Origin of the sequence: Bacillus sp. AFS029533 (assembly GCF_002585125.1) — a bacterium.
In the GTDB taxonomy this organism is placed as follows: Bacteria; Bacillota; Bacilli; order Bacillales; family Bacillaceae_G; genus Gottfriedia; species Gottfriedia luciferensis_B.
In genome coordinates, this window is sequence record NZ_NUQC01000025.1 from 1 (window position 1) to 57671 (window position 57671).

General features: G+C 32.8%; 64 protein-coding genes (1 of these 64 running past the window's edge). 17 read left to right on the forward strand and 47 right to left on the reverse strand.

Annotation, left to right across the window (positions count from 1 at the left end; translation table 11 throughout):
• Positions 1 to 410: 410 nt before the first annotated feature.
• Positions 411 to 902 carry a pantetheine-phosphate adenylyltransferase gene (gene coaD, locus COE53_RS14430; protein WP_056468441.1) on the reverse strand — a complete coding sequence of 164 codons (492 nt, stop codon included), beginning with the start codon at positions 900 to 902 and terminating at the stop codon, positions 411 to 413.
• 17 nt (positions 903 to 919) lie between these two features.
• Positions 920 to 1477 carry a 16S rRNA (guanine(966)-N(2))-methyltransferase RsmD gene (rsmD, locus tag COE53_RS14435; protein WP_069035583.1) on the reverse strand — a complete coding sequence of 186 codons (558 nt, stop codon included), beginning with the start codon at positions 1475 to 1477 and terminating at the stop codon, positions 920 to 922.
• A 364-nt stretch (positions 1478 to 1841) separates the two neighbouring features.
• On the opposite strand from rsmD, the gene COE53_RS14440 reads away from it, so the two are divergent.
• On the forward strand, positions 1842 to 2231 hold the full coding sequence (locus tag COE53_RS14440) for a DUF7147 family protein (protein ID WP_098948323.1): 390 nt from the start codon (positions 1842 to 1844) through the stop codon (positions 2229 to 2231).
• Between the two features lie 175 nt (positions 2232 to 2406).
• Here the strand turns inward: COE53_RS14440 and COE53_RS14445 are convergent, their stop codons facing one another.
• Positions 2407 to 2679, reverse strand: a complete 273-nt coding sequence (locus COE53_RS14445) for a YlbG family protein (protein WP_056468449.1) — start codon at positions 2677 to 2679, stop codon at positions 2407 to 2409.
• A gap of 100 nt (positions 2680 to 2779) precedes the next feature.
• On the opposite strand from COE53_RS14445, the gene COE53_RS14450 reads away from it, so the two are divergent.
• The gene (locus tag COE53_RS14450) at positions 2780 to 3100 is read left to right on the forward strand and encodes a hypothetical protein (protein WP_069035581.1); all 321 of its coding nucleotides are present in this window, start codon (positions 2780 to 2782) and stop codon (positions 3098 to 3100) included.
• A 53-nt stretch (positions 3101 to 3153) separates the two neighbouring features.
• Here COE53_RS14450 and COE53_RS14455 read toward each other — a convergent pair whose 3' ends face one another.
• From COE53_RS14455 to COE53_RS14475, 5 genes are all read right to left on the reverse strand, one after another.
• Positions 3154 to 3609, reverse strand: coding sequence for a YlbF/YmcA family competence regulator (locus COE53_RS14455; RefSeq protein ID WP_069035580.1), 456 nt, complete (start codon positions 3607 to 3609; stop codon positions 3154 to 3156).
• Between the two features lie 61 nt (positions 3610 to 3670).
• Positions 3671 to 4243 carry a histidine phosphatase family protein gene (locus COE53_RS14460; RefSeq protein WP_069035579.1) on the reverse strand — a complete coding sequence of 191 codons (573 nt, stop codon included), beginning with the start codon at positions 4241 to 4243 and terminating at the stop codon, positions 3671 to 3673.
• Between the two features lie 74 nt (positions 4244 to 4317).
• A complete protein-coding gene (locus COE53_RS14465) occupies positions 4318 to 4599 on the reverse strand; it encodes a YlbE-like family protein (RefSeq protein WP_069035578.1) in 282 nt (93 codons plus the stop codon).
• 10 nt (positions 4600 to 4609) lie between these two features.
• Positions 4610 to 5023, reverse strand: a complete 414-nt coding sequence (locus tag COE53_RS14470) for a YlbD family protein (protein WP_069035577.1) — start codon at positions 5021 to 5023, stop codon at positions 4610 to 4612.
• 115 nt (positions 5024 to 5138) lie between these two features.
• The gene (locus tag COE53_RS14475) at positions 5139 to 6182 is read right to left on the reverse strand and encodes a CAP domain-containing protein (protein WP_098948324.1); all 1044 of its coding nucleotides are present in this window, start codon (positions 6180 to 6182) and stop codon (positions 5139 to 5141) included.
• A gap of 176 nt (positions 6183 to 6358) precedes the next feature.
• On the opposite strand from COE53_RS14475, the gene COE53_RS14480 reads away from it, so the two are divergent.
• The gene (locus tag COE53_RS14480) at positions 6359 to 6730 is read left to right on the forward strand and encodes a YugN family protein (protein ID WP_069035575.1); all 372 of its coding nucleotides are present in this window, start codon (positions 6359 to 6361) and stop codon (positions 6728 to 6730) included.
• 61 nt (positions 6731 to 6791) lie between these two features.
• On the opposite strand, the gene COE53_RS14485 is transcribed toward COE53_RS14480, so the two are convergent.
• The 7 genes from COE53_RS14485 to COE53_RS14515 all read right to left on the reverse strand — a co-directional run bounded on the left by COE53_RS14485 (position 6792) and on the right by COE53_RS14515 (position 14918).
• A complete protein-coding gene (locus tag COE53_RS14485; protein ID WP_056468470.1) occupies positions 6792 to 7256 on the reverse strand; it encodes a DUF420 domain-containing protein in 465 nt (154 codons plus the stop codon).
• Between the two features lie 11 nt (positions 7257 to 7267).
• Positions 7268 to 8167, reverse strand: coding sequence for a cytochrome c oxidase assembly factor CtaG (ctaG, locus tag COE53_RS14490; protein WP_069035574.1), 900 nt, complete (start codon positions 8165 to 8167; stop codon positions 7268 to 7270).
• Positions 8168 to 8546: 379 nt separating this feature from the next.
• The gene (gene eutH, locus COE53_RS14495) at positions 8547 to 9620 is read right to left on the reverse strand and encodes an ethanolamine utilization protein EutH (RefSeq protein WP_069035573.1); all 1074 of its coding nucleotides are present in this window, start codon (positions 9618 to 9620) and stop codon (positions 8547 to 8549) included.
• Between the two features lie 73 nt (positions 9621 to 9693).
• Entirely contained in the window at positions 9694 to 10758 is a 1065-nt protein-coding gene (locus COE53_RS14500) for a M24 family metallopeptidase (protein ID WP_098948325.1), read from the reverse strand.
• A complete protein-coding gene (locus COE53_RS14505; RefSeq protein ID WP_069035571.1) occupies positions 10742 to 11857 on the reverse strand; it encodes a M24 family metallopeptidase in 1116 nt (371 codons plus the stop codon). Before COE53_RS14505 ends, COE53_RS14500 begins: the two co-directional genes overlap by 17 nt.
• A gap of 333 nt (positions 11858 to 12190) precedes the next feature.
• On the reverse strand, positions 12191 to 13879 hold the full coding sequence (locus COE53_RS14510) for a sigma-54 interaction domain-containing protein (protein ID WP_069035570.1): 1689 nt from the start codon (positions 13877 to 13879) through the stop codon (positions 12191 to 12193).
• A gap of 145 nt (positions 13880 to 14024) precedes the next feature.
• Complete coding sequence (locus tag COE53_RS14515; RefSeq protein WP_069035569.1) at positions 14025 to 14918, reverse strand: AraC family transcriptional regulator; 894 nt, start codon at positions 14916 to 14918, stop codon at positions 14025 to 14027.
• A 126-nt stretch (positions 14919 to 15044) separates the two neighbouring features.
• Here COE53_RS14515 and COE53_RS14520 point away from each other — a divergent pair, with 126 nt between their 5' ends.
• Entirely contained in the window at positions 15045 to 15989 is a 945-nt protein-coding gene (locus COE53_RS14520) for an EamA family transporter (RefSeq protein WP_098948326.1), read from the forward strand.
• A 230-nt stretch (positions 15990 to 16219) separates the two neighbouring features.
• On the opposite strand, the gene COE53_RS24010 is transcribed toward COE53_RS14520, so the two are convergent.
• Positions 16220 to 16393: a hypothetical protein gene (locus tag COE53_RS24010; RefSeq protein WP_175403541.1), complete on the reverse strand. Its 174-nt coding sequence runs from the start codon at positions 16391 to 16393 to the stop codon at positions 16220 to 16222.
• Positions 16394 to 16859: 466 nt separating this feature from the next.
• Between COE53_RS24010 and COE53_RS14525 the strand changes: the two genes are divergently transcribed.
• Positions 16860 to 17381 carry a hypothetical protein gene (locus COE53_RS14525; protein WP_069035567.1) on the forward strand — a complete coding sequence of 174 codons (522 nt, stop codon included), beginning with the start codon at positions 16860 to 16862 and terminating at the stop codon, positions 17379 to 17381.
• Between the two features lie 226 nt (positions 17382 to 17607).
• Here the strand turns inward: COE53_RS14525 and COE53_RS14530 are convergent, their stop codons facing one another.
• The 6 genes from COE53_RS14530 to cyoE form a co-directional block, all read right to left on the reverse strand.
• Positions 17608 to 17967 (reverse strand): hypothetical protein, encoded by a 360-nt coding sequence (locus COE53_RS14530; RefSeq protein ID WP_069035566.1) that lies wholly within the window; start codon positions 17965 to 17967, stop codon positions 17608 to 17610.
• A 219-nt stretch (positions 17968 to 18186) separates the two neighbouring features.
• Positions 18187 to 18525: a cytochrome c oxidase subunit IVB gene (ctaF, locus tag COE53_RS14535; RefSeq protein ID WP_069035565.1), complete on the reverse strand. Its 339-nt coding sequence runs from the start codon at positions 18523 to 18525 to the stop codon at positions 18187 to 18189.
• Positions 18526 to 18529: 4 nt separating this feature from the next.
• Positions 18530 to 19153 (reverse strand): cytochrome (ubi)quinol oxidase subunit III, encoded by a 624-nt coding sequence (locus tag COE53_RS14540; protein ID WP_069035564.1) that lies wholly within the window; start codon positions 19151 to 19153, stop codon positions 18530 to 18532.
• The gene (gene ctaD / locus COE53_RS14545; RefSeq protein WP_069035563.1) at positions 19153 to 21009 is read right to left on the reverse strand and encodes a cytochrome c oxidase subunit I; all 1857 of its coding nucleotides are present in this window, start codon (positions 21007 to 21009) and stop codon (positions 19153 to 19155) included. The genes COE53_RS14540 and ctaD overlap by 1 nt, the downstream gene beginning before the upstream one ends.
• Before the next feature lie 32 nt (positions 21010 to 21041).
• Entirely contained in the window at positions 21042 to 22082 is a 1041-nt protein-coding gene (gene coxB / locus COE53_RS14550) for a cytochrome c oxidase subunit II (protein ID WP_069035562.1), read from the reverse strand.
• Positions 22083 to 22177: 95 nt separating this feature from the next.
• A complete protein-coding gene (gene cyoE / locus COE53_RS14555; protein WP_084007051.1) occupies positions 22178 to 23137 on the reverse strand; it encodes a heme o synthase in 960 nt (319 codons plus the stop codon).
• A gap of 360 nt (positions 23138 to 23497) precedes the next feature.
• On the opposite strand from cyoE, the gene COE53_RS14560 reads away from it, so the two are divergent.
• Positions 23498 to 24433 carry a COX15/CtaA family protein gene (locus COE53_RS14560; RefSeq protein WP_069035561.1) on the forward strand — a complete coding sequence of 312 codons (936 nt, stop codon included), beginning with the start codon at positions 23498 to 23500 and terminating at the stop codon, positions 24431 to 24433.
• A gap of 119 nt (positions 24434 to 24552) precedes the next feature.
• Here the strand turns inward: COE53_RS14560 and pyc are convergent, their stop codons facing one another.
• The 3 genes from pyc to COE53_RS14575 all read right to left on the reverse strand — a co-directional run bounded on the left by pyc (position 24553) and on the right by COE53_RS14575 (position 29692).
• Positions 24553 to 28002 (reverse strand): pyruvate carboxylase, encoded by a 3450-nt coding sequence (gene pyc / locus COE53_RS14565; RefSeq protein ID WP_098948327.1) that lies wholly within the window; start codon positions 28000 to 28002, stop codon positions 24553 to 24555.
• Positions 28003 to 28082: 80 nt separating this feature from the next.
• Positions 28083 to 29225: an FtsW/RodA/SpoVE family cell cycle protein gene (locus COE53_RS14570; protein ID WP_069035559.1), complete on the reverse strand. Its 1143-nt coding sequence runs from the start codon at positions 29223 to 29225 to the stop codon at positions 28083 to 28085.
• A gap of 176 nt (positions 29226 to 29401) precedes the next feature.
• Complete coding sequence (locus COE53_RS14575; protein WP_069035558.1) at positions 29402 to 29692, reverse strand: Fpa/YlaN family protein; 291 nt, start codon at positions 29690 to 29692, stop codon at positions 29402 to 29404.
• A gap of 332 nt (positions 29693 to 30024) precedes the next feature.
• Between COE53_RS14575 and COE53_RS14580 the strand changes: the two genes are divergently transcribed.
• A complete protein-coding gene (locus COE53_RS14580; RefSeq protein WP_091022053.1) occupies positions 30025 to 30513 on the forward strand; it encodes a hypothetical protein in 489 nt (162 codons plus the stop codon).
• Positions 30514 to 30580: 67 nt separating this feature from the next.
• Here COE53_RS14580 and COE53_RS14585 read toward each other — a convergent pair whose 3' ends face one another.
• A complete protein-coding gene (locus COE53_RS14585) occupies positions 30581 to 31909 on the reverse strand; it encodes a PhoH family protein (protein ID WP_056468520.1) in 1329 nt (442 codons plus the stop codon).
• Between the two features lie 158 nt (positions 31910 to 32067).
• Positions 32068 to 32523, reverse strand: a complete 456-nt coding sequence (locus COE53_RS14590; protein WP_069035644.1) for a pyridoxamine 5'-phosphate oxidase family protein — start codon at positions 32521 to 32523, stop codon at positions 32068 to 32070.
• 153 nt (positions 32524 to 32676) lie between these two features.
• Here COE53_RS14590 and COE53_RS14595 point away from each other — a divergent pair, with 153 nt between their 5' ends.
• Positions 32677 to 32877: a YlaI family protein gene (locus tag COE53_RS14595; RefSeq protein WP_098948328.1), complete on the forward strand. Its 201-nt coding sequence runs from the start codon at positions 32677 to 32679 to the stop codon at positions 32875 to 32877.
• Positions 32878 to 33448: 571 nt separating this feature from the next.
• Here the strand turns inward: COE53_RS14595 and COE53_RS14600 are convergent.
• The 3 genes from COE53_RS14600 to typA all read right to left on the reverse strand — a co-directional run bounded on the left by COE53_RS14600 (position 33449) and on the right by typA (position 36062).
• Positions 33449 to 33721: a hypothetical protein gene (locus tag COE53_RS14600; RefSeq protein ID WP_069035555.1), complete on the reverse strand. Its 273-nt coding sequence runs from the start codon at positions 33719 to 33721 to the stop codon at positions 33449 to 33451.
• 30 nt (positions 33722 to 33751) lie between these two features.
• Positions 33752 to 34069: a YlaH-like family protein gene (locus COE53_RS14605; protein WP_235821791.1), complete on the reverse strand. Its 318-nt coding sequence runs from the start codon at positions 34067 to 34069 to the stop codon at positions 33752 to 33754.
• A 148-nt stretch (positions 34070 to 34217) separates the two neighbouring features.
• Complete coding sequence (gene typA / locus COE53_RS14610) at positions 34218 to 36062, reverse strand: translational GTPase TypA (protein ID WP_175403540.1); 1845 nt, start codon at positions 36060 to 36062, stop codon at positions 34218 to 34220.
• Between the two features lie 203 nt (positions 36063 to 36265).
• On the opposite strand from typA, the gene COE53_RS14615 reads away from it, so the two are divergent.
• Complete coding sequence (locus COE53_RS14615) at positions 36266 to 36451, forward strand: DUF5325 family protein (RefSeq protein WP_069035553.1); 186 nt, start codon at positions 36266 to 36268, stop codon at positions 36449 to 36451.
• Positions 36452 to 36526: 75 nt separating this feature from the next.
• On the opposite strand, the gene COE53_RS14620 is transcribed toward COE53_RS14615, so the two are convergent.
• A complete protein-coding gene (locus tag COE53_RS14620; protein WP_069035552.1) occupies positions 36527 to 37330 on the reverse strand; it encodes an inositol monophosphatase family protein in 804 nt (267 codons plus the stop codon).
• A 222-nt stretch (positions 37331 to 37552) separates the two neighbouring features.
• A complete protein-coding gene (locus COE53_RS14625; RefSeq protein WP_056468536.1) occupies positions 37553 to 37741 on the reverse strand; it encodes a hypothetical protein in 189 nt (62 codons plus the stop codon).
• A 195-nt stretch (positions 37742 to 37936) separates the two neighbouring features.
• On the opposite strand from COE53_RS14625, the gene COE53_RS14630 reads away from it, so the two are divergent.
• Positions 37937 to 38566, forward strand: a complete 630-nt coding sequence (locus tag COE53_RS14630; RefSeq protein WP_069035551.1) for a YktB family protein — start codon at positions 37937 to 37939, stop codon at positions 38564 to 38566.
• A 221-nt stretch (positions 38567 to 38787) separates the two neighbouring features.
• On the opposite strand, the gene COE53_RS14635 is transcribed toward COE53_RS14630, so the two are convergent.
• The gene (locus COE53_RS14635; protein ID WP_069035550.1) at positions 38788 to 39057 is read right to left on the reverse strand and encodes a UPF0223 family protein; all 270 of its coding nucleotides are present in this window, start codon (positions 39055 to 39057) and stop codon (positions 38788 to 38790) included.
• A gap of 276 nt (positions 39058 to 39333) precedes the next feature.
• On the opposite strand from COE53_RS14635, the gene COE53_RS14640 reads away from it, so the two are divergent.
• Both COE53_RS14640 and COE53_RS14645 read left to right on the forward strand, forming a co-directional pair.
• Positions 39334 to 40785, forward strand: a complete 1452-nt coding sequence (locus COE53_RS14640) for an aminotransferase class I/II-fold pyridoxal phosphate-dependent enzyme (protein WP_069035549.1) — start codon at positions 39334 to 39336, stop codon at positions 40783 to 40785.
• Between the two features lie 154 nt (positions 40786 to 40939).
• Positions 40940 to 41764 carry a protein-glutamine gamma-glutamyltransferase gene (locus COE53_RS14645; RefSeq protein WP_254664649.1) on the forward strand — a complete coding sequence of 275 codons (825 nt, stop codon included), beginning with the start codon at positions 40940 to 40942 and terminating at the stop codon, positions 41762 to 41764.
• 176 nt (positions 41765 to 41940) lie between these two features.
• Here COE53_RS14645 and COE53_RS14650 read toward each other — a convergent pair whose 3' ends face one another.
• A complete protein-coding gene (locus COE53_RS14650; RefSeq protein ID WP_056468549.1) occupies positions 41941 to 42063 on the reverse strand; it encodes a GapA-binding peptide SR1P in 123 nt (40 codons plus the stop codon).
• 167 nt (positions 42064 to 42230) lie between these two features.
• Positions 42231 to 42524 carry a DUF3055 domain-containing protein gene (locus COE53_RS14655; protein ID WP_069035547.1) on the reverse strand — a complete coding sequence of 98 codons (294 nt, stop codon included), beginning with the start codon at positions 42522 to 42524 and terminating at the stop codon, positions 42231 to 42233.
• Positions 42525 to 42683: 159 nt separating this feature from the next.
• On the opposite strand from COE53_RS14655, the gene COE53_RS14660 reads away from it, so the two are divergent.
• The gene (locus tag COE53_RS14660; protein ID WP_069035546.1) at positions 42684 to 43079 is read left to right on the forward strand and encodes a DUF1885 family protein; all 396 of its coding nucleotides are present in this window, start codon (positions 42684 to 42686) and stop codon (positions 43077 to 43079) included.
• A gap of 1 nt (position 43080) precedes the next feature.
• Here COE53_RS14660 and COE53_RS24015 read toward each other — a convergent pair whose 3' ends face one another.
• The 6 genes from COE53_RS24015 to COE53_RS14690 all read right to left on the reverse strand — a co-directional run bounded on the left by COE53_RS24015 (position 43081) and on the right by COE53_RS14690 (position 49650).
• Positions 43081 to 43320: a hypothetical protein gene (locus tag COE53_RS24015; RefSeq protein WP_069035545.1), complete on the reverse strand. Its 240-nt coding sequence runs from the start codon at positions 43318 to 43320 to the stop codon at positions 43081 to 43083.
• A 254-nt stretch (positions 43321 to 43574) separates the two neighbouring features.
• Positions 43575 to 44987, reverse strand: coding sequence for a dihydrolipoyl dehydrogenase (gene lpdA, locus COE53_RS14670; RefSeq protein ID WP_069035544.1), 1413 nt, complete (start codon positions 44985 to 44987; stop codon positions 43575 to 43577).
• A gap of 5 nt (positions 44988 to 44992) precedes the next feature.
• Complete coding sequence (locus COE53_RS14675) at positions 44993 to 46348, reverse strand: dihydrolipoamide acetyltransferase family protein (RefSeq protein ID WP_069035642.1); 1356 nt, start codon at positions 46346 to 46348, stop codon at positions 44993 to 44995.
• A gap of 128 nt (positions 46349 to 46476) precedes the next feature.
• Positions 46477 to 47454: an alpha-ketoacid dehydrogenase subunit beta gene (locus tag COE53_RS14680; RefSeq protein ID WP_069035543.1), complete on the reverse strand. Its 978-nt coding sequence runs from the start codon at positions 47452 to 47454 to the stop codon at positions 46477 to 46479.
• 3 nt (positions 47455 to 47457) lie between these two features.
• Positions 47458 to 48537 carry a pyruvate dehydrogenase (acetyl-transferring) E1 component subunit alpha gene (gene pdhA, locus COE53_RS14685; RefSeq protein WP_069035641.1) on the reverse strand — a complete coding sequence of 360 codons (1080 nt, stop codon included), beginning with the start codon at positions 48535 to 48537 and terminating at the stop codon, positions 47458 to 47460.
• Between the two features lie 465 nt (positions 48538 to 49002).
• Positions 49003 to 49650 carry a YkyA family protein gene (locus COE53_RS14690; protein ID WP_175495580.1) on the reverse strand — a complete coding sequence of 216 codons (648 nt, stop codon included), beginning with the start codon at positions 49648 to 49650 and terminating at the stop codon, positions 49003 to 49005.
• Between the two features lie 163 nt (positions 49651 to 49813).
• On the opposite strand from COE53_RS14690, the gene COE53_RS14695 reads away from it, so the two are divergent.
• Together COE53_RS14695 and def are read left to right on the forward strand one after the other, a co-directional pair.
• A complete protein-coding gene (locus tag COE53_RS14695; RefSeq protein ID WP_069035541.1) occupies positions 49814 to 49957 on the forward strand; it encodes a YjcZ family sporulation protein in 144 nt (47 codons plus the stop codon).
• A gap of 188 nt (positions 49958 to 50145) precedes the next feature.
• On the forward strand, positions 50146 to 50703 hold the full coding sequence (def, locus tag COE53_RS14700) for a peptide deformylase (RefSeq protein ID WP_069035540.1): 558 nt from the start codon (positions 50146 to 50148) through the stop codon (positions 50701 to 50703).
• Positions 50704 to 50893: 190 nt separating this feature from the next.
• Here def and COE53_RS14705 read toward each other — a convergent pair whose 3' ends face one another.
• Together COE53_RS14705 and COE53_RS14710 are read right to left on the reverse strand one after the other, a co-directional pair.
• Positions 50894 to 51667 carry a Cof-type HAD-IIB family hydrolase gene (locus COE53_RS14705; protein ID WP_069035539.1) on the reverse strand — a complete coding sequence of 258 codons (774 nt, stop codon included), beginning with the start codon at positions 51665 to 51667 and terminating at the stop codon, positions 50894 to 50896.
• A 15-nt stretch (positions 51668 to 51682) separates the two neighbouring features.
• Entirely contained in the window at positions 51683 to 52591 is a 909-nt protein-coding gene (locus COE53_RS14710) for a DMT family transporter (protein WP_069035538.1), read from the reverse strand.
• Positions 52592 to 52939: 348 nt separating this feature from the next.
• Between COE53_RS14710 and COE53_RS14715 the strand changes: the two genes are divergently transcribed.
• Together COE53_RS14715 and rnjA are read left to right on the forward strand one after the other, a co-directional pair.
• Positions 52940 to 53152 carry a DNA-dependent RNA polymerase subunit epsilon gene (locus COE53_RS14715; RefSeq protein ID WP_069035537.1) on the forward strand — a complete coding sequence of 71 codons (213 nt, stop codon included), beginning with the start codon at positions 52940 to 52942 and terminating at the stop codon, positions 53150 to 53152.
• Positions 53153 to 53155: 3 nt separating this feature from the next.
• A complete protein-coding gene (rnjA, locus tag COE53_RS14720; protein ID WP_069035536.1) occupies positions 53156 to 54823 on the forward strand; it encodes a ribonuclease J1 in 1668 nt (555 codons plus the stop codon).
• A 64-nt stretch (positions 54824 to 54887) separates the two neighbouring features.
• Here rnjA and COE53_RS14725 read toward each other — a convergent pair whose 3' ends face one another.
• The 4 genes from COE53_RS14725 to COE53_RS14740 all read right to left on the reverse strand — a co-directional run.
• Complete coding sequence (locus COE53_RS14725; protein ID WP_069035535.1) at positions 54888 to 55922, reverse strand: cytochrome d ubiquinol oxidase subunit II; 1035 nt, start codon at positions 55920 to 55922, stop codon at positions 54888 to 54890.
• Between the two features lie 342 nt (positions 55923 to 56264).
• Positions 56265 to 56720 carry a TlpA family protein disulfide reductase gene (locus COE53_RS14730; RefSeq protein ID WP_069035534.1) on the reverse strand — a complete coding sequence of 152 codons (456 nt, stop codon included), beginning with the start codon at positions 56718 to 56720 and terminating at the stop codon, positions 56265 to 56267.
• A 121-nt stretch (positions 56721 to 56841) separates the two neighbouring features.
• Complete coding sequence (locus COE53_RS14735) at positions 56842 to 57384, reverse strand: peroxiredoxin (RefSeq protein WP_056468592.1); 543 nt, start codon at positions 57382 to 57384, stop codon at positions 56842 to 56844.
• 117 nt (positions 57385 to 57501) lie between these two features.
• Positions 57502 to 57671, reverse strand: partial view of an N-acetyldiaminopimelate deacetylase gene (locus tag COE53_RS14740; RefSeq protein WP_098948329.1) — the 3' portion only. Its footprint extends 940 nt past the window's final position; only the last 170 of its 1110 coding nucleotides appear in the window; the start codon falls outside the window, past its right edge; the stop codon is at positions 57502 to 57504.

Genomic DNA, 57671 nt, shown 5'->3' on the forward strand with positions numbered 1-57671 from the left:
TGGGGCGAGACCTGAGCCTCCTCGGCGAGCCTGTGGGGTCTCAGCCTTCCCGCATATCCCATAGGAGTCGAGCATCCCTTCGTTCCAATCAATTTATTCAACAAAAGTATGGTTACACTAAAAAACTTAATTTAATATCCTTTACTTAGATTAACGTAACTGATTGTTAATTAGTTTGTAGTTCAATTAAGATCGAACAAAACTTATTATAATATACATTTGAACTTATTTTTCTATATAATTAACTCTTAAATAACTTCTCAAGAATAAAAATTACTAGCGTTTTTAAATAATATAAAAATGCTCAAATAATACGACAATATAAAAGAAACCTCAGTTTTAAATAAACTTGAGGTTTCTTTTATGTTGTCTACTCATTTATAAATTATATATAAATACTTAAGCTTATATTAAACTTGAGGTTTCAAAAATTTTTCTGTTAATGCGCTATTTACACAATCTGGTACTAAATCTTTTACATTTCCACCGTATTTTGCGACTTCTTTTACTATTGAAGAACTTAGGAATGAATATTGATTATTTGTCATTACAAAAAACGTGTCAATTTCATCAACTAATTTTTTGTTCATTGCTGTAATTTGCATTTCATATTCAAAGTCTGATACTGCTCTTAGGCCTCTTAATATTGCAGAAGCGTTTATTTTTTTCGCATAATCCATTAATAGCCCACTAAATGAATCAACGCGTACATTTGGAATTGCACTCGTAGCTTCCGTAATTAATTCTTTTCTTTCTTCTAAAGTAAATAAAGAATTTTTGGCCGAGTTATTTAATACGACAACTATTACTTCATCAAACACTCTTGCTCCACGTTTAATAATATCTAAATGTCCTAATGTAATTGGATCAAAACTACCAGGACAAACAGCAATACGTTTCATCTTGTACCCCCTAAAAATTACTCCATACAAATATGATACACTGATACGCCACAAATTCCATATTTTTCTGCTTTTGTTCGTACAAATTTCCCTATTTTTTCAGGTAATTCGACATCTGTAGCATGTTCTACTAAAATTGTTCCATCTGATGAAAGTAGATTTTTTTCATCAAAAGTTTCAATTAATGATACGATTTGTTGCTTTTTATAAGGAGGATCTAAAATAATTAAATCAAATTGGATCTCTCTTTTAATAATCGCTTTAACAGCTCTTTCAGCGTCATTTCGATATACTTCAGCACAATCAGTTAGGTTACAAGTTGCTAAGTTTTCTTTAATCGTCTTAATCGCCTTCATTTCACGATCTACAATAATCGCTTTTTCAATCCCTCTACTTAAAGCCTCAATTGATAGTCCACCACTACCACCGAATAAATCTAATACAATACCACCTTCAAAGTAAGGTCCAATTATATTAAACATTGCTTCTTTTACTTTATCGGTTGTCGGTCTAGTACTCATACCAGGCACTGCCTTTAAACTTAATCCTTTATTTTTTCCTGACACTACTCTCATAATTTACACCTACTATATATTTCAATTTACGAAAATATCCTATCATAATTTCACTAAAACAAAAACATTTTTCCATATTCTTCTACTAATGTATAAAATCATCCACTTTGGAAATAATTAATTTTAACAACATCTCAGTTGATGTTGTTGCCAACCGCGGAGAAGACTTACGTTTCCCCATAAGTTCTTCCTCCGGTTTCTCCTCTCCCTTTGCCTTCTTTTAAGTGATTACACTTTAATAAGAGGGGCCCTGCAATTGCGGGGTTTTTTTTTATGCTTTTATCCTGTAGAATAAATGTTGCATTTATTACCATACTTTGTTTGAAATACTCATAAAGTATTTACGTTTTAAGGGGGAACACTCATGATCCAACGCATGATTGAAATTGGAGAAGGATACTCAGATTTATATGAACTATTTGATATTGCTAAATCGCAAAAAGATAGAGTTAAATTTTTACTTAAATTAACAGCTGAAAATAAAGGCTCAAAATGCTGTTCTTTTGCAGTTATCTTAAGCCCTACTTCTATTGGCGAATTCCAACCAATATATTATTGTAGAGAAGGAATCACATTAAAAGACGACTCAGTTACAAAACGTGAAGTCTTGTTTGAAGAATTAGCTACAACTTTAAACAAAGAAATCATCACATTACAAATTAGACACTCAAGCTCATTTCATGAAAACGATTTATTCCATCAATATATTATCGGAATTTTACGCTTAAATCACTTAATTCCACCAATGAAATAATTAGACCAAATAATAGAATTTATTATTTTCTAATCTTTCTCATATAGTACAAAGAATATTAGGGATAGTTTTTTACCTATCCCTTACCTCTCAAACCATACCACAAGAAAAACGATTGAACGGTTTTTAATTCAGATAGGTTAACCTTCTAAATTAATTATCCATTCAATCGTTTTTAATCTACTTGATAATCATATTCCTTTGCTTCGTCTGGTTTTGCATTTTCGTACTCAGTCTTAATAAAAGGTTTATATGACAATTCAATTCGTTTCACAAAATGAAATTTTTTCAATCTCTCTATTGTTCGATCTATATCATCCATATTGCAATATAGGACTACGTATTTCAAACGTTTAGAGACAAAGTGAATATTTCCAAATTTACGTAACATTTTTGCTTGTTTTAATGATTGTAAATAAATAATAATACCTTGTCTTTGCACGAACATAGCTTTCTCCTTTAAAAATCCGTTAGAAATAGAATATCATATCCCAAATTTCTTTTGCAACGAAACTTTCATAAATAGTTTTTAGAAAGGATTGAAAATTATGTTAGATGATGTTTGGGAGCAATTTTTTAACTGCATTTCAAATTATAAACAAATTAATCACTTTTCAAACAAACAAATTTGTGGTGTCAATTTTCTATATATTCAGACAGACCGTCAACAGACTGAAGAAGCGATTAAAAAACTACTGATTGATTGCGCTAAAACCATTACTGAACACTTTAAACTAATTTACCGAATTGAATTTATTCGTAAAGAAAATAATAATAATTTCGTATTTAAACATCGATTTTACGTTCCAAATAAAAAAATGTTTTGTTGTGGAAATAATTGCGCTAACTGTACTAGGTTCAGAAAATGAATTTTATAAAAAAAAGACTCATTATTAAATAATGAGCCTTTCAGTATGATTGATTACTTCGTTTTACATCCGCACTTTCCACCTGTGCCACATCCACCAGTACTACATCCTCCACCTGTATTTACGAAGAATGGATTACCCGCTGGAACTTTTACAGAAGGCGAAACAGCTTGAGCAATTAAATAGCTAGTCTCATCTAAAAGTAATTGGATTTGATCTTCCGCATGCTTAAAAGCAGCGATTGTATCGTTTAATTGAAGTTCTCTTTTAACTTCACTCATTTTTTTACGAATTTCTTTATAATCTGGATGATATTTTCCAAATCGTTGAACATCCTCATATAAATCCTTCGTCTTCATAAAACGGCTAATAATTTCTTGCGCAGTTTTATCATTATTTAATGCAATATATGAAGTTCGATACTGATCTGCAACATCCGATTGCACGATCATTGAAGCAAGTTCTTCTGAGACTGATATAAGTTGCAAGGTTTCCATTGTTGCATACATTTCCTTACACCTCCAAGAATAAACTATATCACATTTAATTCCGTAAATAAAAGAACTTGTCCTAAGCTTTTATGTGATCAGAAATATTAAATTCATTTATCTTCCATTTACCATCTTTAAATTCAATAAAATTTGCACAAGCATTTTTTAATTTTGTCCTAAAATTAACTTTCTCAGGATCAATCGCATGTAGAATCGCCTTAATCGTATGGGAATGTGCAACAATTACAATTCGTTTACCTTCATAATTTTGGGCAATGTCTTTTAATGCACTAAAGGCTCGATCAATTAATTCTTCATTTGTTTCCATACCTTCTACATTATTATTATAAATGTTTTCATGAACATCGGAAATAGGTTTTCCACTAGCTTCACCAAATTCTCTTTCTAGAAATCGTTCATCCTCTATAATCTCATCAATTTTCGAAAACTCTGCAATTGCCTGTGCTGTTTGTTTCGCCCTAACTAAAGGACTTGTAATAATCCGATCCCACTTTTGATCACTTAAAAACAATGCACTATCATTTGCCTGTTGTTTACCTACCGTATTTAAAGGAATATCTTCTCTTCCTTGAATTATATTGTTAAAATTCCAATCTGTTTGTCCATGCCTTACTAAACAAATTTCTGTCATAACTACTACTCCTTTTTAAAACTTGCTTTCTTCATTGTAGCAAAAAGCTATGACAGATTGAATTATTATCCTTTTTAATCTTCATTTGATTCAGTATCAGAGGATTCACTACTAGTACTTTGTTGATCCTTTAATACATGAAACATGTCAATCATAAATGATGCCATTTGAACTTGATTTGACAATTTATCAACTCGTTGTGGAATAGTTTTACCAAAAAACTCAAGGGAAGCCAGTCTAAACTCATCAGTAAGCTCAGGATTTCTAGAAAGTTTACGATACCATTTAGGTTGTTGTCTCAAAAACTTCAAATAATCTTCCTCACTCTGAAGAAATTCTAATACATCTTTTCTCACTTAGATCTCCTCAATCCTGTCTAAAATTAAATTGTTGTGACGCTGGCTTTTCTTCTCTTTGATTAGTTGAAGCAGCAGGAGATTTAAATTGTGATATAAGCTGTTGAATATTAGTTAAAGTAGAATTTACATTTGTTAAGTGGCCTTGAATTTGATCTGGATCTAAATTTTTCACAAAAGAAATTACTTTTCCAACATATCCTTCTTCTGATTGTTCCGTTTTGGCAGTTTTCTTTTGAGATTTTGTATTAGTATCATTTCTATATTCATCCCACATTTCATGGTCTTCACCTTTGTAATACCAATCTTCAAAATATTGTTGCCATGTTTTTTTACCCGTTTTTACTTCCTCACGAAGTTTTGGGTGTTCCATAACGAATTGCCTAAATTGTTCGATAGATGGACGATTATTTTCATTTACCATTCATATCACTCCAATTAAAAGCATTTACTACAAAATTATGTCTTTCGAATAATTTTGTGCTTGTATGGAAATAAAAAAATCAAGCACAAACTTTCGCTTTTGCTTGATTTCGCTATTATTTTATAAAATTTTGGGTGTAATATTTATTAAAGGCCCCAACTCCTAGTGTAGTATATTCTTTTTTATACATATTTACACGATGACCTTTACTATTAATCCATCCATATACAGATGCTATACCATCTACATAATTAGCAGAAATATTTTCGCCAGCAATTCTGTAAGGAACATTTCCATCATTTAAACGATCAGCTAGACTACCATATAAATTAGAATAGTGATCAAAATATTTATTTTGAACCATATCTTTACTATGTCCTAAAGCTACTTTGGCAGCATCAGCATTCCAAGTTAAAGTGCTTAAATTCATTCTTTTACGATAAACATTCGTTAAGTTAAATATCTGTCTCTCTTCTTCACGATCAACAATTGCTTCTTGCAATGTATTTAATTTTTTTGCATTTATTAGATTTCCACTATAAATTAGCTCGTACGGTTTTTGCTTAACTAAAGTTTCTGGAGATAAATATCGAACACCTAATAAACTTCCAGTAAAACGGTCAAAATAAAGTTGAGCAAAACAATTATTTAATGAAACAAGTGGACGTTCATGTAAATCGGTTGTCGATAATTTAAATGTGTATTGATTACTTAATATCGAGAAAGAGACTTTTTCATGTAATGCCACATTATCCATTGTTTCTTCATAGTGGCTCCCCATCACAAATGGGGTTATATCAACTTTATTACCAGCAACAAAAATTGTTACAACTTTGCCATTTAGTACACCAAATTGAGTATACTTCGTAGCATCTTTATCATAAACAAGCCAATCGTAGTCATATTGAGAAGGAACCTTTCTTGACGGTTTACCAAAGGTTTTTAAAATTTCTTGTTCACTTTTACCAATATACTGAGAAACGGAGTATGTAATTTTTTCAGTACTTGCATTTTCGATCATTGGCATATTCACTTCTTCTACTTTTTGATATTGTTTAAATGATGAAATATTGGTGATCCAATCTTTAATTAGTGGACTGAACATAAAAACTGTTATAAAACTTATTGTAAAAAAGAAAAGTTTTATAAGCTTTTCCATTTAGATCTTCCCTTCCCAATTGTTAACTCTATGTGTATATATCCATTGTAGCCAAATTATTCAAAAAAATATATAAATTAGTTAAAATACATTTATCAGCTTTTCATTGCTAATTATTGTCATAGATAATATTATATTAATAGGGATTTTTTCTAAGTAATTTAGGGGGTAATAACATGAAATTTGAGAATACAAATTTAGAAAACCATGTATTAAATGTAAATTTATTAACTGAAATCATGGAAGAATTAGGCTTTGTCCTTGCTGGTCAATGGGATTACGAAAGAGTAACTTACGATTATAAATTTGAACAACGTAATGAAATCTACTACTTACGCGTTCAAGGTTTCGCAGTAGAAGGACATGTAGAGTCAAGTAAAGGTAAAATCCAATTACTTACTCCACTTTTAGGTAAATACTATTATCCTCACGGTGTAGAGTATGGAGAAGGCGAAAACTTCCCTGAAAGTATTGTTGATAAAAGTAAAGAATTACTTAAAAAAGCTGAAGAGCAAATTTCTCTAGTAAGCAAGTTCATTATTCTATAATTATTAAAAAGAGTGAGTAAAAAGAAGTACAACTTCTTTTACTCACTCTTTTATTTTTTAATTAAAATCCTAAAACAGCTTTAATAACTGAAGTAGTGTCTCCACCTTTGTAGAAAACGTATAATAAACAATAGACGAATACACCTGTAATTGCAGTAAAAAACCAAATAATACTAGTAATCGGTCCAATTTTTTTGTGTAGTTTTAATTTGTTTTTATATCCTGAAATGATTGACACTAGACCAAATACTCCTCCAGTTGTTGCTAAGAATATATGGAAAAACAAAAATATATGATAATACAGTTTTAAACTTTTTGGTCCCCCAAAAGAAGTATTTCCGATAAAGATTGTTCTCGTTGCGTATACAATGAAAAACGAAAGTGCAAAGACTCCAGCAAAGAACATAACTTTCTTATGTCCCTCGATATTTCTTTTTGCAATAAGATACCAGCCGATTGCAACTAATATTGCACTAATTACAATAAAGCTTGTACTTATTGTTGGTAAAATTGGTAACGAATTCAAAATTTCCACCCCTACGATTTTTTAAGCAATAACGGATTACTACTGATTGGATCAATTTTATTTCCATTTTGTTCTCTTTTAGCCCATTTGAAAAAATTATAACCAATAACAGATCCATAAACTATTTCCTGGATAATTTTCATGATAACTCCGCCAACCTGCTGATCTTCCCTTGCTGACATAAAGTTAAATACTTCTGGGCCTGAAATATTTAGCGATTTTAATAAATCTGGCGATACACAAAGTTCCATCGCTTTACTCCATAATACTGGATCATTATAAGTCGCGTAAAATGGATGTCCTGCAAAAATAATAAGTGCACATGCTGGTGTTAATAAAATACCATTTCCAAACATATAACCGATTTTTTGGATATCAGAAAGTGTTTGTCTCTCAGGTAAGTTATTAATAACAGGAAACCACATAAATACTGCCATGAAAAATAATATATTTGTAAATAAGAAATGATAGACATTATTCGTTTTTACAGTATCAAATACTAATGGATAATGGTAAATCGAAAATACTACATTAAAAATAAGTAAAGCAATTAATGGTTTTGTAGCAAAAGTAAAAAACGAATTAACGAATTTTGGTTTAAGTATGTTTCTCCATAACCAATCTGGAATACCATTAATAAGAAAGATCGGTGCAACTAAGTATAATACTGCCATTTCAGTCATATGTGCACTAAAAATGATATGACCAATTAAATCGATTGGACTGCCTTGTGCGGTGTAAACTAACAATATTCCAATTACGAAATACACCTTTTGTTTAGTCTCAGTAACATGGTTTTTATCTTTAAATTTATTAATTATGTAAAAATAAGCTAAAATCACTAAAACTAAAAACACAAATAAATATGGACTCCAAAGTGCTTTAAACCCGAACATCCCTAAGCTAATCATGAATGCACACCCTTTAATTATTCTATTCACACTTATTATTTTTACCTAATGTTTAAATAATATTGGACGATGTAAATATAAAGTAGATTTAGAACTTTAACCAAAAACTTCACAAAGACAAAAAAAATTTAAACATTACTTCTATCATATAATATTTAATGAAATTATCCAAACTATTATACTACTAAATTATATAACAGTAATAACGGTTTATTCAAATTAAAATACGATTTGAAAACGTTATTCATTCTTAAATGATTGGTATTTATAGTGAATGAAAATCTAGGATGCACACTTTCTGTGGGGGCATATGGCATCCTGCTTTTCCAAAATGAGTTAAACCTTTAAAATTCAAATCTACATCTCTATTATTCATAATTCATTTTACTCCACGTTTTGATACTAAAAAAGCCAATGCAGCAGCCAAAAAACCAGCGGTCAGTTTACCGACAATCATTGGAATAACAAAGTTCTTCTCCACACCCGCTACAAATCCTAAGTGACTTCCGAAAACAAATGCGCCGCTTACGGCAAATGCAGTATTTATGACTTTCCCACGATCATCCATCTCATGCATTGTCGCAAACATAGGAATGTGATGGGCGAAGGAAGCAATGAATCCACCTAATGCCTGTTGATTCATACCTAGCTTATTTCCAAGTAATGCAAATGGCTTCTGTAATACTTTTACAAGCACAAAAACAAATGGAAAGGCACCGGCAAGTATGATCGTTATTTTTCCAACTGTTACAAAGCCTTCCGAAAGCGGCATCATACCTGGAATAATAACGATACCTGTTAAAGTTTGAATGATCATCGAAACAAGACCAATGATAATAACAATTTCAATTCCTTTTCCAAACCATTTAAACCCACGAATCATCACCGATTGAGCCAAAAGCATGCCAATGCCAATCATGACAGAAATCAAAATAGAAGGAATCAAATTTTTCAGCATCCATATAAAACCAAATCCTGCAACAAATCCACCCGCTAAGCAGCCAAATGGAATGGTCATAAGCCCAATTAAAATTCCTTTAGCAAAAAAGGGATGATCATTTTTATGGACGATGCTTAAAGCAACCGGAATGGTAAAAACAATAGTTGGCCCCATCATTGTTCCTAAAAACACCCAAGAAAAAAGAGCTGCATCACTTGATTGAGCCATTTCATTTGCTAATGAGTAACCGCCCATGTCAAGTGCTAAAAACGTGGATGAGAACATTGATGGATCTGCTCCAAGAAATTGGTAGACAGGGGATACAATCGGTGTTAACCATTTTGCTAATACAGGTGATAGTGAGATCATACCAACCATTGAAAGGGCAAGGGGTCCCATGGATTGGAAGGCTTCCTTAAATTTTTGCCCGAGTCCATACCGATTACCCATCAAATAATCGATTGCCCCTAAGACCATAAATCCGGTCATGATATATAAAATGATTTCATTCATATCGAATACTCCCCCATTCAAAAGAAAGGTCATCTTTTTTAAAATGCATTAGATGACCAGTTCAATATTTTTTTTATAATATTATTAAGTGCTTAGGAGAATGAGTAATAATTTCATAACCATTCTCTAATACTACAATATCGTCTTCAATTCGGCAGCCACCCCATCCTGGAATATAAATTCCTGGTTCAACGGTAACAACCATACCAGTTTGAAGAATTTCTACACTTTTATCAGAAAGTCGGATTGGTTCGTGAACTTCCATACCTAAACCATGACCTGTTGAATGTCCGAAACGATTTCCGAAGCCTTTTTCTAAAATATAGTCTCTCGTTAAATCGTCAATCGTTTTCGCTTTTTCACCAGATCGAATCCCTTCTGTTCCACGTTTTAGAGCTTCTAATACAATGTGATAAATTTTACGGAACTCATCCGAGCAACTTCCGACGGCGATTGTTCTCGTAATATCAGAGCAATAGCCATTATACAATGCCCCAAAATCAAGGGTAACCATGTCTCCATGCTCGATCAATTTTTCGGAAGCTACTCCATGCGGTAGGGCAGCCCTCTTTCCAGAAGCAATAATAGTATTAAAAGATGATGAGGTTGCACCTTGTTTACGCATGTAGAATTCCAGCTCATCACGTAATTCTAATTCCGAAATCCCTGGTTTAATGACATTCAAAATATATTCAAACGCTTTATCTGCGATGCTGGCTGCCGTTCTCATTAATTCTAATTCTAACGACTCTTTAATTTCTCTAACCTTTTCAACGATATTTTCCAATTGGATCCATTGTACATTTCCATACTCTTGAAGTGTGGAGTACGTTTTTAATGTCATGGAATTTGCCTCAACAGCTACCCTTTTAAGACCTTGACAGTCGATTTCATTGGCAACTTCTTTTTCTATATTACCGTTATGGACAATAATCTTAGCGTTTTTCACTTCATTTTGTGCCTGTTGAGCATAGCGGAAGTCAGTGATAAAAGTAGCAGCATTTTTTGAAATTAGCACCATACCTGCAGATCCTGTAAAACCTGTCGTATATCTGCGATTTTCACTCTTTGTAATTAATATTGCATCGACATTGTTATCTAATAGCTGTTTCTGTATTTTCTCAATTCTGTTCATCATCGCTCACTCCTACAATCATTAATTCTTTTGGAAATTTCGTTAAAACTTCACAACCGTAATCTGAAATGACAACATCGTCTTCGATACGAACACCACCAAGACTATTAAGATAAATGCCAGGTTCAATAGTGATGACCATTCCTGATTTCAATAAGCCTTCATTTACTTCATTTATAGATGGTGCCTCGTGAATTTCAATACCTAGACCATGACCGATTCGATGTGGAAAAAAATCACCGTAGCCAGCTGCTTGAATGACACGTCTTCCTGAAAGATCAACATCACCAATTCTTGTTCCAGGTTGAGAAGCTTCCACCCCAGCAAGATTGGCCTGTAAAACTGTATTGTAGATTTTAACGAGTTCGCTACCAGGATTACCATACATGATTGTTCTTGTGATATCAGAGCAATATCCCTTATATTTCACACCTAAATCAAATAGCGCAGTATCTCCTTTTTTTAACTTATTGTCACCTGAAGCTCCATGTGGATTACTTGCATTTTGCCCAAACAAAACAATGGGAGGGAATGACATTTCTTTAATCCCTTTTTTCTTTAATTCAAATTCAATTTTCCCTAGCACTTCAAGTTCTGTGATTCCTTCTTTTAATGCATCAATACCCACTTGTACCCCGTAATCAGCAAAAGCGGCGGCTTCACGTAATATTTCAATTTCATCAGCATCTTTTACTAATCGCATTTCAGTAAGTATCGAATCTAGTGATGCAAACTCTACTTCACCAAAGATCTGTTGCAGTTTTTCAATGTAAGAATAGGAGATATCATCTTTCTCAACCGCAAATTGATTCATTTTGTTTCTGCTTTCTATCAAGTGACCAACAAGTGCCCACGGTTGATCGGAATCTGTGTAACTTAGGATTTGATGTTTCCAGCCTGCTTCCTTTATCATTTGAACTTCCATTGCTGGTGTAATAAAAATGGGTTCATCATTTGGGAAGACAAAAATACCTACAAATCGTTCGTGCGGATTGTAATCAAAATTCGATAAATAAAAAATATTTTGGCGTGATGTGACCAAGCCACCTGGAATACTTTGTTTTTGTAAAAATGTTTGTAATTCTTGCATTCGATAATTCATGATCATTTCCCCTTTAATGGTTTTAATTAGACATGAAGTATTAATGCAAGTTCTGTGCCATTTTTATATTCTATTATTTCAGAGGATTGTTTAGGAAAAAGTGTAAAGATTTTTAGACACTGTTAAACGTTTTGTGTCTAAATGTATAGACAGTAGTGATTTGACAGAACGGTGGAATATGACATATGTAGTATGATTATTTAAAAGTTGCTACTTATGGATTGAGGAGAAATAATGGGAGATAACTGCTTAAACATTTGATTTCTATGTTCTAAATCAGCCCAGGAGTTTTTTCGCTCGTCTGGACTAATTTAGTCGAAAAGGCTTTTTGTTTTAAAGCTCAATCTTTAATTTTTTCATTTTATTATATAAAGTAGCTCGAGATATTCCTAGTTTTTTTGCTGCTGCTTGCTTGTTCCCTTCCTCTGTTTGAATGGCTTCAATGATTTTATTTTTTTCAAAATCATTTAGATCATCTTGCAAGGAGTCATCATTGACAGTAGGTAACAATGTAGATTGTAGCAACTTTGGAGGTAAAGCTCCTATAGTGATGGTTCCTTCTACTGACAGTAATACTAATCGTTCAATAACATTTCTCATCTCTCTTACATTTCCAGGCCAATCGTATTGTAATAAGGCGGAAGTTACCTGAGGGTCAACTATTTTAATCGTTCGATGATATAGTAAAGAAAACTCATAGATAAATTGATGAAGGAGCTCCATTACGTCTTCTTTTCGTTCCCTTAACGGGGGAATCGTAATGGATAAAATGTTAAGACGATAATAAAGATCTTCACGAAATGTATTAGCTTCAACCATTGCTTCTAAATCCTTATTTGTAGCAGCAATGATTCGACACCCCGCTGTTAGCTGCTTTGTACCACCAACGCGGTAATACGTTTTATCTTGCAAAACTCTAAGTAACTTCACTTGCATATCCAACGGTAAGTCCCCAATTTCATCCAGAAAAAGTGTTCCTCCGTTCGCCAACTCTAGTTTTCCTTTTTTACCTTTTACATCTGCACCAGAAAATGCTCCTTTTTCATAGCCAAAAAATTCACTCTCAAACAATGATGGTGTTATCGCACCACAGTTTACAGCAATAAATGGAGAAGATGATCCACGATAAAAATGGATAGCTTTTGCAAAGACTTCCTTCCCAACCCCCGTTTCACCAAGTAATAAAATATTTGCACTCGTTTCAGACATTTTCTTTGATAACGAAATTGTTTCTTTCATCAATTGACTGGAACCTTTAATTTGTTGAAAAGAATCGTGTGACAATTGCAGTCTTGAAACCTCCTTCTGCAATTGTAGGATTTTGGAGGAAGCATTCATAAGTTCTTGATTCATTATCACTTGGCTCGTAATGTCGGTTTCAGCCGCAACTGCACCAACAATTCGATCATTTATGAAGATTGGGCTGCTATTAATCATGACAAAGAGATCCTCACGTGGTTTATGCTGCTTATGACGAAAGGATTGACCTGTATCCATTGTAACTTTATTCAATAACATATCTTTCGGAAAAAATTCCTCCATTTTATTCCCTATAATTTCTTCTTTAGGAATTGAAAAAATCCTTTCAGCACCATGAGTCCAAACAACTGTTTTTCCAGCTTCATCTACAATCGAGACCGAACCATCCATTGTATCAATCATCGTTCGAAAATAGGCCTCTAAATATTGATAAGATTCAAAAACTTTGGAAACTAAAACAGCAGAATTGATATAGCCCTTAATTTTTTCCTCTCCATCTATAATGACTACAACATCTGATGTTTGCAATTCTTGAATCACATCTTGAATAACAGCTTTTTCATTGAATACGCTGGCTTTTTTCCAATCAAATTCTTTTATATTCCTACTCTTAAAATGAAGATACTCATTGATCGTTAACATCCAGACTTCATTATGATGCTGTTTAAATATATACGCTGCTTCTTTATTGAACTCCATATCAGAGTACAAAGAAAAATTTCTTTGCAACAAATCTTCTATTCTAGGAAGAAGATGCTTCATAAAAATGCCACCACCTATTTGTATCTTTTTTCATATTACTCTATCATTACGATGAGTTTATGTCATGATTATGATCTGTGAGTTCTAACGCTCCATATTGCTACAGTTAAGCAACTTTCAACTGAAAGATGTTTTGTGTTTTACTTTAAAGGAGTTCTGGAATTTTTAGTTTTTTGTAAGCTAATGGTGTCAAGTTCATTGACTTTCGGAATTTATCAATAAAGTAACTTGTGCTGTTAAATCCAACTTGAAAGGCAACTTCAGTTACATTCGATTCTGGTTGTTGTAGTAATATTAAACTTTTTTGTATTCGATAATCGGTTACATAGTTTAAAGGAGTTGTTTTTAAAATACGATTGAAATATCGACAACACTCAGATCGGCTTAATTGACCCGCTCTTGCAATGTCGTCTAATAGTATTTTCTCAGAAAAATGTAGGTGTATCCAATTTAACATTTGCTTCATTCGGTTACTCTTTACCACTACCGACTGCTCATACTCTAATTCAATCCCATTCATAATTAAATTCTTCCAAATTAATGTGAGATGTAAGCTGACATCGATTTCATAGAATGGTGAATTTTGTTTGATCATCTCATTGATTTTCAAAATATAGCATAAAATGCTATTGGCCCATAGCTCCTTTGGATCTAGGAATAAAAATGGGATATTAGTCGCCTGATAATAAGGCTTTACAAAGGTTGTATAAAGTTCTTGAGACAAAACGAAACTTGGAGAAACATTTAAGCAAATATAGGTACAATCTGAATCGTTCCGATCTTTTGCCATATGCAGGCAACCACTATTTATAAAAAGCCCTTCCCCTTCTTGAACAAAAATATTTTCTTCATTTATTTGAAAAATTGCTTCTCCTTTAACAACGTGAACAAACTGAAATTCATCATGCCAATGAAGTGGTATATAACTATTAATGTTTTGCTTAATCGTTGTTTCATAACATGCAAATGGCAAAACAACAGTATGATGTTTAGTTAATTCTTTCAAACTTTTATCAACCATAAAGTTTTTAATTTGCATTTCCCGATATCCACCTCAATATCCTTACATTTTTCCATTCGATTTGAGTATTATTTTAGCATTTTTCCACTTATCATTTAGCTTATTATAACACTATTTTTATATTTGAAGGTGGAGACTAAAATCATGAATAGACGTAAGGGAATAGTTCTTGTTATCATAGGAGCAGTATTTTGGGGGATTGGTGGTACAGTCGCAAAAAAACTTTTTCAACAGTATCAAATCGATGTAGATTGGCTAGTAACTACCCGTTTGCTTATAGCTGGGTTATTACTCCTAGCCATTCAATATTTTAAAAAAGACCGTTCTCAGATCCTTGGGGTTTGGAAAAATGGAAAGATCGCAATTCAACTAATTATCTTCGGGGTATTAGGGATGCTAGCCGTTCAATACACATATATGGCTTCTATTAAACATGGAAACGCTGCTGTTGCAACACTATTACAGTATTTAGCACCTGTAATGATTATCCTTTATTTAATTGTACGCAAACAAACCACTCTAACAAGTAGAGATTTGTTAACTGTTTCTCTAGCATTAATTGGAAGTTTTCTCTTATTAACAAACGGCTCAATTTCGCAATTATCTGTGCCAGTACTTGCAATCGCTTGGGGTGTATTATCTGGAGTAGCTTTAGCATTTTATACTTTATTTGCCATACCGTTGCTTAAGCAATACGACTCACTTGTCATTGTCGGATGGGCTATGATTATCGGTGGATTTTTATTGAGTTTTATCCATCCACCTTGGCAAATGGACTATAAAAACTTAACGCTTGAAGCAATTTTATATTTAGTCTTCATTATCATATTCGGTTCAATGATAGCATTTTGGTTCTATATCGAAAGTTTACAAAGCCTTCCACCTAAGGAATCAAGTCTGCTTGGAAGTATCGAACCTCTAGCTGCTGTCTTAACTACAATCTTTTGGTTAAAAGAACCTTTTGGTTTTTTCCAATGGCTTGGTACAGCTTGTATTATTGGAATGATATTATTATTGGCTTTGAATAAAGAGTCTTCCTCAAAAACTAGCCAACCTCCTGATAATAAAGAGCCGCTTAGAGTTAGTTGAATTGCTTTTTTGAACTGTGAAATAGGAGCTGATTAATCAATCAGCTCCTAAATTATGAATGATCGTATCGTAATGCGCTAATTGCATAAAGAGTAATATGAACTTCAATAACGCATGTGCTTGTTATGTATCAATATTTATTCATGAAATCTAATGGAAATAATACAGAGTATTATCACTTGACTGTCTTTGAACTTACACGTCTTTTTCACGGTCAACGATTTCTTGATTTATTGATATCGGTTTCCTAAATATTTTTTTCTGTACGTTTTACCTTGATCAGGAATATCCATGAAACCTTGTGCACCCCAAATTACATGCTCTGTTAATTTATCAATACTACCACTTAGCTCAACCTTTTCTTCCATTTCAATATCTTCATCATTAGGAATTTCCATATCCATCTTTGAATCATCCCTTCCATTTTACTGTTCAACCATAACCGAATTAGTACTCATTCTAAAATTATTTCGGCTTTATAGTTTTCTTCCACTGAACTTTCTTATACCATTGAACTACTCACCACTTAACGCCCTTACAGGTTGTTTGAAGTGGGAGATTCTTGGGAACCTTTCTTTTACTTAAGACTGAGCAGATCATTGAGATATGAAGCAGACAGCAAAAAAGCCTTTAGACTTATCACGCCTAACCGACATTCACCTCCCACCTATTACTGGTGTTATCACACCTTCACGTAATTCTGGAAGGAGTCTTCTGTCGGATAATGATAAAAATCTCCATAGTTGAGTTGGCTCATTGATTGACCCCAAAGAGAACATCAATGAAAATATATTATTCTCGTTAAGTATTTCTTTAGTAGTTTTGGGGATAATTTATAAGTCTAAAAAATTTTACTAGGAGGAAATATGATTGATTTACTACAATAGGTTTGGTACAAAAAGAGACTTAACAGTAAGTGAAGGCGATCGTGTAGAAATTATTAAAAGAAGTGACATTTATTGTATTAATGAGGAAGAACCTATTTATCATTCTGGAACGATAACGAAAATTGATTATGAAGATTTAAATAGAGCGCCAGAAAAAGAAGCTGTTGGTATTTGGGTAAAATTTGATAAGGATAACGTATTTAATGATGGCGAAGAAGATCTTGTTGCATTAGCTGAGATAGAGGAATTGTTTAAGAAAAAATATGACATTGTTGGTTATGCTATGGTAAATGAAGGTGTTACATTAAGCATTACAGGAGAAGGTTTAGGAAAAATCATTAACTTCGATTACCAAGATGGAAGTTTACTTCCTGTATCAATACAAGATGCTAATGGAGTAGAAAAAGGAACTATTACTCAAGCTGATGAAGAATTAATTCAAGAACTCAAGCGTTATGGTACACCACAAAAATACTTTCATTATGTGCTTTCTCAATCTAAATAAGTTCTCCATACTGGCAACATTAAAAATCTTCAATTGTAGTTACTAATGGCAAATTTACAAAAAAACTATACGATTTATACAATCAATTAATATCATTTGCAAGGTATTACATAAAGGTTTCAAAAATCAAACAAGGCTCTTTCTTAATTAGCCTTGTTTTCTTACATATAATCTCGTTGAACTACTCATGCGTTAGTTACATTAATTATCAAATAATGGCATTATATCAATACCACCCAAAACCAAGTATGCCATTATCTAAATTACTTTCATTCCATTCTAAAATTCCTTCTCCTTCGACGATCCCTTGTTCTTCCATCTCTTTTTTATAGAACTTTATAATATCATTACGTTTTAAGTCATCCTCAGGTAATTCAACTAATAAGGAGTCAGCATAGGGTCCTCCTTCATCTTCAATACGGTCTTTTTCATCACTAATACCTACTACACACACTTTTCCTGCACCTAGTTCATAAAGTTTCTCGACAAAATTAATAGCGTTAATTGTTTCACCGAATCGATTAGTCGCAAATGCTGATGGATTATTATTACTCTTAAGCCACTCTAGTGCTTCAATTTTTTTCAATCAAATCATTCCACCTTATTGTAATTTTACGTTTATGTTAGGATTTTGATATAAAAGAAAAATCTCCTGCAAAATAGACCCTTTTTTAATGTGTTTTTAAAGTTCTACAATACAATGTTTCTTATTGAACTAATCTGCAAGTAAGTCCCACAAATTATCAACAATGTACATAAACAAACATAAAAAAAGGAAGTGAATTTAATTCACTTCCCTTTTACATCATAACCAGATTAATGTTAAGAATGTTAAAAGTGTAATTACAGCAACTGTAAGTCCTGAATATAGGAAGAATGCTTGTGTGCTGTGACCTTTATTTTTCATGTGCATGAAGTAATAAAGTTGGAACACTAATTGTACTACAGCAAGTAATAAAATAAATGGTACTGTAAAGTATGGGTCCATTTTATCTCTGTATAATACTGCTGCGAATGATGCAAGTGTTAAAACGATCATTAATGCAAATGAAATTAATTGCTGTTTCATTTCTTCTGCATGTTTACGTCTGTGATACTTTATTTCAACTTGATTTCTTTGATGAGAGTTTGTATTTGTACCCATTTTCTTATCCCACCATTCCCATTAAGTATACTACTGTAAAGATGAAAATCCATACTACGTCAATGAAGTGCCAGTATAAACTTGCAATATAAAACTTCGGAGCGTTGTATAAATTTAAACCTCTTCCACCATTTCGAAGCATTAAAGTAGTGATCCAAAGTAAACCAACAAATACGTGGGCACCATGAGTACCTACTAATGTATAGAATGAAGAACCAAATGCACTACTCTTAATTGTAAAATGATATTCGTGCATATAGTGTCTAAATTCGTAAATTTCTAATAATAAAAATCCTAGACCTAATAAAACTGTAATTCCTAACCATAGCATCATCTTTTTGTGTTCAAAGTTTTTCATGTGGTACATAGCGTAAACACTTGTAAGAGATGATGTTAAAAGTAACATTGTAGCAATGAATACTAATTTTGGTTCGAACATTTCTGCAGCACTTGCTCCACCAGCAGTAGAGTTTCTTAAAGCTAAGAAAGTACCAAATAATGATGCGAATAATACAGTTTCTCCACCAAGAAATAGCCAGAATGCTAAGAACTTATTTTTACCTTCTTCTGTAGCTTTTTCAGGGTTATGAGGAAACGTTTCAGCTGTAAATTTTTGATTCATTTCCATTATGCCTCAACCCCCTCATCAGCTATGTCTTCTTTATGGATATGGAATCCATGATCATCAATCCAAGAACGTAAGAACATTGAACCGAATGTAATAACTAAGCCAAGAATTAAAACACCAACTGCAGTGTGATTCTTAAGTTGGTCATTATACAATGCCCCAAATGCTGCAATAAATAAGCCAACTGACATAACAAACGGTAAAATAGATGAGTTTGGCATATGAATATCACCTAGTGGTTCAGCAGGTGTCATTTTGCCGTCTCCTTCTATTTTTTCTACCCATAGAGCGTCTAATCCACGTACATATGGAATTTGAGCAAAGTTATATTCTGGTGCAGGAGAAGGAATTGACCACTCAAGTGTACGACCTACACCCCATGCATCTCCAGCAGCTTTCTTACCTTTAATTGCTGTATAAACTACGTTGATTAACATAACGATTGTAGCTAGACCCATGAACATTGCTCCGATTGAGCTGATCATGTTTCCTGTATCTAAGCCTTGTCCAGGTAAATATGTAAAGTAACGACGAGGCATACCCATTAAACCTAAGAAATGTTGGATAAAGAATGTTAAATGGAAACCAATAAAGAATAAAAAGAATGTAATTTTACCTAATGTTTCATTTAAGATTTTACCAAACATTTTTGGCCACCAGTAATGTGCACCGGCAAATAGACCAAATACTACCCCACCTACGATTACGTAGTGGAAGTGAGCTACTACGAAATAACTATCATGGAATTGATAGTCAGCAGGAGCTGCAGCGTTCATAATACCAGTTACCCCACCTAGAACGAATGATGGAATAAAAGCAACTGACCAAAGCATTGGTGTTGTAAAACGAATTTGTCCGCCCCACATTGTTAATAACCAGTTAAAGATTTTAACCCCTGTAGGAACTGCAATTGCCATTGTTGCAACAGCGAAAATTGCATTTGCTACTGCACCAAGACCGTCTGTAAACATATGGTGAGCCCATACCATGAATCCTAAGAAACCAATCAAAACTGTTGCGAATACCATTGAAGAGTAACCGAATAAACGTTTCTTTGAAAATGCTGGAATGATATCTGAGAAGATACCAAATGCCGGTAATATAAGAATGTAAACCTCTGGATGTCCGAAAATCCAGAATAAATGTTCAAAGATCATTGAGTTTCCACCTAAAGATGCATCAAAGAATGCAGTTCCAAATAGGCGGTCAAACATTAATAACGCTAACCCGATTGTTAATGCCGGGAACGCAAATAAAATAAGTGCTGATGTTACAAAAACTGTCCAAGTAAATAGTGGCATACGCATGTATGTTAACCCTGGAGCACGCATGTTAATAATCGTTGCTAAGAAGTTAATACCACCTGCTAATGTACCAATACCTGAAATTTGTAGACCTAATAAGTAGAAGTCTACACCATGTGATTTACTGTGTAGAGCTAGTGTCGCATATGAAGTCCAACCTGCGTCAGGCGCTCCACCTAAGAACCAACTTAGGTTTAAGAAAACTCCACCAACGAAGAATAACCAGAAACCTAAAGAATTTAAAAACGGGAAAGCTACGTCACGAGCACCAATTTGTAAAGGTACTACCGCGTTAAAAAATGCAAAGATCATCGGCATCGCCGCTAAGAAAATCATTGTTGTACCATGCATTGTTAATACTTGGTTATAAGCATCACCAACTAAAAATGTGTTGTCTGGCTTAATTAATTGTATACGAATAAATAACGCTTCCATCCCACCAACTAAGAAAAAGAATCCGCCTGCAATTAAATACAGGATTGCAATTTTCTTATGGTCGACTGTCGTTAAGTAGTCCCACAATAGTGGTTTCTTTTTCGCTACAGAACTCACAGTATTACCCCCTTTGCTTCATATCCATTAATTTATTTTGCAATTTTTAAGCTAGTTAAGTATGCAGTTAATGCATCAATCTGATCAGCTGATAAGTCACCATATTTACCTGTCATAAGGTTTCCTGGCTTCATAGCTTCCGGATTTGTTAACCATTTTTTGATGTTTGCTTCATTATTTTTAGCAATACCAGCAACCATATCACGATCACCGAAGTTAGCTAAGTTTGGAGCAAGTCGTGCAGCAGGTGGTCTTGTATCATTTGCATCTGCAGCATGACAACCAATACAGCTTTGTTTGAAGATTTTTTCACCTTCTTGTGCATCTGCTGTTACAGCTTGACCTTTCTGATTCTTCATATCAGCTAACCACTTATCGTAATCGGCTTGACTTACAACTTTAACTTTAAATTGCATTAATGAATGTGAAGGACCACAAAACTCTGCACAGAATCCATTATATGTACCTTCTTTATCCGCTGAAAGCCACATTTTGTTTTCGCCTTCAACGTTTGTATCAAGCTTACCTGCTAATGATGGTACCCAGAATGAGTGTTTGATATCTTGACCTTTAAGGTTTAAGATAACTTTTTTACCAACTGGGATATACATGTCTTGAGAAGTAATGAATTTTTGTTTTGGATACTCAAATTCCCACCAGAAAAGATGAGCATTTACATTAATAACAATTGCATCTTTTTTCTTCTCATCTTTTGCTATTTGCTTCTCATCTGAAAGCTTAAACGTTTGTGATACTGTTGGTACTGCTAAAATAATAAGTAAAATAACAGGAATAATTGTCCAAAGAAGCTCTAAGAAATGATTACCTTCTACTTGCTTTGGAATAATATTCTCTTGACCTTTACGGTGACGATATTTCACGATTACGTAAAGGAAAAGAACTGTTACTACAGCAACAACGAATACCATGATCAACGTACTTAGCTTCATAAGATCGTATTGCATTTTTGCTACTTCACCTTGAGGATTCAGTGTAGATTGATTTGCATGTCCACATGCACTCAAAATAACTGCTATCAAGGAAATTAGCGAGACTAATCGCCAATGTTTCATAAGTATACTTCCCCCTCTTTCAATTTAAAGTGTTTCATTCTTATTTAAAAATAAGATTAAACAAACAATAAAAAAATCCCCCGTAATACCCCTAATTAAAACGAAATTGTAAACACAATCATTGACATAAATAGAAGAGTTAAATAGTTTATGGAGTATATAAACATCAGTTTAGAGAACTTTTGATCATCCTTTTGTTTATAACAATATAATCCTAAAATAACCCATCCAATATTCAATATTGTTGCAAAAATAATAAATGGTAAACCTAGAGCTTGCATGTAAAATGGCAGTGGTAATAAACATAATACCCAAATCATCACTTGACGTTTCGTCATTTCAAATCCGTAAACGACTGGTAGCATTGGAATTCCCGCTCTTTTGTATTCTTCAGAACGTCTCATCGCAAGTGCTAAGAAATGAGGTGGTTGCCATATAAACATGATTAAAAACAGCATCCAAGCAATTGGATGCAAATTCGCATCGATTGCTGCCCATCCAATTAATGGGGGTGCTGCACCAGATATACTACCTACTACTGTGTTTAACGTGTAATTACGTTTCGTCCAAAGAGTGTATAGTACGATATATGTAAATGCACCAATAAATGCATATACAACAGCCATTAAGGTTGTGAAAGCCATAAAAGTAAAGCCCACAATTAATAAAAGAATACCAATCGAAATTGTAACGCTTGGTTTAATATTACCGGTTACAGTCGGTCTGTTTTTCGTTCTCTCCATATATGGATCAATATCACGATCAATATAGTTATTGATTACACATGATCCCGCAATAATAAGTGATGAACCAATTACAGTAATAATTGCTTTTGGTAAATAATCTAATATATCTAATCCATTTATTTGGATTGCTAACCAGATACCTGTAAAAGTTGTCAGTATATTAGAGTTTACGATCCCTATTTTCATTAAAGAAAGTAAATCTTTCTTTAGTGAACTAGAAGGATGATTAGTTTCTTCGTTATTAGAAACATTATTAGCTAATTGTTCCAAGTCAATCCTCCTCTTTTTTTGCAAAACTTCATTTTTCATACCCATTTTTTAATGGTTCATAATGAGTTTTTAATTTAGACATACTTCTATTAAACTAAATTCAATGAAATTTTTGTGATAAATATATGAACAAATTGTGTACGTTTCAAAAAAATTTTAACGTAAACAGCCTATCTTTTCAATACTAAATACTATTTAATTATAAAATTAATTATTTCTATATTTCAAAAATGAATACATTCAAAGTTAAGAAAAAACAAATATTATGTCTAAATATGAAGGTTACCTTTGAATTTTATGTCGTAATCTTATATGATATAGAAGTATTATTTACAGAATAATTTTTTTAATAATTAAATTTTAAAATTATTATTATTTTATAAAAGTGGGTGGATATACTTGCTACGTGTTTTAAAAGGGGTATCGTTAATTACCTCATTCATTCTTTTAATTGTTTTATTGGGTGGTGCACTCGTAACAAAGACTAATTCTGGACTCGGTTGCGGAAGATCATGGCCTCTTTGTAAAGGTCAAATCATTCCTGATCATCTGACTATTCAAACTGTCATTGAATTATCTCATCGTGCAGCATCAGGCCTTGCTGGGATATTTGTTTTATTATTAGCAGTCCTTGCTTGGATTGTCATTCCTCATAAAAGAGAAACAAAGTTTTTAGCAATCATTTCTTGTATTTTTCTAGTTGCTCAAGCATTAATTGGGGCAGCCGCGGTTGTTTGGGGTCAAGTCCCAGCTGTAAAAGCAATTCATTTTGGTATTTCTCTAATTTGTTTTGCTGCTGTAGTCATGTTAACATTATTAATTTTCGAGCGTGATCGCAATTATCAAAAAAATTCTTTTTATGTCGGAAAAAGAATGAAATTTCATACTTACGGTTTATGGATTTATTCATACTTAGTAGTTTATACTGGCGCTCTTGTCCGTCACGAAAATGCTAGCTTAGCTTGTCCTAGCTGGCCATTATGTAGTAAAGCAAACAACGGTATTCCCACACAAGTTCATGAATGGATTCAAATGGGGCATCGATTCGCTGCATTTCTTTTATTCGTCTGGGTAATTATTGCTTTTGTACATGCTTATAAATACTATCGTAATGAGCGTGGCATTTATTTTGGATGGTTTGTATCTTTAATTCTTGTTACTCTTCAAGTAATTTGTGGAGCGGTTATAGTCTTTACAAACCTAAATATTTATGTTGCATTAACACATGCCATTTTAATTTCATGCTTGTTTGCAATATTTAGTTTCCAAAGTTTAGTTTGTACAAGAAGTAAAAGCTCAAATTCTGAGTTACTTCAAAATAAAAATATCTCATAAAAAAGGTATTTCTTCCACTTAATTGTAGAAGAAATACCTTTTTTTACATTTAAAATTAAAGCGAAGAAGAGATGTCCTTTTACTGCAACTTCTCTAACTTCGCTATACAATTGTACTTCTTATCTTTGATCTAGTTCTATTAGTAAATCACCTGTAGAAATACTCTCTCCTGATGTAATTAGAATGTCTCTTATGACACCAGTAAATGGAGATTGGACAGTAGTTTCCATTTTCATTGCTTCTGTAATTGCTAAAGTTTGACCTTTTTCAACTACATCTCCCTTTTTAACTAGTACATTTAAAACAGTACCTGGCATTGTTGCGTTAATATGGTTTGGATTACTAGTGTCCCCTTTTCTTTTTTGAACGACAGTAGATTTAATTGAGTAATCTTTAACCACTATTTCTCGAGGCTGACCATTTAATTCAAAGTATATTACTCTTGTTCCATCAGGTTGAGCTTGACCAATCGAAACAAGTTTAACGATCAGTGTTTTACCACGTTCAATATCTACTTTAATTTCTTCATCCAGTCTCATTCCATGGAAGAAAGAAGGTGTATCAAGTACAGATAAGTCTCCATAGCTTTCTACATTTTTTTGATAGTCCATAAATACTTTAGGATATAGGCAATAAGCTAATATATCAAAATTAGTAACCTGGCGATTTAACGTCTTGAATAAATATTCCTCAACATCTTTAAAATCGATTGGTTTTAAAGACTCACCAGCTCTTTCAGTTAATGGCTGTCTGCCTTTTAAGATGATACGTTGTAAACTCTTTGGAAATCCTCCATGAGGTTGTCCTAATTTCCCTTCAAAAAATTCGATTACTGAATCAGGAAAATCGATATGTTCTCCTTTTTCATATACAGAATCTTCGTCTAAATTATTTTGAACCATAAACAAAGCCATATCTCCAACAACTTTTGAAGAAGGTGTTACTTTAACGACATCTCCAAATAGTTGATTTACCCTACCATACATATCCTTAACTTCTTCAAATCGGTCTCCTAAACCAACACCTTTAGCTTGTTGTTTTAAGTTAGAATACTGACCACCTGGCATTTCATGTTGATAAACCTCTGTATGTGGTGAAACCATACCACTTTCAAAACTACTATAATACTTACGAACGCCTTCCCAGTATGTTGATAACTGTTCTAAGCCGTTAATATTTAAGTTTGTCTCGTTATTTGAACCTTTTAGAGCATAATATAAACTATTTGCACTTGGTTGAGAAGTTAAGCCAGACATACTTCCAATTGCGATGTCTACAACGTCTACGCCAGCTTCTATTGCTTTTACATATGTGTATAAACCATTTCCACTCGTATCATGAGTATGTAAGTGGATTGGTAGATCTACAGTATCCTTCAATTCACTAATTAACGTATAAGCAGCCTGAGGCTTTAATAGACCTGCCATGTCTTTAATAGCTAAAATATGTGCACCAGCCGATTCTAAATCCTTTGCAAGCTCTTTATAATACGCTAGATTATATTTTGTTCTAGTTGGGTCTAATATATCTCCTGTGTAACAGATCGATGCCTCAGCAAGCTTTCCACTCTCTCTTACAGCATCTATTGCAACTTCCATCCCTTTAATCCAATTTAGACTATCAAATATTCTAAATACATCGATTCCTGCTTGAGCCGATGCTTCAATAAACTTTTTAACAAGATTATCAGGGTAATTTTTATATCCAACTGCATTTGATCCACGTAAAAGCATTTGGAATAATACATTTGGAACTTGTTCTCTTAAATTTAATAATCTTTCCCATGGATCTTCATTTAAGAAACGGTACGCTACATCGAAAGTTGCTCCGCCCCACATTTCCATAGAGAATAAGTTAGGTAATAATTTTGATGTTTGTTCTGCTACTGTAATTAGGTCTTTTGAACGAATTCTCGTTGCTAGCAGTGATTGGTGAGCATCCCTAAATGTAGTATCTGTAAATAAAACATTCGGTTGATTTTTTAACCACTTCGAAAATTCATCCGCACCTAATTTATCTAGTAATTGTTTAGTTCCACTTTCAGCATTTTTTATATGATTTACATTTGGAATGATAATATCATCATAAGCTGGTTTTTCTTTAACCGATATACCTGGAAATCCATTCACTGTTACATTTCCGATATAATTTAATAATTTTGTTCCGCGGTCTCTTCTTTTTGCAAAAACAAATAATTCCGGAGATGAATCGACAAATGAAGTATTGTACTCACCAGATAAGAAATCTGGGTGTGTCGTAACATTTTCTAAAAATGGAATATTTGTTTTAATTCCACGGATACGGAATTCTTTTAAATTTCGATTTAACTTCGCAATTGCGCCTTCGAATGTCAATGCATGAGTTGTAACTTTTACTAATAATGAATCATAGTAAGGTGTAATAACAGCACCTTGGAAGCTGTTACCAGTGTCTAATCTTACACCAAAACCTCCACCTGAACGATATGCCATAATTTTTCCTGTATCAGGCATAAAATTATTTAGTGGGTCCTCCGTTGTAACACGTGCTTGAATCGCAAAACCAATTCTTGGAATCTCATCTTGTAATGGTATTCCTACTTTATCACTATGTAAACTATTACCTTGTGCAATTAAGATCTGTGTTTGAACAATATCAATTCCTGTAATCATTTCAGTAATTGTATGTTCAACCTGTACGCGTGGATTAACCTCAATAAAATAAAAATCATTACCAGAAACTAAAAATTCAACTGTACCAGCGTTAACATATTCTACTTCTTTCATCAATTGAACAGCCGCGTCGCAAATTCTATTTCTTAGATCTTCACTAATCGAAGTACATGGTGCAACTTCAACTAATTTTTGATGTCTTCTTTGAATTGAACAATCGCGTTCAAACAAATGAATGATATTCCCTTGGTTATCCCCTAATATTTGAACTTCAATATGCTTTGGATTTTCAATAAACTTCTCAACATAAACTTCATCATTACCAAAAGCAGCTTTTGCTTCAGACTTAGCACGCTCGTATGCATCTTTTACTCCTGCATTCGTACGGACAATCCTCATTCCACGACCGCCACCACCTAGAGCAGCTTTAATAATAATCGGGAATCCATAAGTTTCACCAAATTCCTTTACATCATCCAATGAGTTTACTGGACCATTACTCCCAGGAATGATTGGCAAATTAGCTTGAAGAGCTTGCTTCTTTGCTTTAATTTTATCTCCAAAAATATCTAAGTGTCTTGAATATGGTCCGATAAAAACAATTCCCTCTTCTTCACATCTTTGAGCAAATTTAATATTTTCTGATAAGAATCCATATCCTGGATGGATTGCATCTACATCGTTTTTCTTTGCAATTTCAATAATACCTTCAATATCTAGATAAGCATCAATTGGCTTTTTACCTTTTCCAACTATATATGCTTCGTCAGCTTTATAACGGTGATATGACCCTTCATCTTCTTTAGAATAAATACCAACTGTTCTAATTCCTAACTCAGTGCAAGCTCGAAATACTCGAATTGCAATTTCACCTCGGTTAGCAACAAGAACTTTTTTAATCTGTTTCGTGTAAGTCATTTGTAAGCCTCCTGTATTTATGAAAGATAATTATCAATAAATTAAGAATAAACTTTTTTCAAAATGCATTTTTGAAGATTTTATAAAGTTTCTTTATGAATCTTATTTCGTATTGAAATATTCATTAAAATACCAACCATCGAAAGCATAACGATTAATGAAGTTCCTCCATAACTAACAAAAGGTAACGGAACACCCGTAAGTGGAATTAACGAAGTGACTCCTCCAATATTTATAAATGATTGAATGACGATGATTGCACTAATCCCTGTAGCTAATAATGAATCAAAAGAATCCTTTGATTGATGAGCTATTAACAATCCACGCCAAACAATTATGAATATACATAAAATAACTACAATTACTCCTATTAAACCTGTTTCTTCACCGATTATTGCTAGAATAAAGTCGGTATGAGGTTCAGGTAAATAACCTAATTTTTGAATACTTTTACCTAATCCAACTCCAGTAAGTCCACCATTGGCAAATGCGATTAGTGAATTTACGATTTGAAATCCGATTCCTTGTGCATAGTCAAAAGGATTTCGGAAAGCTAAAAATCGATTAACTTGTACATCTGTTAAACCGATCCCTAAACTGATACAAATACTAATTAATGGATATAGTAATCCAATGCCACCAACGAATAAGAGAATTAATCTCTTTACAATAAAACCACTACAAAACGAAACGACAGCACAAGTACCGATTATTAATAAAGCTGTACCTGTATCCGGTTGTAATCTCAATAGAATGATATAAATAGCTACTATGCTCCATGGAGCAAATAGCATTTTCCAGTTCTTTGTAATTCGCTTTTGTCTTTTGGAGTACCATCCTGCTAATAGAACGATTGACCCTAATTTGATTAACTCAGCTGGTTGAATTCCAAATACCCAGCTTTTTGCATTATTTCTAACTTCACCAAAGAGTAGAACTGCAATAAGTAATCCTATACTTACCCCTATATTTAATATCATAGCAATTCTTTTTCTAAAGAAAGTTGCAGGTAGAAACATTAAAAAAACAAATGCAAACATTCCTACTTCAAATGCAATTAATTGCTTATGAAAGAAATAGTCACTTGGCCAATGTTCACTTTGATAACGAATGGATGGTAATGGTGAGCTTGCACTATACACCATAATTAATCCAAATAAACACAACACTAATAATGGAACAAAAATCATATAATCAATATTTTTCAAATATTTTTTTAACATTACTTAATCATCCCTGCTTTGATTAATTATACTTTATGTATTCAACTATTTTGCTAAATTCCCTTTTTAAATAAAAACATTGTAACATAGATTAATAGATTTATTACTTATAACAATTAAAAAAATTCACAAAAAAAAGCTCAAACATTTATTGTTTGAACTTTTGTTGCAAATAATTATTTATTCTTTTGATCTGTAAACGCTTCATGTAGAGCAGAAAGTTGACGCTCAAGTTCAGAAAGAAGTTCTCTTCCTTGTTCTGCTTCAATTAAACCTAAACGAGAAGCAAAATCAATCTCCCTTGATAATCCAAACATTTGAGTATCTAAAACCTCTTCATATAGAGGGCATTGTGGCATCGTTAAATGATCAAGTTGCACATTTATTAATTTTAATATTTTTTCAGCATCTTTTTTTAATAATTCAAATGCTTTGTCTTTGTAATCTGTTACAGCATCAGACCTCAATTTTCTCCCTCCGCTTCCGTACAAGCTATCTATTTAATATTATAGTTCTTTTTAGGAAAAATCAACTTAAATCAAAAGTTTTACAAATATGTATTTTAGAAAATTATATTTTTGCAACAGTTTATTTATTAGAGTTTTCTTATGTTAGGATGTAATTTTAAATAAAAATCTAATTTCTACAATAAAAGAACGCTCTAGATAATCACTATAAAAAAGTTGAAAACATAAAAAAATCAAATGAAAATAAGTGCCAATATTGTTCAATTGTTTGTCTTTTTACTTAAAATAGTCGTACACTATAGTTAGACTTAGTACATAGAAGGGGTTTTGGTATGAGTGATGTTTTTCAATTAACAGGTAATGTGGAGTTTCCGTTAACGATTGATCCAAGTGTTTGGATTTTTGATGAAAGAAAGGTTAAGTTAGATAGTTTGTTAGCTGGTGATTTGAAAAAGGTTGATGAGCTTGAGCAATATACGAAAAGTGTTTCAAAGCATTGGGATCGTGAAATTGTTGAAGGTGCAAAGGTTGATAATAGCCCTTTATACGCTACTCAAAAAAAAGAATGGCTTAAGGAATCGTATGCAATGCCATTTTCATATTTTATAGATAATAGTAATCCGAAAAATCGTGATTCAGAAGTTACAATCGAAACAGAAGATGAATTAATAAAATTACCTTTTGAAACTGTATATGAAAGTTATTTAGCATTTTCATACAATGGCAAGAGAATCCTTGAAGATGGGCCAGTACATTTATATTTTGCTGATGGCACAAATAAAGAAACACCAATTACATCAATCAAGAAGATTATTTTATAGTTTAAAACAAAAGCAACATCTTACTGATCGATTTTGGTAAGATGTTGCTTTTGTAAGCATTTAATTATTACAATATATCCGCTGCAAGTTGGGCAATTGATGAACGTTCGCCTTTTATTAGTTTTACATGTCCACTTATTTTTTGATCTTTAAATTTTTCAACTACATATGTTAATCCATTGTTGTATTCATCTAAATATGGATGATCAATTTGTTCTGGATCCCCCATTAATACAATTTTACTCTTATCACCAACACGAGTTAAAATTGTTTTTACTTCATGCCTAGTTAGATTCTGTGCTTCATCTATAATAATAAATTGCTCTGGGATACTTCTACCTCTTATATAAGTTAAAGCTTCTACTTCAATTGAGCCCATTCCGGCTAATATCGCATCGAGTTCACCTGGTTTTTTCGTATTGAATAAGTATTCTAGGTTATCATAAATCGGTTGCATCCATGGACGAAGTTTTTCATCCTTTTCACCTGGTAAATAACCAAGATCTTTTCCAACTGGAACAATCGGTCTAGCAACTAATAACTTTTTATAGCTTTGCAGGTCCTCACTTTGCATTAAACCTGCTGCTAAAGCTAATAAAGTTTTTCCAGTTCCTGCTTTTCCAATCAATGTAACTAATGGTATATCGTCTCGAAGTAGTAATTCTAAGGCCATGGACTGTTGTGCATTTCTTGGTCTTATGCCCCAAATATGTTCATTCGAGAAAACAAATTTCTTAATTTTTGTACCTGTTTTATCTACAACTCCAAGAGCTGAACTCTTACCACCGAGAGCATCCTTTAATACGATGAATTGATTAGGATAAAATGGATGGTTCGCTATATCTGAAACAGGAAGTTCAGTTTTCTCGTAAAACTTGTTTAATAAATCTGTATTTATGTAATACTCTAGATAACCGGTATAAATATGATCAACTTCCACTACTCGATCACTTAAATAATCTTCAGCTAGTAAATTTAATGCATCCGCTTTTACACGAACTAATGTATCTTTACTAACTAAAATCACTGTTTTTCCACTTTCTTTTGCTTCTTCTTCAAGTGATAAGTTTTTTGCAACAGCTAAAATGCGATTATCGTTCGTTTTTTCAACAAAGATCTCTTGCAATTGTTGAAATGAGCGATGATTTAATTCAATTCTAAACGAACCACCGTTTTCAAGAGGAATACTTTCATGTAATTTCCCTAGTTCTCGAAAGCTATCAATTAGTTTGGATACATACCTAGCATTACGACCAACTTCATCCATATATCTCTTCTTTGAGTCTACTTCCTCTAATACAACAGCTGGTACAACTACTTCATTATCTTCAAATGAAAAGATTGCTAGTGGGTCTTGCAGTAGTACATTGGTGTCGAGAACGTATATTTTACTCAATCCTTAACCTCCTGACTAAAAATAACTCAGATTAGAATAATTAGTTTTAATTCTAAATTGATTGGTCTTACATTTGGTTACTAGTCGAAGAATGGACGAACCGTTAATATATTATATGAAATTCTCTCTACTTTAGAATATTTTTTAATGTTTAAAGCTCAGTTGGATCTAAGACCACTTAAAACTGCAACATCTAATTTTTTTGCAGCTCTCTCATCATAAGTTTTTGCATACTCTGGTTCGACTGTTATTTTTGACCCATAAAACAATATATTTTTTACTTCATTAACTTTCACTTCTATACACGCTAATTTTAATGGAATCCCAGGCATTTGCTTCGTTAAAATTTTTGCATTTCCTGAGATACTATAAACTGTTTCATTTGAGAATAAGCTTAATGATACCCCTTCAACCTCTTCGATATTCGATATAATTGCTGATCTTTGATCGACTGCAAAACGAATCGTCTTATCGTCTAAGGCAGCAAGCCAAGAAATTGCATTCGTAACTGGTGCATTCTTTTCGGAGTTAAAAGTACTTAAAAAAACAATCTTTTCTTTATTACAATCTTCTAATAAGCTTGGTGATAATGTTTTCTCAATACTGTTTGCCATCACTATTTCATCTCCTTCAAATAAAGAGTATACTAATATAATTCAAAGTTTATTGAAAACTTCCTGCTAAAACCACTGTTTTCTAAAAATATATTCTAAAACCTGTTATAATTATGTTAACTTAAGCTTCATATATAAGGAGAGAAATTTCACATGAGAGTTAAATGCATGATTTGTGATAAAAGCGAATCTATTAGCGATGAATCACCTATTGCAAAAAAATTAAGAAATCGTCCTATCCATACATATACATGCTCTGAATGTTACGCTCGAATTAAAATAAAAACAGAACAAAGAATTGCAACAGGAAATTTCCGTTTCTTAAAACCGGTAAAGGACAATGACGAGTGGTAAATTATTAAAAAAGAAGCCTATTGGGCTTCTTTTTTTCATAGTGTTGAAATATAAAATGTTCAATAAGTAAAAAGGAAATTAAATGTATATTTATGCTGAAATTATTTTTTGGGATGATCTATTAATGGTTATATATGTTAATATATTTGAGCAATGTTATGATTCCAATTACACTAGTAATGTTTTTTTCAGAAGTTAAAAATACTTTGAGTAAACTTTTTACAAAAACAAATTCCATTGATCAGTTAGTTTATTAATTAATGTTCGATTGTAATTGAACTAAAAACTGATTAATAAACAGCTGTTAGGTTACTCTTAGTAAAGGCTATTTGATAATGATTTATTGCAGACTTCTTTAGATGAATATGTTGATTGGAACGAAGGGGTNNGTAGTGGAAATCAACATCACTATACTCCTTTTACGAAAATTTGGTAAATTAATTGACAAGATTGTTTTTCAACAGCGTGAAAAAAAGCCAATTGGGCTTCTTTTTTTGGACTTAGATATTATTTTCATGTATAAATCCAATATAAGTTTAAACAAAAAAAACCTAGATTAATTTCTAGGTTTTTAATACTTCTCTGGATTAACTCTTACTTGATCTAAAAAGCAATCAATCATTTCAATAGGAAAGCGCGTAGTTCGCTCTTTTTCTGCTTGTGTAAATGTAATTAAATAGAAATCTTCCATTTTTTCTATTTTCACGTTAGATACTTGATGATCTTCTTTTAAAATCGAATCAAACATCTCATACGTCTCTTTAGCAGCTTCATCCGAAGGTCTACCTTCATATATAACTTTTATCGTTAACCAATTATATAAAGCGTCCTGAACAGATTTCATCTAGATACCAACTTTCTAAAAAGTGTTACATTATGTAGTAGCATTATTCTTTTTTGATTGATGTAAACGAATCTTATAAACACCTAATACGAAAACACTAGCAAGTAATGCTTCCACGATTGGTATCCTTAAAGCTAAGAAAGTAAGGAAACTACATCCAATCATAAGCAAAACATAAATGATTAAACTTTTAAGGATGCTCAATTTTTTTGCGAAACCTAAATGATATACTACAATACATAGTACAACAATTAAACCATATAATATCCACATGGAAAGATGAATATCATGAGTTATATTTATTAACTGTGTGATGACAAATTCAAAACCCTTTGGAGCTTTTTCCAAATCCATATCCCCCTATTTTATAATAAAACTAAAATACTTCTATTCGTTTTTAGACTGTCTGAAAATCAATATTTTGTACTTTGTTTACAAAAATGAAACCGACTATTTCTAGTCGGTTTTATTATATCATAATTATTTTAAAATTTAATTATTCTTGTTCAGCGAATTTTTTCTTTTTCGCTGCACGCTCACGCTCATTTTTATCAAGAAGCTTTTTACGTAAACGAATTGATGTTGGCGTAACTTCACAGTACTCATCATCATTTAAGTATTCTAAAGATTCTTCAAGCGTCATAATACGTGGTTTTTTCATTGTTGTTGTTTGGTCTTTATTCGCTGAACGGATGTTAGTAGCGTGTTTAACCTTAACAACGTTTACTGATAAATCATTATCACGGTTATGCTCACCAACAATCATACCATCATAAACATCTGTTCCTGGCTCAAGGAAAATTACACCACGGTCTTCTAGACCCATAATTCCGTATGTTGAAGCTTTACCAGTTTCCATTGATACTAATACACCTTGACGACGTCCACCAACTTGACCTTGAATAGCTGGTTGGTAGCTATCGAATGAGTGGTTAATGATTCCATAACCACGAGTTAAAGTTAAGAATTCTGTAGTATAACCAATTAATCCACGAGCTGGTACCATAAATGTTAAACGGACTTGACCGTTACCATTATTCACCATATCTCTCATTTCACCTTTACGAGCACCCATTGATTCCATGATTGAACCAGTATATTCTTCAGGAACGTCAATTTGTACATGCTCAACAGGCTCACATCTTACACCGTCAATCACACGAATGATAACTTCTGGTTTTGAAACTTGAAGCTCATATCCTTCACGACGCATGTTTTCAATAAGGATTGATAAGTGAAGCTCTCCACGTCCACTTACGATCCATACATCAGGAGAATCAGTATTTTCTACACGTAAACTTACGTCAGTTTGAAGTTCTTGTAATAATCTCTCTTCAATTTTACGAGAAGTTACAAATTTACCTTCACGACCTGCAAAAGGTGAATTATTAACTAAGAATGTCATTTGAAGAGTTGGCTCATCAATACGTAAGATTGGAAGTGCTTCTTGGTGTTCAGCAGGACATACTGTTTCACCTACGTTGATATCTTCCATACCAGAAACTGCTACTAAGTCACCAGCTTTTGCTTCTTGGATTTCAATACGTTTTAATCCAATGAATCCAAACATTTTTGTAATACGGAATTGTTTAACTGATCCATCAAGTTTCATTAAAGCAACTGATTGACCAACTTGCATTGTTCCACGGAAAATACGTCCGATACCGATACGTCCAACATAGTCATTGTAGTCTAATAATGTTACTTGGAATTGTAAAGGCTCTTCACTATTATCGATTGGAGATGGAATGTGCTCAATAATTGTATCGAATAAAGCATTCATATTCGGTTCTTGTTTAGAAGGATCAGATTCTAAGCTAGAAGTTCCGTTGATAGCTGATGCGAATACAACTGGGAATTCTAATTGATCTTCATCTGCACCTAATTCAATAAATAAATCGATTACTTCGTCAACAACTTCATCAGGACGTGCGAAGTCACGGTCGATTTTATTTACTACTACGATTGGTGTTAAATGTTGTTCTAAAGCTTTTTTCAATACGAAACGAGTTTGTGGCATACAACCTTCATATGCATCTACAACTAAAAGAACACCATCAACCATTTTCATGATACGTTCTACTTCTCCACCAAAATCGGCGTGTCCAGGAGTATCCATGATGTTAATACGTTTACCTTCATATTGGATTGCAGTGTTTTTAGCTAAGATTGTAATTCCACGTTCACGTTCTATATCATTAGAGTCCATTGCACGTTCATTAACGTTTTCGTTTGAACGGAATGTACCTGATTGTTTTAATAACTCATCAACTAACGTTGTTTTCCCATGGTCAACGTGCGCAATAATTGCTATATTGCGTAAATCTTCTCTTTTTTTCAAAATATATTCACTCCTAAAATGTCTACACATCTATTTTCATTATTAACTAAAACATTATAGCACATGCACACGGAAATATATCAAGAAAATGTTTAATCAAAAATATAATTTATTAATAAATATTTAGGAAAGATTTATTTTTTTCAAATTTACATCCGATTCGACAAAGAGTAAAATAGGAATTATGAACAGGAGGATTCACCATGTCTAGCATAAAATTTAGACTTTTCTGCGTTGCAACTTTATCCGTAATCTTCTTAATTCTAGTTGGTATAATGCTAGCAGAACTAAGTACTATTGGCGCTGTTATTTCACTAATTATTTCAATATCATTAGTTGGTTATGGTTTTTCATTACGTGCTAAATTAAAAAGAGAAGGCAAGTTATAAACCTCTTCTCTTTTTTAACACTGTCTGCACACTAAAAAAGAAGGCAAGTTATAAACCAAACTTACCTTCTTTTTATTATTTTTGTAGAAATTCGATATAATCAGTAAGTAATTCCTCATGAATCGAAGCGTTACTTATTAGCACTGAGCTTTTTTTAAGAATTGAAAGGCTTTCATTTTTAAGCGAAGTACAAATTCCGCCTAGCTCTTCTACAATAATTTTACCCGCGGCAAAGTCCCAAGGTGATAATCTCGGGGTGATATAGGCATCAATCCTTCCCATTGCCACATAGACCATTTCCATCGCTGCTGAACCATATGACCGACTTCCTCTAACTTTTCGAACAAGATTACTTAATTTTTCATGGTTTAAATAACGATTTTTAGTTAACCAAATAGCATTTACAGCTACAATAGCCTCTTCTAGTACTACATTTTTCAAAGGTGTTATTTCAAGATCATTTAAATAAGCTCCTTCACCTTTTTTAGCAAAATATAGTTCATTATGTATTACATCCATTATAAAACCCATTTTACCGATTCCATTTTCATAAATACCTAAAGAAATCATAAAATTACGTTTTTGGTGAACAAAATTCATCGTTCCATCGATTGGATCAAGAATCCATACAACCCCCGTTACTTGATCCAAATCATCGCCTTTACCTTCTTCACCAAGTAAGTAATGATTTGGAAATTTCTTTTTTATTTTTTCGTAAAAGAATTTTTCAATTTCTTCATCTTTATTTGTTACTAAGTCATTTTCGTTTGATTTAGTATTGATTGTTATGGAGTCGTATAATGAGCTTTTAATATTTTTAGCTGCCTCTTGAAGCAAAATCCTCGCGAATTGTTCAATTTCTTTCCAATCTACATTCATATTTAAACACTCCAAACTCTACGTGCTAAAACTATATTATTATGGTCCTGTTTATCAGTTTACCAATTTTAACCTAAAAAAACCTAATGAAATGATTTTTATTTAAGATGAAAGATGAGGAACTATTTTGGAGGGTGGGCATACGATAGACCATTGGGCATTTAGCGGAAGATTTAGCGCACAGAAAAACGAACCTATTTAAAGGTTCGGTAAATAAACTCGCTAAGCTTCTAGACGAATTAATTCTAATCTTAATAATTCTAATTTCTTCTTAGATTCAATCATTGCTTCATTATCATTGACTGTCATAGCATCGAATAGTGTAGCTAGTTCGTAATCTAATTCTAATCTAAGTACAGGAATTCTCTTTTCTGCATCAGTTCTTTTTAACGCATTAATCACTTGTCTCATCATTATCCCTCCATAGAATATAAGTTGGCAAAACAAATTGTAAAAGTTAATTAACAAAATTTTCTGATTTTTATCTTGCTACTAATATATGTTATTTAAGCTTATAATGTAACTGTTTTATGAAGAAACATATTACCCATTTGTTTTGGACAAACATGGTATACTAATTAGATAATGTAATTAGGGGGTTCAAAAATGACTCAAACTTTTTTTAAAGAAAGTGATTTTGAAATATTTACAACTGACTCAACATTAGAAACTAGAATGAGTGCTATACAAAATGAAATTCAACCAAAATTTAAAGAAATTGAAGAAGAAATATTACCTTTTTTAAATGTACAAACTGATCAAAACTTTTTTGGCCATATTGCTAAGCATGCTAGACGTACTGTGAATGCTCCAAAAGATACTTGGATTGCTTTTGCAACAAATAATCGCGGATACAAAATGCTTCCTCATTTCCAATTTGGACTGTGGGGTACTCACCTGTTTGTTTACTTTGGAATTATTTATGAAAGTCCAAATAAGCAATCGATTGCCATTAATTTTGAAAAGAATAAAAATAAACTTTACAAAATGATTCCGAAAGATTTTGTTGTATCTTACGATCATATGAAGCCTGACGTGGTACAAAAAAGTAAAATGAATAAAGATGAATTCAATAAAGGTATTCAAAGATTTCATGATGTAAAAAAAGCAGAATACCTATGTGGAATTACAATTGCAAAAGATGAAGCAATTACACTTACAAAGGAAGAACTAATCCAACGTATTATAGAAACATATAATACTTTAATTCCTTTATACAAACTAAGTATAAACTGAATTAATATAAGTGTTGTTTAATTATACATATGTCAAAAACAAAAGTCTATGCCCATTCTTTACACATTTTTCGACAGGACGAATATGAAATTGCTTTACTTAAACAATACTTATATAAGTAAAGCCCATTGAAAGTAGTTAATCTTCCTTTAATGGGCTTCTATTTTTTACTTAATAATTTTTTATTACTATATAAATTTTAACAATGAACTTATTTAATACTACATTTTAATTTTATCACCAGGAGCACCATTTTTAGCCTTTTGCATGACTCTGTATGCAGAATAACCGGATATCTCTTCTAACTCATTACATAATTTTTTTTCTTCTGCGATACTAGGAACAATTGATTTAAATTGTTTGTATGTAGCCATTAACACTTCACGATCTATTCCCTTTTCATACGCTTTTTCTACTGATGTGTAGAACTTTATTACCTCAATTGTCTCATCTGTTGTCCAATCATATGAAATTGGGTATTGGTAATCCATTTACTTCACTCCTACTATTTTCTAATTAATTCCATTTTAACACATTTTTTAAATTCCATTCTTATTTTAAAAATTGATATAATTTCATTCAAATGAATAAAATTTCATAACTTTATAATATTTTTCTATACAGAAAATTCATAGAATGATATAATCTTTTTGTTTTTCAAATGAAGGTAAGACAGTTTATAACTTAATGAGAGTAAACAGTTGAATTGTTTACAAACATATCACTTCCGAAAAACACTATTATTCATTAAATGGGGTGTATGTTAAATGAAACAAATTGAAACGCCGTTATTTTCTTCTTTATTAGAACATGCAAAGAAGAACCCTATTCAATTCCATATTCCAGGACATAAAAAAGGAAATGGAATGGATCCAACATTTAGAGAGTTCATTGGTGATAATGCATTATCGATCGATTTAATCAACATTGCTCCTTTAGATGATCTACATCATCCAAAAGGTAAAATAAAACAAGCACAAGATCTTGCAGCTAAAGCTTTTGGTGCTGACCACACATTCTTTTCAGTTCAAGGCACAAGTGGCGCAATCATGACAATGGTAATGAGTGTTTGTGGACCTGGCGATAAAATTATCGTTCCAAGAAATGTTCACAAATCTGTTTTATCTGCAATCATTTTCTCGGGAGCTACACCAATTTTTGTTCATCCTGAAATTGATAGTGAATTAGGGATTTCACACGGTATTACGACAAATGCAGTGAAAGAGGCCATTTTAAATAATCCTGATGCAAAAGCAGTGTTAGTCATTAATCCTACATACTTTGGATTTGTAGCAGATTTAAAAAGCATTGTTGAATTAGCACATTCACATGGCTTAGCCGTATTAGTTGATGAAGCGCATGGTGTACATATTCATTTCCATAACGAATTACCGATCTCTGCGATGCAAGCAGGGGCTGACATGGCTGCTACGAGCGTACACAAGCTTGGTGGCTCTATGACTCAAAGTTCCATTTTAAATGTAAGAGAAGGCATTGTGAATGTCCACAGAGTACAATCTGTACTAAGTATGCTAACAACTACTTCAACATCTTATTTATTGCTTGCTTCACTAGATGTTGCAAGAAAGAGATTAGCCACTGTTGGTGAAGAATTACTTACGAATACTATTAGACTAGCAAATAATGCACGAAATAAAATTAATTCAATCAATGGTTTATATTGCCCTGGTTATGACTTAGTTGGGAACGAGGCTACATTCAATTTTGATCCTACTAAAATATTAATCAGCGTAAAAAAACTGGGTATAACGGGCCATGATGTTGAAGTTTGGTTAAGAGAGCGATTTAATATTGAAGTTGAAATGTCTGATTTATATAATGTTCTTTGCATTTTAACACCAGGTGATAGTGAAGAAGACATTCAGCAGTTAATTCATGCACTTGAAGTATTAGTAACTGAATTTGACATCTCAGAGCACAATACAAATTTAAACGTTGAGATCCCAACGATTCCAAATTTAGCAGTCTCTCCTAGGGATGCATTTTACTCCGAAACAGAATCTGTTCCACTTGAGGAATCTGTCGGTAGAATTATTGCTGAATTTGTAATGGTTTATCCACCTGGTATTCCAATCTTTTTACCTGGTGAAGAAATTACTCTAGAAAATCTAGTTTATATTAAAAAGAATATTGAAGCAGGATTACCTGTTCAAGGCCCAGAAGACGAAGAATTATTAACGTTAAAAGTATTAAAATAACGAAAACTTTTATGAAGAAACTAGGAAATGAATCCTAGTTTTTTTTCATTCTAAATCACATCTAAATTATATAGGCATATGATAGGTAAGGTAATTATATTGATTTCGTACGAAAAAATTGTTTTTACGTTAGGATGTGGACTCATTGATAGTCGTGAATAATAAAATTGTTCATGCTTCATTAAAAAATAGCGAAGATTCAAATAATAAACTTTATCAAGAAATATTGTCTAGTTTAACAAACAGTAAAAAGTCTCATATTTATAAATCTGACCGTGAACTTTCTTTTGATTTAACAATTAGAACTTATATACTTCAGGCTTCTAAAGATTTATTAACAAGTGGCATGCAATTTAGGGTTTTTAGACGAGCATATTGTAATCCTATGTTTTGGATTCGCACACCAATGGGTGGATTTAGACTTAGGCCAGGCATAAGAACCTCCATGGGAATTTATGATATTTTTCGCAATGGACAATTTTACGCTACAGAATGTGCAACTGCAATCATTATGATATTTTATAAAGCCCTGCTAGATCTTTTAGGCTATGAAATTTTTGATCAACTATTCGATAATGGCATATACTTATACACTTGGAATTACGACCCTAAATTAGCTATATTAACGGCTGAAGTAGATCGTCCAGCCCCTGGTGACGTTGTTTATATAAAAAATCCTGAAGTTGACCCAATGACACCAGAATGGCAAGGAGAAAACACTGTTTCTATGGGAAGTAATTATTATTATGGTCATGGTATCGGAATACGTTCATTACACGAAATTATTTTCCATTTAAATATGCATAGATATCCTTTTGCGATGGTTTCTGCCTTTTTAACAAATTTAAATACTAGAATTGACTCAAACGAAATGGCTCAATATTTAAAAGATACTTCAAAATTAATTCCAGTTACAACGAAGGAAGCTTCATCCGAGGTTATAACTGCAAGAATTGGAGATCAAACTCAAATTGCATAAAAAGAAAAGTGGGTGATTCTTAATTGAGTCTCCCTTTTTTGCGCGTTAATTAAAAACATTTTTACCCTTAAAGAAAAACATAAAAAACCACAAGGAAAAACGATCGCCTTGTGGAATTTCTTATTTATAAATGTCTATAGTTACTCTATTAGACCTTATGTTTTAATTAATAATTATTAGCAAACTTCATTTTCAGTTGGTTCACAATCTTCACAGTTTTTAACGTAAAGAGTTGTTACTTTTTCATCCTCGAAATGACCTACTGTTTTTTCACAACATTTACATACGAACGTTCCCATTATTGTAACCCCTTTCATAATGTTGTATCAATTAACTAACTTCATTATAATGTGTTATACTTATTTACGCAAGTGGTAAATAAGTATAACTTAAATTTTCTAATACTAGATTATTCAAGGGGTTTTATAAGGTGAACACATTTTATTTAGTATAACACATTTATTTTTTATTCATAGCTCTCCTCTATACTTGGTGACGGTAACCAGTCAGCTAAATATTCTGCGAGCTCCATTGCCTCTTCCTCACTTTTTAGTTTACATAAAAATTTCAACTGATTGGGAAATGAAACATCCTGTCGATCTAATAAAATGCATTGTCTAGATTGCATGCAGATAACGAGTGGCTTTCCAAAGAACATGTTAGTATATACAATACCAATATCGTATCTTGTATCGTTCGTTACGAAGCCAACAAATCGGACTCTTACATTTTCGTGATCATCATATAATTTTTCAAACATTGTTTCACCCACTCCTCTGGTTTAGTATTGTAAGTTAATACATATGAAGAAAAAACTAAAATCATACCGAATACTTGTCTAAAAATTTGAAATAATGTTATGATAAAAAAGATTAAAAGTGATGTTTTTCATAGAACATCTTAGGGGGAAAATTTAAAAATGGTTCAACAAGCTACCATTCAATTAGTGGATAAATCCAAATACCAAGAAGCAAATTTAGATTTAATAAATAATTTAATAAATGATTACATACAATCTTCAACTAAGATCGGTCAACAAGTTGACTGGAATTATGAAAGGGTTTCCTTTCCCTACTCTATTTCAAATAAAAAATTAGATGATCAAGATGCACTTTATCTACAGAGCAATGATTCACGTTATAAACATTTTGTTGTTTCTATTCAAGATGATAAAAATATCGTGATTACTCTATTACCAAACTCAACTTATGGTGATAAAGGAAAAGCAAATGAGCTATGTAGATATTTAGCTCAAAAAATTGAAGCAAAGCTTGAATTATTTAACAATCGAATCATGTATTTTTACAAACGATAATTTAAAATAAGTTTACGATCGCCTGGCAAAAGAAAAATATCGAAGCATAAAAGCAAGTAATAATAATACTTGCTTTTCTTGTGTTTCCAACGTATTTTGCAATTAAATAAAGCTGGTAAAAGAATACTAGAAACAAGATGACTTTAGAATATAATTGATCCCTTTTCGACAAGAATAAAACAAATGAAAACCCTATCCAAAATAGTTGATGAATCATTAATACTATTAATTGTTTTCGCATCAATACTCCCACCAATCAATGATCAAATACTAGAAAGTTTGTTTTTTAAACGTTATGCGAGACATGCCTTAATCATGCAAAAAAACCTCCTAACAAATAGGAGATTGCAGACAGTCGTTTTTTTCGTTATTTTGCCATCGTATTGCGTTTAGTGCATCTACATTTAGCAAACTACTTTATGCTTTAAATAAACCGTTTCAAATCAATTTGAACAGTAAAAAACCTCCTATAAAATATAGGAGGTTTTTAAGTAATTATTTTAAAACGTGGATTGGATGACCCATCGCTAATTCTGCAGCTTCCATTGAGATTTCACCTAATGTTGGGTGAGCGTGAATTGTTTGAGCAATATCCTCAACGCTCATGCAAGCTTCAATTGCAAGACCAAGTTCAGAAATGATATCTGAAGCATTTACACCTGCAACTTGAGCACCAACTAGTACTCCATCTTCTTTACGAGAAACTAATTGTACGAATCCATCAGTTGAATTTAGTGATAATGCGCGACCATTTCCACCGAATGGGAATTTTGCTACATTTACAGCTAATCCTTCATCATCTGCTTGTTTTTTTGTATAACCAACAGTTGCTAATTCTGGATCAGTAAATACTACAGCAGGGATAGCTAAGTATTCGATTTGACTTGACATACCACTGATTGCCTCAGCAGCAACTTTACCTTCATAAGAAGCTTTGTGTGCTAATGGAGGACCAGCAATTACGTCACCAATTGCGTAAATATTATTAATTGTTGTACGAGCTTGTTTATCAGTAGTAATTACACCACGTTCGTTAATTTCAACACCAACATTTTCTAAGCCCATGTCACGAGAGTTCGGGAAACGTCCAACTGTTACTAAAACGTAATCAGCTTCGATTTCTTGCATTTCGCCATTTGTTTCGAATTTAACTGTTACGCCATCTGCAGTTTCTTCAACGCCTTTACCGAACGCTTTTGTTACGATATCGACATTACCTTTTTTCTTTAATCCACGTTTAACAATTGAGCTCATAGATTTTTCAAAACCATTTAAGATTTCGTCACCAGCTTCAAGAATTGTTACATGTGTACCAAAGTTAGCATAAGCAGTACCTAATTCCATACCAATATAGCCGCCACCAATAACAACTAATTTTTTTGGAATTTCAGGTAAGTTTAATGCACCTGTAGAATCGATTACACGGTTGCTCCATTTGAAACCAGGGATTTCGATTGGAGTTGAACCTGTTGCGATGATCGCATTGTTAAAAGTATAGGTTTGAGCTGATTCTTCAGTAATTACACGAAGAGTGTTAGCATCATTAAAGTAAGCTTCACCTTTAATAACTTCAACTTTGTTTCCTTTTAATAAACCAGCAACACCGCCAGTTAATTTATTAACTACACTGCTTTTCCAAGCTTGAACTTTTGTAAAATCAACTTTTACATTTTCTGCTGTAATACCGATATCTTCAGAATGCTTAGCTGTTTCATAACGGTGACCAGCAGTAATTAATGCCTTTGAAGGAATACAACCTACGTTTAGACATACCCCACCAAGATTACCTTTTTCAATAACAGCAACTTTTTGTCCAAGTTGTGCTGCACGAATTGCTGCAACATAACCACCAGGACCGGCACCGATAACGACCGTATCTAGTTCAATTGCGAAATCTCCTACTACCATTTATCTTACGCCTCCATTAATAATAATTCTGGATCATTTAATAATCGTTTAATATGGTTTAATGCGTTTTGAGCAGTTGCACCATCGATAATACGGTGGTCAAAGCTTAATGATAACGCTAATACTGGAGCAACCACGATTTCTCCATTTAATACTACTGGTTTTTCAGCAATACGACCAATACCTAAAATAGCTACTTCTGGGTGGTTAATTACTGGAGTAAACCATTGTCCACCAGCTGAACCGATATTTGTGATTGTGCATGTAGCACCTTTCATTTCTGCAGGAGCTAATTTACCATCACGAGCTTTAGTAGCTAATTCATTAATTTCAGCAGAAATTGAGAAGATTGCTTTACGATCAGCATCTTTAACAACTGGTACTAATAAACCTTTATCAGTATCTGCAGCAATACCAATGTTATAGTAATGTTTGTGTACGATTTCGCTAGTAGCATCATCGATTGATGTATTTAAAGCTGGGAATTTACGTAATGCAGAAGTTAAAGCTTTAACAACATAAGGTAAGAATGTTAATTTGATACCTTGTGCAGCTGCAACTTCTTTATATTTTTTACGGCTAGCAACTAGTTTCGTTACATCTATTTCATCCATTAATGTTACGTGAGGAGCAGTATGTTTAGAGTTAACCATTGCTTTAGCGATTGCTTTACGAATTCCACTCATTTTTTCACGAGTTTCAGGATATGCTCCTTCTGGAATTGGCATTGCTTTTGGAGCTTCTTGTGTAGCAGCTGGAGCTTCTGTTACAACTTCAACAGCAACTTCTGTTTGTGCTGCAGCAGCTGGAGCTACTCCACCTAATAAGAATGCATCTACGTCTTGTTTTGTTACACGGCCATTTTTAGCTGAACCTGGTACAATACGTAAATCTACGTTTTTCTCACGAGCGTATTTACGTACAGATGGCATTGCAATTACATGTGCTTTTGGTTCAATCGCAGCAACAGGTGATAGTGGTGCAGCATCTGTTTTTGGTTCACTTTGCTCATAAGATTCTTGTACTTTTGCTTGAACTGCTTCAGCAGCTTCTGGTACTGGAGTAGTAGTTGGAGCTTCTTCAGCATGTTGTCCTTTGAAGCTAATGTTTTCATATCCAGGTGCATCTAAACGTACTAATACGTCACCAACAACTGCAACTGTTCCTTCTGCAACTAATACTTCTAATACTTTCCCTTTTACAGGTGATGGAATTTCTACTACTGATTTATCGTTTTGAACTTCACAAATGATATCATCTTCATTTACTTCGTCGCCTGCTTTAATAAACCATTTTACAATTTCACCTTCGTGAATACCTTCACCGATATCTGGTAATCTAAATTCAAATAGACTTGCCACTGAGTTTGACACAGATTTCTACCTCCGAACAAAGTTAAATTATTTTTTTAAAATATTTTATTTATAATGTAAGAAAGGTATTGATGATTTCATCAAATACCTTTCACTATTTTTTGTTATAAACTAAATTAGAAGTTTAAAACTTTTTGAATGCCTTCAACAACATCTTTATGGTTTGGTAACCATACTGTTTCCGCTTCTGAGAATGGGTAAACAGTATCAGCTGCAGTAATACGAACAACTGGTGCTTCTAATGAAAGGATACAACGATCATTAATTTCAGCAACAATATTTGCAGCAATACCAGCTTGTTTTTGTGCTTCTTGTACAACAACAGCACGGCCAGTTTTCTCAACAGATGCAACGATTGCAGCAGTATCTAATGGATGAACAGTACGTAAGTCAACAACTTCTACTGATACTCCGTCTTTTTCTAATTCTTCAGCAGCTTTTAATGCAGCGTGAACCATTGCACCATAAGCAAATACTGATACATCTTTACCTTCGCGTTTAACATCCGCTTTACCTAATTCGATAGTGTACTCGCCTTCAGGTACATCTTCACGGAATGAACGGTATAATTTCATGTGCTCTAAATAGATAACAGGGTCATTATCACGAATAGATGAAATTAAAAGACCTTTAGCATCTTTAGGTGTTGATGGAATAACTACTTTTAAACCAGGAGTTTGAGCCATTAATCCTTCTAAACTATCCGCGTGCATTTCTGGTGTATGAACACCACCACCAAATGGTGAACGGAAAGTAATTGGTGAAGTAAAACGACCGCTTGTACGGTAACGCATACGTGCTGCTTGACCAGCGATTGAGTCCATGATTTCGAATAAGAATCCGAAGAATTGGATTTCTGCTACTGGACGGAAACCTTCAATTCCAAGACCGATTGCTAATCCACCGATTCCTGATTCAGCAAGTGGTGTATCGAATATACGTTGCTCACCGAATTCTGCTTGTAAACCTTCAGTTGCACGGAATACACCACCGTTTACTCCAACGTCCTCACCAAATACTACTACAGTAGGATCGTTCTTCATTTCAACGCGTAATGCATCTGTGATAGCTTGAATCATTGTCATTTGCGCCATGACTTACTTCGACTCCTTCTCTTTATAAATTGCATATTGCTCTTCTATATTACTTGTTTTAGTTTCGAACATATTTTCCATTAAATGAGTAACTTTTTGTTTTGGTTCTTGGTCAGCAAGTTTGATTGCATCTTTAATTGCTTCTTTTGCTTCTTCGATAATTGCATTTTCTTCTTCTTCTGTCCAAAGACCTTTTTTCTCTAAGAACTTACGGAAACGAACGATTGGATCTTTTGCTTCCCACTCATTTTCAGTATCTTTTGTACGGTAACGAGTTGGGTCATCACCAGCCATTGTATGTGGTCCATAACGGAATGTTAATGTTTCAATTAATGTTGGACCTTCGCCATTTACAGCACGTTTACGAGCTTCTGATGTAGCTGCATAAACTGCTAATGGATCCATACCATCAACTTGAATACCAGCAATACCTACAGCAATTGCTTTTTGAGCAATTGTTCTAGCTTTTGATTGCTTAGAAACTGGAGTTGAGATTGCGTATCTGTTATTTTGAACAACGAAAATCGCAGGAGCATTGTAAGCACCAGCAAAGTTCATACCCTCATAGAAATCACCTTGAGAAGATCCACCGTCACCTGTATATGTAATGGCAACAGATTTTTGGCCTTTTAACTTCATACCAAGTGCAACACCTGCAGCTTGAATAATTTGAGCACCAATAATAATTTGTGGGAAGATTGTATTTACATCTTCAGGAATTTGACTTCCTACTAAATGTCCACGTGACCATAAAAATGCTTTATATAATGGTAAACCGTGCCAGATCATTTGAGGTACATCACGGTAACCAGGTAAGATAAAGTCTTCTTTCTCAAGAGCAAATTGACTTGCTAATTGAGAAGCTTCTTGTCCTGCAGTAGGAGCATAGAAACCTAAACGACCTTGTCTGTTTAATGAAATTGAACGTTGGTCAAGAACACGAGTCCATACCATACGTTTCATTAATTCTTTTAATTGCTCATCTGATAATTCAGGCATCGCTGCTTCATTAACGACTTCGCCCTCTTCATTTAAAATTTGAAGAGTTCCAACTGAATCACCAAATTGAAGCATTTGATCCATTAATTCAGAAACAGTTTGTGTATTCTTCATTTCTGTTGTTTCCTTTCCAGCTACTTTTTTCGTAGTAGTTGCCACTAAAACCCACACCCTTCTTTAATTATGGAGGATTTATTTTCTTTATCCATCATGTGTATTTTCTTAAGAGTAATTACAAGTAACTTAAACTTATAATTAAAATCTGTACTTATACTATTCGTGTATTACACTAGTACAACATTGAACACTAGTACAGTTTATAACACGTTCATAAACTCGTCAAATATTTTGTTGTATTATTTTATTCATGATTTTTCAAAAAATTTGCCACAAAATTTTAACCCTGTACTACCTTTGAAACAGCAATCTGTTATACAATAACAGAAACTCCTTTAAATTATACTCAAATAGCTAATAATGGTTTTTTTTTATCTTAAATTTCAAACTGTACTACAACGATTTTTATTTAGTAATTCTAGTCCCGATATGTTATTTACCATATTTTTCATATATGTCTTTTTGTAAATTATTTAATTTTTGAGTATAAAGATTTAATTGATCATTGTATTTAATGACATCTTTATAAATGTGATTTGTATCCTTTGTCTCATTCTTTACATTTTTTAAATCAACTTTTTTCTGCGATAATAAGTTATAAATTGAAAGATCCGTTTCCATTGCATCTTTATATTTAGAATTCAATTTATCGTATAACTCTGTTCTTTCTCTCCATGTTTTTATAAAGTTATTAACTTCATTTCGAAACTGTTCATCCTTCGTTTCAATATTTATTGTTTGAAGTTCTTTAATTTTTATGTCTATATCGTGAATTAATTTTGACTCCTCATTGACTCGTTCTTTTCGTTCATTTAATAAATTAATTGCTTGTTTAGCTGACTCTTGTCTTTTATTTACTTCGCTGATTTTATATAAATAAATTTTTTCATAATACTCCAATTCTTTTACTTCCAGTTTTTGAATACCTTCTCCAGCTTTTTGAAATTTCTGTTCCATTTTAGCAATTTCAGCTAGTTGATTTATTACTAAATTCTTTTGTTTTACTTGAGAAGTACAACCCGAACAAAGGATAAAGAGTATGACTATTACAAGAAATAAAGAATTAAATTTTTTATACATAATTTCACCCAATTTTTTTTCATTATTATTTCCATGTTGCATCTTTTCACACTTTTTATACGTCCTAAAAAATAATCTGGTCACATACCCACACACTTTATGTAGTTTTTCATAATTTGTAGTATCCGCTATATGCGGAAACAGTTTAAAGGGAGGTTATTATATGTACGGTTACGGATACGGTGGAAAAGGTGGATACCCTGGTTATGGTTACGGCGGCGGATGCGGTTGCGGTTACGGCGGTTTCGCATTAATCGTTGTTCTATTCATTTTATTAATTATCGTTGGTGCAGCTTTCGTTTTATAATTCACACTTGTAAGCCTCTATTATTAATGTATAACCACAAACTTTAAGGAGCGATAATTTATCGCTCCTTTTTCCATTCTACCTGCTTGTGACTGACAATTTAATAAAGATTTGTTAGACTAAATTAATAATACTAGTGAATAGTACATACTTATATTAAGGAAAAATGAGACAGGAGTGAAATTCATTTGATTACAATGAAAGATATAATTCGAGAAGGCGATCCTAGATTAAGGGAAATCTCGAGTGAAGTAAGCTTACCTCCATCGGCAGAGGATATTCATTTAGCGAATTCATTATTAGAATATGTTATAAATAGTCAGAATCCAGAAATAGCTGCCGAATACGGTCTACGATCTGGTATCGGATTAGCTGCGCCACAAATTGGAATTCTAAAAAGAGCCATAGGTGTTCATGTTACTGACTTACAAGGTAATTTATATAGTTATGCTTTATTAAATCCAAAAATTGTAAGTCATTCTGTTGAGGAAGTTTATTTATCAGGTGGTGAAGGCTGCTTATCTGTTGATCGAGATGTTCCTGGATATGTTCCACGATACGCAAGAATAACAGTTACTGGTTTTGACACGAGATTAGGAGAAGTAAAAATTCGTTTAAAAGGTTTACCAGCAATTTGCTTCCAGCATGAAATTGATCATCTAAATGGAGTAATGTTTTATGATCGTATTAATAAAACAAATCCTTTTTCTCCTCCAGAAGGCGCTTCACCTTTAGAGAGAAAATAAAAAAGAGCGATTGGAAAACCAATCGCTCTTTCAGACTGCCCGCCAAACGCTCGCTTTCTTCGTTGCTTCGCCTGTCTGCGGTGCTCTTACCGTTTAGGGTAACTCCGCTCCTCACCAGACTTCGCGCCTCGAAAGACAAGCGCTTGCAATCAGTCTGAAAATAAATGTTTTTGTAGTTATATCTACAGACTTAAAGAAGTCCTGCCCATTTTAAACCGTTTAAAATTCCATCTTCATCAACATTCGTTGTGATATGGTTAGCTAATTTTTTTAGTGGATCTACTGCATTACCCATGGCGATACCTGTACCAACTTTTTCAATCATTTCTAAATCATTTAATCCGTCACCAAATGCGATCACATTTTGCATATCAAATCCAAGATGGTTTACCATTTGAAGTATTCCATTCGCTTTAGATCCTCCAACTGGTAAGACATCTGACGAATATTCATGCCAACGAATAAAATTAAATTCATTAAACCCATCGGTTAAAGATGGCTCTTGATGCTCTTCACAGAACAGTAAGACTTGATAAATTTCACGATTAAGATAAAAATCATGCTGAACTTCAGGATGTTGCATTCTGATCGATGTCATTGCTTCTTTTATATGAGGATGTGAATCAATTGACGCTCTCATTGTCTCGTTATTTAAATAGATAAGCGGAATGCCTAGTTCTTTTGCTTTTTGAGTAAATTGGTGAAGTTGTTCTGGATGTAGGGCATGTTTGTGAATAGCTTCACCTTCAAATTCAGCATATTGTCCATTTAAACTTATAAAACTATTTATATTTAATTCTTCACGAATTTCTTTAAACATGAATGGCGCACGACCAGTTGCAATCGCTACGTGGATATCTTTATTTTGAAGTTCCGAAATTGCTTTCTTTGTACTATCCGGAATTACTTTATCATGATTTAAAATCGTTCCATCTATATCAAAAAAAACGATTGGTTTAGTCATATTATTCTCCCCTCACTAAGACGCTGCATTTGCTTTTGAGTTATTCATTTTTGACTTTTGTTTACTATTCGTAATAAATACTCCTAGAAGTACGATTAACAACCCTAATATCATTTTGAAAGATAAAGGCTCACTTAAAAAGAAAAAGCCCCAAATCGAAGCAAATACAGGTACTATATAAGTAACCATTGTTGCAAATTCTGCACTTCCCTCTTTAACCATATAATAAAATAATAAATATGCCAACCCAGAACATATAACGCCTAGTCCAAACACACCACTAAAAACTTCAAAATTAACAAATGGTTTTAAAGTGCCCTTCCCTACAATGATCATATAAAAAAAGCCGAATACACCAGAAATACCTAAGGTTAAAAATGAAACAATCATTACATCAATTTTTTGTAAATACTTTTTCGTTAAATGTGAACCAAGCCCATAACAAAAAGTAACAAATAACATTAATATTGAATAAATTATATTATCGGAGAAAATTGTTGATGGATTAAGATTCATCATAATCATAAGTCCAACGATCCCGATCATAAGTCCAATCCATTGTTTCTTATGAATTTTTTGAGAAAAGAAAAAATAGCCAATAATGAGTGTTGCAATTGGCGTAAAAGCATTCAATACTGCCGCTTCATTACTTTGCAGATGTGTCTCGCTAAAAGAAAGAAAAAGCCACGGTATAGCATGATTAAATAATGAAATGACGATAATTAAACTCATTTTCGGTAAATTTTTATAATCAATCTTTACCTTTTTGATTAACATAATAATTAATAATGTCATAGCACCAAAGAAACAGCGATAAAATACAATTGCTTCTGGCCCTATATCGTTTAAAAGGAGCTTAATAAATAAAAAAGATGTACTCCAAATAATACTTAATAAAAACAAAGCTCCATATAACTTCTTCACATTCTTCTCCCCTTAACTTTAAGATACCCTCTATTTTAACTGCTTTTTGGATTATATTGAATGAAAATGTTTTTTCGTTCTATACTAAACATAAATATACTATGTCCGTGTTCTCTTTATATAAGTTTAATTTCATGTCTAGGAGGTAAAACTAATGTTACGTAAACTTCGAAAAAAATTAAAAAAACGGCTAAAACAATTTTTGAAAAAGAAGAAATATATCTCAATAATTTCAAATTTTTTTTTAAAATAACCGTATTTTAGGTAATCTTCAATAAAAAGAATGAAAATATATAGAAAATCACTTATAATATTGAGAAGATAGTGATTTGACAAGGAGAGATTTAAATGATTTTTAAAGTATACTATCAGGAATTACCATTAGAGGTACCTGTAAGAGAAAAAACTAAAACAGTTTATCTAGAAGCAGATAGTGAAAGAGAAGTTCGTGCGAAATTATTACCTTTCAATTATAATATTGAGCTTGTTCAAGCTTTAACCGGTGCTCATCTTGAATTCGAAAAACAAAGTGAAAGCTTTAAAATTTTGGAGCTAGCGTAATTTATGAAATTTCTTAAAAATGATCAAGCTGCCGTATTCGCACTAGGTGGCTTAGGGGAAATTGGTAAAAATACATACGCAGTACAATATCAAGATGAAATTATATTAATAGATGCCGGAATCAAGTTCCCTGAAGATGAGCTACTAGGGATAGACTATGTTATACCTGATTATTCCTACTTAGTTCGAAATGAGGAAAAAATTAAAGGTTTATTTATCACTCACGGACATGAAGACCACATTGGTGGTATTCCATATTTATTAAGAGAATTAAACATTCCAATTTATGGTGGAAAACTTGCTCTTGGCTTAATTAAAAATAAACTAGAAGAACACGGTCTTTTAAGAAAAGCAAAATTAATTGAAATAAAAGAAGACGACATCATTAAATTTAGAAAAACTAGCGTAACTTTTTACCGTACTACTCACAGTATTCCAGATTGTTACGGAATTGTTGTAAAAACTCCACAAGGACAAGTCGTTCATACAGGTGACTTTAAATTCGACTTTACACCAGTTGGAGAAACAGCTAATTTAACAAAAATGGCTGAGATTGGTAAGGAAGGCGTTTTATGTCTACTTTCTGACAGTACAAATAGTGAAGTATCACATTTTACAATGTCTGAAAGAAAAGTCGGAGACACGATTAATGAAATCTTCCGTAAAGTAGACGGTCGAATTATTTTTGCAACATTCGCATCAAACATTCATCGTCTTCAGCAAGTAGTTGAATCTGCTATTGCAACTGGACGTAAAATTGCTGTTTTTGGTAGAAGTATGGAAGCGAATATCGAGATTGGTCATGACTTAGGTTATATCAAATGTCCAAAGGATACATTTATCGATGCATCTCAAATTAATCGTATTCCAGCTAATCAATTAGTCATTTTATGTACAGGTAGTCAAGGTGAACCTATGGCTGCATTATCACGTATAGCAAATGGTACACATCGTCAAATTCAAATTATTCCTGGAGATACTGTAGTATTTTCTTCTTCACCAATTCCAGGTAATACAATGAGTGTAAACCGTACAATCAACTTACTATACCGTGCTGGTGCAGAAGTAATTCACGGTTCATTAAATGATATTCATACTAGTGGTCATGGTGGACAAGAAGAACAAAAATTAATGCTTAGACTGATGAAACCTAAATACTTTATGCCAATTCACGGTGAATATAGAATGCAGCGCATGCATGCTAAGCTTGCTATGGACTGTGGAGTACCTGAAGAAAACTGCTTTATCATGGATAATGGTGAGGTTTTAGCTCTTCGTGCAGATGAGGCTATGGTTGCAGGTAAAGTTCCTTCTGGTAATGTTTATATTGATGGAAGCGGTATCGGCGATATTGGTAATATCGTTTTAAGAGACCGTAGAATTTTATCTGAAGAAGGTCTTGTAATCGTTGTCGTAAGTATCGATATGAAGGAATTTAAAATCTCGGCAGGACCAGATATTATTTCACGCGGTTTCGTTTATATGAGAGAAAGTGGCGATTTAATAAATGAAGCACAAGCAATGATTTCTACTCATTTAAACAAGATCATGGAGCGTAAAACTTCTCAATGGTCTGAGATAAAAAATGAAATTACTGATACTTTATCACCTTTCTTATACGAAAAAACAAAACGTAAACCAATGATTCTCCCAATTATTATGGAAGTTTAATCATTAGTACATGATAAAAGGGCGATTTCAAAAGTCAAAATACTTTTGAAATCGCCCTTTTTTATTAATCTTGAAAGTCATTTTTTTCATTACTTTTTAAAAACACTTTCATAAAAAAAGGTTTATGAAGAACTAAAAATATAAAATACACTGTAAATAAGATAAAAAATACAACAAACAGGATAATTAGTACGATCGCTAAACTACTTTTTGCAAAACTTGTTTCAATTCTTAAATAAGGATATAAGATAAATGGTAGATGACTTATTCCATACCCAAAAAATGCGAAGAAATATTGTAATAATACTAATATAAACGCTAAACCATATCTTTTTCTTTTTATAACAAAATAAATTGCTATACAAAAGCAAATTAAAGAGATAAGAAAGAATTCCCATACATTATGCATTCGATCAAAATGAACTTTATTATGTAACTTCATTGATAAAAATACGATGATACTCGAAATAATCGTTGGCAATGACCAGACTAGTACATACTTTCTTAATTTAGTTTCCGATTCCGAATCATTAATTAGTTTTGCGGAATAAATTAAAAACATTGCACTAATAAATAGGACTGAACATACAGCCAATAGCATAACGGATAGTGAATAAGAATTCGTAATTAATTTAAATGGATAAAAACGTATATCTGTTCCGTTCTCGATAATAAATCCACCTTCAGAAATTGTTAAAACTGTAGATAATGTAACAGGTATTAATAGACTTGTCGCACCATACAAAATTAAAAAGAACTTACTCCTATTTCCCCCATATTGCTGAAAAGTATAAAACGATCCCCTAATTGCTAAAAAAATCATTGCTACACTACCCGGAACTAATAAGGGAACACCATAATAATATGCTACCCTTGGGAATATACCGACTACACCTACGAAGAAGAAAATGAAAAATAATGTAGCAAGTTCCCAAATAGATGAAAGATGTCGATTTATTAAGCCAATTAATTTTGGTTCTTCTTTAGTTGTAATTGCATAAAACGCATAAAATCCTGCACCAAAATCAATTGAAGCAATAATCATGTAGGCATATAAAAACAACCATAAGATAAAGATTGCGATTGTTTGAATCTCCAAACTTTTTTCCTCCTACAGAAAAATTCCTTAAAATAAAGATTAGTTTTCTTTAATTATACCTATAAAATACACTTTCTACTAGTTTCAAGATGAAGATTACGGAAATACAAAAAGAGACTTTAAAAAAAGTCTCCTCAGACTGTTGATTAACGCTCGCTTTCTTCGTTGCCTCGCCTGTTCTGTGGTGCTCATTACCGTCTAGGGTAACTCCGCTCCTCACCTAGGCTTCGCGCCTCGAAAGACAAGCGCTTGCAATCAGTCTGAAACTCAGTTTTTTTGGATTTCCTTACACGAAAAAAGAGACTTTAAAAAAGTCTCTTATGTGATGATTGATTCTAAAAACTATTCTACTTTTGCTGCTTCATCTAGTACTCGATTAACACGCTTTTCTAACATTGGCATTCCGCCTTCTCCAGCTTGGAAGTGGCGTAATACACCTGTTTTATCAAACACGTAATATGATGGTACATATTTATTTTCAAAAGCATCTGTAATCGTATGTTGGTTATCAACTAAAATTGTTTGTGTAATTCCATGTTCGTTTGCAACTTCTTTAATTTTATCAATATCTAAATCATCTTCAGATCTTGGCATATGAACACTTACAACATTTAATCGATCTTTATATTCATCTCTAAAAGCATTAATGTTTGGCATTGCTACTTTACATAAATGGCAACTAACTGACCAAAAATGTATTAATGTTGGTTTATCACCAATTAGGTTTTCTTTTTGAATTTCTCCATTTAATACTGTTGTTGCACCATCTAATTCAGGCATTGGTGAGCGAAGTCTCATTTTATAGTCCTCCTACTTGTTTCATTAGCTCAATGTGAGCTTGTTCCACTTTTCGTTATTGTGTTTAAAAAGGCCTAACTATAAGTTAGACCTTTGACATTAAATCTTAATTGACTGTGAATTATAGAGTTGCTTGACCTGGTTTCCAGTTAGCTGGGCAAAGTCCACCAGTTTGTAAAGCTTGAAGTACACGTAAAACTTCATCAACTTCACGACCGATGTTGTTGTGGTGTACTACTTGGTACATTAATTCACCCTCTGGGCTGATGATGAATAATCCACGTAATGCAATACCTTCTTCTTCAATTAATACGCCATAGTCACGAGAAATAGCGTGGTTTGTATCTGCACCTAATGCATATTTTAATTGTCCTAAGCCATTATCTTTACGATCAGTGTTGATCCATGCTAAGTGAGTGTGGATTGTATCTGTAGAAACACCTACAACTTCAGCATCAAGATCTTCAAACTCGTCGTAACGATCAGAGATTGCTACGATTTCAGTTGGACATACAAAAGTGAAGTCCATTGGATAGAAGTATAATACTGTCCATTTATCGTTTTTCATGTTTTCTTCTAAGCTTACTTTACCAAATTCTTTATTTGCTAAAACTGCTTCCATTTCAAAGCGTGGTGCTTGTTTTCCTACTAAACGTTCTGCCATCGTTATTACCTCCAATATTTATGTAACTATTTATCATACAAGTGATATTATAGTAAACTAGTTAATTAAAGTCAATATTAATTTATAATTATTATTAACTGAAAATCATTTTCATTGTTATTGTTTCATAAAGTCCGAAATAAATCGAATCATTAAAGGAATCACATTCTCATCTGGGTTTAATTTTTGGTTATGGAGTCCGAAATCTGAATTTACACCAATCCAAAACATTAGGCCAGGAATTTCTTTTGTCATATAACCAAAATCTTCACCTGTCATTGCAACAT

Excerpts from the sequence above, each read along its gene's own strand:
- coaD (WP_056468441.1), bottom strand. The coding sequence starts at position 902 with ATGAAACGTATTGCTGTTTGTCCTGGTAGTTTTGATCCAATTACATTA.
- rsmD (WP_069035583.1), bottom strand. The coding sequence starts at position 1,477 with ATGAGAGTAGTGTCAGGAAAAAATAAAGGATTAAGTTTAAAGGCAGTG.
- COE53_RS14440 (WP_098948323.1), top strand. The coding sequence starts at position 1,842 with ATGATCCAACGCATGATTGAAATTGGAGAAGGATACTCAGATTTATAT.
- COE53_RS14445 (WP_056468449.1), bottom strand. The coding sequence starts at position 2,679 with ATGTTCGTGCAAAGACAAGGTATTATTATTTATTTACAATCATTAAAA.
- COE53_RS14450 (WP_069035581.1), top strand. The coding sequence starts at position 2,780 with ATGTTAGATGATGTTTGGGAGCAATTTTTTAACTGCATTTCAAATTAT.
- COE53_RS14455 (WP_069035580.1), bottom strand. The coding sequence starts at position 3,609 with ATGTATGCAACAATGGAAACCTTGCAACTTATATCAGTCTCAGAAGAA.
- COE53_RS14460 (WP_069035579.1), bottom strand. The coding sequence starts at position 4,243 with ATGACAGAAATTTGTTTAGTAAGGCATGGACAAACAGATTGGAATTTT.
- COE53_RS14470 (WP_069035577.1), bottom strand. The coding sequence starts at position 5,023 with ATGGTAAATGAAAATAATCGTCCATCTATCGAACAATTTAGGCAATTC.
- COE53_RS14475 (WP_098948324.1), bottom strand. The coding sequence starts at position 6,182 with ATGGAAAAGCTTATAAAACTTTTCTTTTTTACAATAAGTTTTATAACA.
- COE53_RS14480 (WP_069035575.1), top strand. The coding sequence starts at position 6,359 with ATGAAATTTGAGAATACAAATTTAGAAAACCATGTATTAAATGTAAAT.
- ctaG (WP_069035574.1), bottom strand. The coding sequence starts at position 8,167 with ATGATTAGCTTAGGGATGTTCGGGTTTAAAGCACTTTGGAGTCCATAT.
- eutH (WP_069035573.1), bottom strand. The coding sequence starts at position 9,620 with ATGAATGAAATCATTTTATATATCATGACCGGATTTATGGTCTTAGGG.
- COE53_RS14500 (WP_098948325.1), bottom strand. The coding sequence starts at position 10,758 with ATGATGAACAGAATTGAGAAAATACAGAAACAGCTATTAGATAACAAT.
- COE53_RS14505 (WP_069035571.1), bottom strand. The coding sequence starts at position 11,857 with ATGAATTATCGAATGCAAGAATTACAAACATTTTTACAAAAACAAAGT.
- COE53_RS14510 (WP_069035570.1), bottom strand. The coding sequence starts at position 13,879 with ATGAAGCATCTTCTTCCTAGAATAGAAGATTTGTTGCAAAGAAATTTT.
- COE53_RS14515 (WP_069035569.1), bottom strand. The coding sequence starts at position 14,918 with ATGCAAATTAAAAACTTTATGGTTGATAAAAGTTTGAAAGAATTAACT.
- COE53_RS14520 (WP_098948326.1), top strand. The coding sequence starts at position 15,045 with ATGAATAGACGTAAGGGAATAGTTCTTGTTATCATAGGAGCAGTATTT.
- COE53_RS24010 (WP_175403541.1), bottom strand. The coding sequence starts at position 16,393 with ATGGATATGGAAATTCCTAATGATGAAGATATTGAAATGGAAGAAAAG.
- ctaF (WP_069035565.1), bottom strand. The coding sequence starts at position 18,525 with ATGGGTACAAATACAAACTCTCATCAAAGAAATCAAGTTGAAATAAAG.
- COE53_RS14540 (WP_069035564.1), bottom strand. The coding sequence starts at position 19,153 with ATGGAAATGAATCAAAAATTTACAGCTGAAACGTTTCCTCATAACCCT.
- coxB (WP_069035562.1), bottom strand. The coding sequence starts at position 22,082 with ATGAAACATTGGCGATTAGTCTCGCTAATTTCCTTGATAGCAGTTATT.
- cyoE (WP_084007051.1), bottom strand. The coding sequence starts at position 23,137 with ATGAAAAATGAAGTTTTGCAAAAAAAGAGGAGGATTGACTTGGAACAA.
- pyc (WP_098948327.1), bottom strand. The coding sequence starts at position 28,002 with ATGACTTACACGAAACAGATTAAAAAAGTTCTTGTTGCTAACCGAGGT.
- COE53_RS14570 (WP_069035559.1), bottom strand. The coding sequence starts at position 29,225 with ATGTTAAAAAAATATTTGAAAAATATTGATTATATGATTTTTGTTCCA.
- COE53_RS14580 (WP_091022053.1), top strand. The coding sequence starts at position 30,025 with ATGAGTGATGTTTTTCAATTAACAGGTAATGTGGAGTTTCCGTTAACG.
- COE53_RS14590 (WP_069035644.1), bottom strand. The coding sequence starts at position 32,523 with ATGGCAAACAGTATTGAGAAAACATTATCACCAAGCTTATTAGAAGAT.
- COE53_RS14595 (WP_098948328.1), top strand. The coding sequence starts at position 32,677 with ATGAGAGTTAAATGCATGATTTGTGATAAAAGCGAATCTATTAGCGAT.
- COE53_RS14600 (WP_069035555.1), bottom strand. The coding sequence starts at position 33,721 with ATGAAATCTGTTCAGGACGCTTTATATAATTGGTTAACGATAAAAGTT.
- COE53_RS14615 (WP_069035553.1), top strand. The coding sequence starts at position 36,266 with ATGTCTAGCATAAAATTTAGACTTTTCTGCGTTGCAACTTTATCCGTA.
- COE53_RS14620 (WP_069035552.1), bottom strand. The coding sequence starts at position 37,330 with ATGAATGTAGATTGGAAAGAAATTGAACAATTCGCGAGGATTTTGCTT.
- COE53_RS14625 (WP_056468536.1), bottom strand. The coding sequence starts at position 37,741 with ATGAGACAAGTGATTAATGCGTTAAAAAGAACTGATGCAGAAAAGAGA.
- COE53_RS14630 (WP_069035551.1), top strand. The coding sequence starts at position 37,937 with ATGACTCAAACTTTTTTTAAAGAAAGTGATTTTGAAATATTTACAACT.
- COE53_RS14635 (WP_069035550.1), bottom strand. The coding sequence starts at position 39,057 with ATGGATTACCAATACCCAATTTCATATGATTGGACAACAGATGAGACA.
- COE53_RS14640 (WP_069035549.1), top strand. The coding sequence starts at position 39,334 with ATGAAACAAATTGAAACGCCGTTATTTTCTTCTTTATTAGAACATGCA.
- COE53_RS14650 (WP_056468549.1), bottom strand. The coding sequence starts at position 42,063 with ATGGGAACGTTCGTATGTAAATGTTGTGAAAAAACAGTAGGTCATTTC.
- COE53_RS14655 (WP_069035547.1), bottom strand. The coding sequence starts at position 42,524 with ATGTTTGAAAAATTATATGATGATCACGAAAATGTAAGAGTCCGATTT.
- COE53_RS14660 (WP_069035546.1), top strand. The coding sequence starts at position 42,684 with ATGGTTCAACAAGCTACCATTCAATTAGTGGATAAATCCAAATACCAA.
- COE53_RS24015 (WP_069035545.1), bottom strand. The coding sequence starts at position 43,320 with ATGCGAAAACAATTAATAGTATTAATGATTCATCAACTATTTTGGATA.
- lpdA (WP_069035544.1), bottom strand. The coding sequence starts at position 44,987 with ATGGTAGTAGGAGATTTCGCAATTGAACTAGATACGGTCGTTATCGGT.
- COE53_RS14680 (WP_069035543.1), bottom strand. The coding sequence starts at position 47,454 with ATGGCGCAAATGACAATGATTCAAGCTATCACAGATGCATTACGCGTT.
- pdhA (WP_069035641.1), bottom strand. The coding sequence starts at position 48,537 with ATGGATCAAATGCTTCAATTTGGTGATTCAGTTGGAACTCTTCAAATT.
- COE53_RS14690 (WP_175495580.1), bottom strand. The coding sequence starts at position 49,650 with ATGTATAAAAAATTTAATTCTTTATTTCTTGTAATAGTCATACTCTTT.
- COE53_RS14695 (WP_069035541.1), top strand. The coding sequence starts at position 49,814 with ATGTACGGTTACGGATACGGTGGAAAAGGTGGATACCCTGGTTATGGT.
- COE53_RS14705 (WP_069035539.1), bottom strand. The coding sequence starts at position 51,667 with ATGACTAAACCAATCGTTTTTTTTGATATAGATGGAACGATTTTAAAT.
- COE53_RS14715 (WP_069035537.1), top strand. The coding sequence starts at position 52,940 with ATGATTTTTAAAGTATACTATCAGGAATTACCATTAGAGGTACCTGTA.
- rnjA (WP_069035536.1), top strand. The coding sequence starts at position 53,156 with ATGAAATTTCTTAAAAATGATCAAGCTGCCGTATTCGCACTAGGTGGC.
- COE53_RS14730 (WP_069035534.1), bottom strand. The coding sequence starts at position 56,720 with ATGAGACTTCGCTCACCAATGCCTGAATTAGATGGTGCAACAACAGTA.
- COE53_RS14735 (WP_056468592.1), bottom strand. The coding sequence starts at position 57,384 with ATGGCAGAACGTTTAGTAGGAAAACAAGCACCACGCTTTGAAATGGAA.